Below are 52,447 nucleotides of genomic sequence, written 5' to 3'. Positions count from 1 at the left end.
GGGGTTGCGGTCCAGCGTGAGCTTGCCGATCAGCTGCACCGGAACCAGCTCCTCGGGCACGATCTTGGTCGGGTCCAACAGGTCGATGCCCTGAAACGCGTCCGTGCCGTCGTCGGGCATCACCTGGATGCCGAGTTCGTATTCCAGTGGAGCACCGGCCTCGATGCCGTCGGCCATGTCGCGCCGGTGAAAGTCCGGATCCACCCCGGCGGTGATCTGCGCTTCTTCCCAGACCAGCGAGTGCACCCCGGCGATGGGCTTCCAGTGGAACTTCACCAGGCTGGTTTCGCCCTTGGCGTTGACCAGTCGGAAGGTGTGTACGCCGAATCCTTCCATGGTCCGGAAGGAACGCGGGATGCCGCGGTCGCTCATGTTCCAGAACACGTGGTGGGTGGCTTCGGTGTGCAGCGACACGAAGTCCCAGAAGGTGTCGTGCGCCGACTGCGCCTGTGGGATCTCGCGATCTGGATGCGGTTTGCCGGCGTGGATGATGTCAGGGAACTTGATGCCGTCCTGGATGAAAAACACCGGCATGTTGTTGCCGACCAGGTCGAAGTTTCCCTCGTCGGTGTAGAACTTCACCGCGAACCCGCGGGTGTCACGTACGGTGTCGGCCGAACCGCGCGAGCCCAGCACGGTGGAGAACCGGCAGAAGACCTCGGTCTTCTTGCCCTTCTTGCCCAGAAAGTCCGCTTTGGTGACGCCGGCGGCATTGCCGTAGGCCTCGAATGTGCCGTGTGCGGCCGCTCCGCGGGCGTGCACCACCCGCTCCGGAATACGTTCGTGGTCGAAGTGGGTGATCTTCTCGCGGAGGTGGAAGTCCTCCATCAGGGTGGGGCCGCGGCGACCGGCCTTGAGTGAGTGATCGGTGTCTGGGATGCGTACGCCCTGCGCCGTGGTCAGATACCGTCCGGTCTGTGCTCGTGAGTCCGCCTGTCCGAGAAAACCTTCGGCGACCCCGCGGGTCCGACGGGGGCGGGGGATTTCTGGTCTCGATTTCGTGAAGGGGGCATCGGACACTCCAAGCGTAGAGAGAGTTGGGGCTGTCAGCGCCACACCGCGGCCCGCACGGGACGGCGCGGCGGCTGCGCGCCGGGAGTTACCTGGTACCCGGCTGCATCGGATCGCAAACGCAGCGGGTCGAACGATCGGGCGCAACGACCTACGGCGCCTGCGTGACCCGACCCTCTACGCGGAAGGGTCGTGGTGATCAGCATGGTCCACGACGCGTGAAGCGTCCCACGGATACCGGGCCCGGGCCAGGTCGACGCGTCCGCCCTGGAACGCAACCCCTTCGGACTTGAGCAACACCACAGCGCGACCATCGCGGCAGGCTGCCGGTTCGCCATCCGCACGCACGACGCGCCACCACGGAACATCGTCAGGCACTCTGCTCACTTCCCGTCCAGCTTGTCGTGGCGAGATGCCCAATCGCCGGCCGACGTCGCCATAGGTCGCGACGAATCCCGGCTCGATGTCGTCCAGCACCGCGCGTACTGCCTCGTTGAGAGCTTCTCGCCTGGTCATGGTCGTTCTCCGGCGGCTGGATAGGTGACTGTGTCGGCAGGCCCGATGACGGCGCCGGCGCTGAGTTGCGCAGTATCGACATGTCCCGGGCCCATGATGTGACACACCGTCTCGTTGTGGGAGAGCAGATGATCGGCGATGATCCGCCGGTGGCAGCGCCACCACACTGCCTCCGAGCACATCACGGCGATCCGTGAGGTGCGTCTCCACTCGCGTAACTCATCGAGGGCGCGCCGGAAGTCCTCGGACATCGCGTAGTCGGCATAGTTGTGGAAGCTGCGGTTCTTCCACCATTCGTTGACCGCGAACGGCACTTCGGTGCTGACGGTACGGCGGCCGGTCAATCCCGGCGCGTACTGATAGCCGATTCCCGCATCGCCGAGCGACGCCGACAACGAGTCCTGATCGAACTGCGGATATCGAGTGGAGCCTGGCAGCTTCCGAACATCGACGATCAATTGGACGCCGCTGTCGCGGAGCAACCCCGCGAACTCGGCGAACGTTCGCGTGGAGTGTCCGATCGTGAAGATGGGTTCACTCATCGACGAGTCGCAGGGCGCCGCCTTTGTGAGCGGCGACGTGGTCGGTCTTGTCGCTTTTGATCTCGTACTGTGGATCGTCGGTCGAGGCCCGATGGGTGTGGCCCTTGTACTGGAAATCCTGCGTGTGGACCTTGACCACCGTGCCCGAGACGTGCCCGGCTTCCGAGTTCCACATGACGTGGTCACCGACATTGAATGTGTCAGGCATAGCCACTCCCTATGACGCTTGCATCATTCAATCATCACTGCCGGCTGACGGTGGTCGTCATGGCTGTCTTCGTGGGCAGCTGCACCACGACCCGCAACCCGCCGCCGGGGCGGGCAGTGAGGGTGAGCGTCCCGTCGTGGGCATGGATGATGCTGTTGACGATCGCCAGACCGAGCCCGACACCGTCGTGGTGGGTACGCACGCGTTCACTGCCGCGTTGAAACGGCTCGACCAGCGTGGAAACCATTGGTGCAGTGAGCTTGTCGCCGGTGTTCTCGACAGAGAGCATCACGGAGGTCGGGTCTACCCTCGTGGTGACCCACACGGTTCCATGAGCGGGCTGATTGTGCACGATCGCGTTGTGGACCAGGTTGGTGGCCATCTGCAGCAGGAGCGCGGCAGAGCCCGTGGTGGGCGCCACGTCGCCGGACGTCTCGAGGATGATGCCGTGTCTTTCCGCCAGGGGCAGCAGCGTTTCGGTGGCTTCCTCGGCGATGAGCGACAGGTCGATGTGTTCTTGGGTGAAGGACCGTTGATCAGCACGGCTGAGTAGGAGCAGCGCTTCGGTGAGGTCGATCGCCCGGGTGTTGACGGCGTGCAGGCGTTCGACCAGCTCACCGGTGTCGGTGTTGGGATCCTGGCGGGCCACATCGAGCAGGGTCTGCGTGATCGCCAACGGGGTGCGCAGTTCATGGGAGGCGTTGGCGGCGAATCTCTGCTGTTCGGCGACGTGTGCTTCGAGCCGCTCGAGCATGGTGTCGAAGGCGTCGGCGAGTTCGCGAAGCTCATCTCGTCTCCCCGACAGCCGAATTCGGTGTGACAGTGATCCTTTCGAGGCCATGCGGGTGGCGGCTGTGATGCGCGTCAGGGGTGCGAGCATTCGGCCGGCCAGCAGCCACCCGCCGACCAGACCGAATACCAGCAGAAACGCCATCACGACGGCGGCTCTGGGAGCGAAAACGTGCAGGAGCCTGGACCGGATGGGAAAGACATCGTTGGGGAATTCGATGTCAGTGCTGCCCGGGATGATCATCATCCGGTCTGGCACGTACCGCAGCAGGAACACCCACACGGCGGTGAGCAGCAGAGCGCCGGCGACCATCAGGAACCCGGCGTAGCTGAGGGTGAGCTTGAGCCGAAGGCTCAATCCCGGTGTTCTATCCATCGTTTCGTTCCCCCTGCCCGGAGCCCGCTGCGTTCTCGATGCGGTAGCCGACGCCGGGCACGGTCGCGATGATCCCGGGTTCGCCGAGGCGTTTGCGCAGCGCCGACACCGTGATGCGCACGGCATTGGTGAACGGGTCGGCGTTCTCATCCCACGCCCGCTCCAGGAGCTCTTCGGCACTGACGACACCGCCTTCGGCCGCGACGAGAACCTCGAGCACCGCGAACTGTTTCCTGGTAAGGCCGACATGTCGGCCGTCGCGGTACACCTCGCGCCGGAATGGATCCAGCCGCAGGCCCGCGATCTCCCACACCGGCGGCCTGCTCTGGGCGCGCCTGCGGTCGAGTGCTCGTAGCCGCAGCACGAGCTCTCGCAGTTCGAACGGCTTGGTCAGATAGTCGTCGGCACCGAGTTCGAATCCCGAAGCCAAGTCATCGAGCCGGTCTGCAGCGGTCAACATCAAGATCGGCGTCCCGCTGCCCGAAGCGACGATACGTTCAGCGACCTCGTCGCCCGAGGGGCCGGGGATGTCGCGGTCGAGCACGGCGATGTCGTAGGTGTTGATGCTCAACAACTCCAGCGCGGTGTCCCCGTCGCCGGCGATATCGGCGGCGATCGCCTCCAGACGCAGACCGTCGCGGATGGCCGTCGCCATATAGGGCTCGTCTTCGACGACCAACACACGCATGCTCTCCACGCTACGAGCTCGCTCATATCGTCGGCATATCGAAAATCGCATACGCGCCGACAACAGCGTCGGGCCTTGACTGGCGGCCATGACAAACGACAACTCAGCACACAACCGACGTCCCTCCGTCACCCTCGCCGTCGCCGCATTGATCGGCGCGGGAGGTGTGGCCTTCGCCTCCCAGGCTGTCGCCGACCCGGCGGGTCAGCAACAGACGACCAGGTACTCCGAGTGCATGCGGGCCAACGGCGTCGCGGACTTTCCAAATCCCAACGCACAAGGCCAAATTAGCTATGGAGGCATCTCTGTGCCGAAGGCCACCTGGCAGAACGCGATCGGTGCGTGTGCGAATCTCCAGCCCCCGGGTTGGTCCGACGCCCAGCGCACGCCGGCGCAGCAGGCCGCGGCGCTCGAATTCGCGCAATGCGTGCGCGACCATGGTGTGCCGGACTTCCCCGACCCGGGCACCGCACGCGATCCGCTCATCGACACTTCGAGGATGCGTGGCGACGTCAGCGCCGGCAGCATTCCCGAGCTGAAGCCCGCGGTCGAGGCGTGCCACGACTTCTTCGCCGCCGCGCTCCCGCCAGAGGGGACTGGCAGGCCGGGCTGAGAACCCAGAGGCTCGGGGTTGATGTCGAGTTAATCGGTTGTGCTTGGTCGGACGGCGTCGAGGTCGTCCTTGGTCAACACAGCACGAACGGTCAGTCCGACGTCTCGTAGGACGGTGGTGGGATCAGCACTTCGGTTGATCGCGCAGATTACGGTCGAGACGCTGCCGTGCTCGCTGCGTATGGCCTGAGCTGCATCCCGGACGGCACCGCCGGTGGTGATCACATCCTCTATCAGAGTGATCGTTCTTCCGGCGGTGTCGGCACCCTCGGCGAGCCTGCAGGTGCCGTAGGTCTTGGCGGCTTTCCGTACGAATAGTGTTGGTATGCCGGTGAGTTGACTCAACACGGTGGCCAATGGGACGCCGCCGAGCTCCAGGCCACCGAGCAGGTCGGTATCGGCAGGAATGAGCGGAACCATGGCCTCGCACACGCGTCGTAATAATCGAGGGTCTGTCTCGAACGAGTACTTGTCGAAGTACTCGTGAGAGATCTGGCCTGATCGAAGCTGAAACTGTCCTCGGAGGCGACAGGCGCGGTCCACATCCGAAGCGAGCAGTTGGCGGTCCATGCTGTTCATCGTGGCACTAGGTGTGACGAGTGGGGCGGCGTGTGGGGCTGTCACACACGCGAGATCTGGGGTTGGATTCCTCATACGGAACGGCGTCGGTGGGAGGGGCTGCGTTGTTGGGGAGTGCTCACGCCGGGTTCAGGAGCGCATCTGCCCGGCTGCGTTATCTGGACTTGTATGAGGAAATACGGGCTTTGAGTCCGCCGGCGGATGCCATGCACGATGTTGCGACGAAGTTCGGCACTGTCCGGGTGTACCGGCACGGCCCGGCAGGTCGAGTGCCGATCGTGCTTCTGCACGGCTATTTTCTGACTTCCGCCATGTGGGCGCGCCAAGTAGCCGGTTTGGCAGGCGATTTCACCGTCTACACGATCGACATGCCGGGCCAGCCCGGCGCAAGTATGCAGTCGAAATCGATGCGCACTCCAGCTGATTGCGCGCGCTGCATTGACGACGTACTCACCGGACTCGGCCTGCAGGATGTGCACCTGGTCGGGCACTCATACGGGGGCTGGCTCGCTACACACACAGCTGCACGGTTCCCCCAGCGGTTGGCGACGATGACATTGATCGACCCGGCCAGCACGGTGGCCCGAATCTCGGCAAAGTTCTGGACGAGCCTGGTGATCGTGACGTCATGGCCGCGGTCGGCGCGTGCTCAGCGCGCAGCGGCGTGGGTGACGGGTGGTCCCGAGCCGGGCAGCTTTGTCGACCAGCTCGCCGGGCTGTTTCTCGCGGGATTCGCCGCGTTCGCGCCACCCCTGGGCACGCCGACTCCGCTCTTCGTCAGTGCTCGCGTCCTACGTTCGGTGAGTATTCCGTCGCAAGTTCTCTTGGCGGGCCACACTGTTCACGATTCGTCAAAAGGTCTCCAACGGATACACGCGGTAGTGCCCGACTGGGAGTATCAGCTGTGGCCCGGCACCTCGCATGCTCTACCGCTCGAGCTTCCTGACGAGGTCAATGCCGGTATCCGCCAGTTCGTGATCGACCGCGGCACCGCCTGATGCCATCCCACCCAAAAATCACTGGGACCTGTCGCAATGCGGTGTTACCGTCACGCCGTGACCATGTTCTGCGACGCCTATGCGCTGCTCGCCGGGATGCACTACGCATCCACGGCGAGTTTGTCGTGCGCAGGCCTCGCGGGTACGAAAGGCATTGCCCGGCAGTCGGTCGTGCGCAAGGCCCTGTGGCATCGCCGTTACTTCCGGCCAACGCGTCTGCAAACCGCCACCCGCTCACTGGGTGCACGCCCCGGCCGGAAGCGTGGGCTCGAAGAACAATCTCACAAATCTCTCAGCCTCACCGTTGCCGCTGACAGGAACGTCGCCTGACGTTTCTGTAATTTGATGCGACCAATTCAGTTGGTGCGCAGTAAGTTACGGCGAAAAATACTCTCGACAATCGCGGTTTCGGCAGCGCATGCTGTTGGCGGCAAGGCGCACGAATGAACGTGTGCAGAACGGCGCGACATCGAAAATTTTTGTCGCGTCGGATCTTTGAAAACTGCAAAATGTGACATCCGCGCTCGTGGCGGAACTGGAAGACGCGCCCGGCTCAGACCCGGGTGCCCTACACGGGCATGCAGGTTCAACTCCTGCCGAGCGCACTGTCGGATCGTCGGTGAATCGTGTATCACACTCGACGATCGGCACTCACACACGCGCCGTTAGCTGAGTTGGGATAGCACCAGACTCTTAATCTGGGGACGGGGGATCGAAACCCTCACGGCGCACCAGTATTCATGCCGCTGAGGTGTAACCGGTTTGCACGCCAGTCTTCCAAACTGGCAGAGCGGGTTCGAGCCCCGTCAGCGGTTCCATTGAAACGACAAATCAGAGAGGAGGCACGCGGTCATGAAGCACTTTCGTCAACGCACAAACCGTCAGCATGCCGTGACGGTGTACAACGCCGACTACCGCGTGCTGACCCACGTGGCCTGGCAGGAGGCGATACGGCTGCTGCTGCGGGGCTCGGTTTACGTGATCGAGCGCCACAGCCCGGCCGTGCACATACACAGCCCGTCGACGGTCATCGAGCTGCCGGCCTCGGTCGCGCTACGCGAGTACATCCACGTGCCGCACCGTCCCGGCCATCGCGCAGCGCGTGTCGGGGTTCTGGAACGTGACGGCTACACCTGCGCCTACTGCGGCGAATACGGCGACACGCTGGACCACGTGGTGCCTGAGTCGCGTGGAGGCCAGAACACCTGGCTGAATCTCGTCGCCGCGTGCGCACCGTGTAACGGCCGCAAGGGGAATCGCACTCCCGAAGAGGCCGGTATGCGGTTGTTCTGGGAGCCGTACGAGCCGCACGAGCGGGCCCGCTACCGCGTTCCGGCGATGGCCTGACCAGGGATGCTCTACCCGGCGGGGCGGACGACGCAATGAGCGGAAGTCGTTCGCCCCGCCCGCCCGCACAATGCACTCCCTCGTAGCTCTTCAGTAGAGCCGGGCCCTGTTGCGGCTCAGGGGGTTCGAATCCCGTTCGCCACCCCACTCATGCCCACGCCCCTGTAGCTCAATCGGATAGAGCGTCGTCCTCCGACGGCGAAGGTTGACGGTTCGACTCCGTCCAGGGGCACGGCACGGGATGCCCGCGTAGCTCAAATGGAGAGAGCGCCTGTTTACGAAGCAGGAGGTTGCTGGTTCGAGTCCAGCCGCGGGCGCGCACGACGCTGCTCCAGTGTGGCCTGGGGTGGGCAAGAAGACCCCGCATCGATCGCGGTGAACCTTCGGTGCCGGTCCGGCGTATACCCCCGGGTACTGGCCCAACAGGTATAGGTAGGTCGTTCATGGTTCGCAGATCGGTCGTGCACTCATCACGGCGTAGCGGTGTGGTCACTCGACGAAGCGTTGTCCTCGGTATCGCGGTGGTCGGCGGGTTCCTTGCCACCGACCTGGGTGCGGTGCTTTACGCCCGCGGTCCGCTTGGATCGCGGAGCAGGTTGACCCCTCAGGCGTTCGTCGACGCGTTTTACAAGGTTGCCGGGGTCCATCGCGGTTATCGGCTGAATCATGCGAAAGGCGTTGCGGTAAGCGGGTTTTTCGAGAGCAACGGTGCCGGGTCGGAGATCACCAAGGCTGCGGTTTTCCAGGTCGGCCGCACCCCGCTGGTAGGACGGTTCTCGGTGCCGGGAGGAAATCCCATGGTGGCCGACACCGTCGATGCTCCGCGGGGACTGGGCCTGGCCATGGGGTATCCGGGTGGTGGGCAGTGGCGAACCGCGATGCTGAATATTCCGGTATTCCAGGATAATTCCGTGCAGGGATTCTACGACCGATTGCTTGCCTCCAAACCCGTGCCCGGGACCGGCAAGCCTGATCCCAACGTCATGGCACGTTTCCTGGCCGACCATCCTGAAACCGCGAGCGCCATGTCGGTGATCAAGCAGCAACTGCTCACCTCGGGCTTTGCCGACAGCACCTTCCGGGGGCTCAACGCCTTCTACTTTGTGAACGCGAACGGTGACCGCACACCCGTGCGATGGTCACTGAGCCCGCTGCGGGAGGTAAGGCCACCCGACGAAACTTCGAGCAATCCGAACCGGCTGTTCGACAGCGTCATTCGCGATATCCGCACCGAGCCGTTGCGGTGGCGCCTATTGGTGACGATCGGTGAGCCGGAGGACGATGTGCGCGACGCCACCGTCGCGTGGCCGGCTGATCGGCGCACGATCGACACGGGGACCGTGGTGCTCGACTCCATCGCGACGGAGTCGGCGGGCAACGCCCGCGATGTCAACTTCGATCCCATGGTGCTGCCGGACGGCATCGAACCCTCGGAAGACCCACTACTCCCCGCACGCTCGGCGGTGTACGCGGCATCGTTTCGTCGGCGCGCCGGTGTTGCCGGCGAAGCCCCGCAGGTCGAGGCCGGGGAGGTGGCGCAATGATCGCGTCGGCCATCCGATCCGGCTCCCGCTACGCGCTGGGCACCCGCGTTCTGCATTGGTTGGCCGCAGCGCTCGTGTTCGGCGCACTGGTGGTCGGGTTTGTCCTGGCCAACTCCCTCGCGGACTACGCAGTGCTCCTCAGCGTGCACAAGGTTCTGGGCGCACTCGTGTTCGTGGTGTTCGTGATCCGTGTGCTCAACAGGCTCACTGATCGTGGGCCCGCTCTCCCCGCGACCGTCGGCCGGGTCGAGCGCATCGCGGTTGTCGGCTCCGAACTCGCCATGTACGCCTTGCTGTTGGTACAACCGCTGCTCGGATGGGCGATGCTGTCTGCGAGCGGAGTGCCGGTTGTGTTGGGCGGCGCGCTTCGGCTGCCACCGGTCGTCCCTGTGAATGCTGAGCTGTTCGGTCTGCTTCGGGACGCTCACTCGGTCGTGGCGTACGCCCTGGTCGCGATGATCGCGGCACACGTGTCGGCGGTGCTCTGGCACACGCTGACACTGCGCGATGGCATGCTGCGCCGAATGACGTTCGGGGGCGATGAACCTCTTGAGCTACGTCGGCGTACGTAAGCCCGTGGTTATCACTCGGATGAGAAGAACTGTTGGTGCAACGCTGTTTTCCGCAGGCGTGGTCGTCGGATTCGCAGCGCCGGTTCACGCGAACGCCGACGAGCCGGCCGGGCCGGAACCGATCCTCGCAAAACAGGTATCGGACCTGGGTGAGATCGTCGTCGACGCGCGGGGAATGACGGTGTACGCGTTCCAGGGCGACACTCTCGCGACCAGTGGATGCGGCGAGCGCTGCCTACAGAAGTGGCCTGCCGTCGCCGCCCCCGATCCGTTGCCTGCGCAGGTGGCAGGTGTTGATGGAGTATTGGGTGTGTACCTACGCCCGGATGGCACCCGCCAGTTGACCTTGAATTCGCGCCCGCTCTACACCTTCATCCAGGACAAGACGGTCGGGCAACATGAGGGCGTGGGTAAGGAGCTGGGCAATTCCAAGTGGGGGATTGTGCAATCTGACGGGCTACCCCGGTACTGAACGTGGTGAACCGTCCGCGACGTCGCCGATCGTCGGCCGCAAAGCGTGAACGTGCGGCCGACGACCGGCTCTTGACCATGCTGTACACCATGCACGGCGAAGCGGTCCGGCGATTCGTCGCCGGACATGTCGTCGATGTACAGCACCGTGAGGACGTCGTGCAGGAGACGTTCGCGCGGGCCTGGAAGAACATCGACCAGATCGACGCCGACGACGGCAATCCCAGATCATTCCTGTTCACAGTGGCCCGGAACGTCATCGTCGATCAATGGCGGCGGCGATCACGGCGAGGCGAGGTGCTTGTGGACACCGATATTGGTCTGCCCAGTGCCGATGTCGTCAACAAGTCCTTGGAGCGGATCGTCATCGGTGAATCGTTGCAACGGTTGTCCCCCGAACATCGTGAGGTGGTCAAAGCGCTGTACTTCGACGACCTCACTGTTGCTGAAGCAGCGGATAGGCTCAATGTTGCTGTGGGTACCGTGAAGTCACGCAGTTACTACGCAGTGCGCGCATTGCGAGCGGTGTTCGACGAGATGGGGCTGCTGTGATCGACGAACCTCATGTTCTTCTCGGCGCCTATATCCTCGGGGGTCTCGATGCCGAGGAACGCGGGCGGTTCGAGGCGCACCTCAAAGAATGCGCACAGTGCCGCGCCCAAGCTGCAGATTTCGCGCCCCTGCCGGCTCTCCTGAGCAAGGTCGACCGGGCGGATCTGGATACCCAGCCCACCGACGATGGGGAGTCGGAACTGGCACTGCGCGACATGCTCGCTGCCCGCCGTGCCGCAGCGACCCGCCGTGTCCGCCACCGGGTGACGCTGGCTGCGTGCGCCGCGGTACTGGCCGCCGTCGCACTGGTGCTGGTCATCCCGCGCGGCGATACGGCCCCACCGGGTACGGGCACCTTTGCGATGCATTCGGTCGCTGCGGCCGGCGCCTCCGGGTCAGTGACGTTGACGCCGAAGCCGTGGGGGACCGCCATCGTGCTCGACCTGAAACAGTTGCCGCCCGATGGCGTATTCACACTGCGGACGATGGACGACAGCGGACAGATGCAGCCGGCCGCCACCTGGGCCGCCATGCCTACCGGGGCGGGCGTCGTACAAGGGGCGACGTCGATTCCGATGCCGAAGCTGCGAAAGCTGAACATCGTCGATGCCGACAACACTGTGCTGGCCAGCGTGGAACGCTGAGCAGCCTGTGTCGATCCGCGAGCTGATCGTGCTCGGTACCGCCAGCCAGGTGCCGACACGTCACCGCAATCACAACGGATATCTGCTGCGTTGGGACGGCGAGGGCTTGCTGTTCGACCCCGGAGAGGGATCACAACGCCAGCTGATCCTCGCAGGTGTTTCGGCCAGTGCCGTCACCCGGCTGTGTCTGACCCACTTTCATGGCGACCACTGCCTCGGGGTCCCGGGAGTGCTGCAACGCATGTCGCTGGACGGGGCGTCGCATTCGCTGCACGCCTACTATCCGGCGTCCGGCCAGGAGTACTTCGCCCGCCTTCGGCACGCGAGCATTTTCCACGACACACTCGACGTGCAGGAGCACCCGATAAGCGCCGACGGCCCGGTCGCCGATGGGGCATTCGGCCATCTGGAGGTGCGCACGCTCGACCATTCGGTGCCCTCGATCGGCTACCGGCTCGTCGAGCCCGATGGCCGGAGGATGGTGCCTGACTCGCTGGCACGTTTCGGGGTTGCCGGACCACTCGTCGGCGAACTGCAGAAGACCGGAGAAGTGCGTATCGGTGACCGCCGGGTGCGGCTGTCCGAGGTCAGTGAGCCTCGGCCGGGCCAGCGTTTCGCCTTCATCATGGACACCCGCCTGTGCGACGCCGTGTACGCCTTGGCAGAGGACGCAGACCTCCTGGTGATCGAAGCGACGTTCCTCAACGGGGACGCCGAGCTGGCTTCGCGTTACGGCCATCTGACCGCGCGGCAGGCCGGTCAGGTCGCCGCCGCGAGCAACGTGCGGCGGCTGGTGCTGACCCATTTCTCCCAGCGCTACGACGATGCCCGGCATCATCACGACGAGGCAGCCGAGGTCTTCGGCGGCGAGGTGATCACGGCCGAGGACCTGGCCAGGATCCGCGTTCCCCGACGGTTGTGAGGGCGCCGATCCCCACGCGTGCATGACATGAAGTTGATATGAAGTCTCCGGCGGACACCGTTAGTGTCCGCAGAATGTCAGAGTGACGATGTCGGTCCCCTCCTGCGATCAGCAGCGTGCCGGCACATCGATCCGAGCGCTGAGTGTTGCCGATGAGCCCGAGAGGCTCGACGCCGCCGCGGAGCGCGACGAGGTCGTCCAGCTGACCCGTCAGCAGGAGCTGCGGCAGGCCCGCTACTACCGGGGACTCCTGGAGTCGCAGCGGGCTGAGGTCGAAGAAGAGTTGGCCCGTGACTGCGAACTGCTCGTCAGACACGCGGCCGACGATCGCAACCGGCGTCGGACGCCACGCCTTCGTGAAGCCATCAGACGCAAGCGCCGGGAGCAGTACCAGATTGACTGTCTGCTGGAATCTCTGAACATGCGGTTCTTTCGGCCGCGGCCGATGCCGTTACCGGATCACCGCTTCACCATCGAGGTCGAACCCACGCGGCACGGCTACCGCGTAAGGATCCCCGAACTCGATCAAGTCGTGACCGCCGTCAGCCGCGATGATGCTGCAATGACGGCCCGCGAGTACATCGCCGTGAGCATCGGCATCGCGATCAGCCGGATCTCCGTCACCCCAGGGCGCTTGGGCACGTAGTTCTGATGGGTGCTCCTGTCGAGCCCCTCATCTCTGCGTCAATGCATGAGTTTCTAAAGCTTTTCGCAACTCTCGTGCGGAAAACTCCTGTGGGACAAAGTATTGCATCAGTGTGATGGCTTGCCATCTGTGGCTACCGGTTAATGTCCAGGCACAGTTTCCCCGTCATTCACCTACGGGAAACGCTGCGTCCCAACTATTTATGTGCAACTGATCGCTGGCTGGTGACACCGCTTCACGGGCATTGCTACGTTCCCTCGGGAAGAAATCTTCGATTACTGAGAGGCCCGCCGCCGCACCATGCTGAAAACCCTTGCACCACTGGCTGTCGCCTGTTCGCTCGGCGCTTTTGCTTCTCTTGCCGGCGCCAACCAGGCTGGAGCCCAGCCGATTCCAGCTCCGCCGGCGCCCGATGTTGCACCTGCGCCCGAAGTCGACAACGGCACCGTCCCGTCGGCGGCGCCGGGGATCTTGCCGACACCCGAGGGCTGGACGCTTTCGGTCAAGGCAGTGGACGAAACGCAGCTCGACGTGGCTCCGTTGACTACCGCCGTGTCCTCGCGCGAATACCTGGTGGGTGGAACGTTTCTGGGCGAGGTCACCGGCTCTGGCAAGGCCGCGCTGGCCGGTGGCACGTTGGAGGCCGGATATCAAATCGGTTGTGGCATCAGTGCCGATGTCGTCGATGCGAGGTTCGGCGGCAATATCACGCCCTCGCTGAGCTCCGCGGGAGTGCCGAGCGTCGGAGGTGGTCTCTTCGCGCAGATCCGCCCCACTCTCAAGCCGGGCACGGCATCCGTCGTCCCCGTGACGAAGATCGAATATGAGGGTGATGCGGCACGTGTGACGATCACCGGCCTGCGGATCAAGATCGACAGCTGCGTCGGCCAGTCCTTCATTCGCTCATACGCGACCTTCACCAGCTCCACCGCCGACACGCAGGATGTCGTCTCCTACGTGGGCGTGACCAAGGCCGTGTGAAGTCCCGGCCTCAAACTCACACTCGCTCAATCGTTTACGTTCCGAGAGGTGTCAACAACTGACATGACCAAGATTCTTGCTGCATTGTTTGCGGTAGGTGCGCTGGCGGTGCCGGCGCCCCACGCGACCGCCGCTCCCGAACCCGTCCTGCCGCACGAGCCGAACGCAGATGCTCTGCCGCCCGTCGAAGGCGAACCCGGAGCCCCGCCGGACACCGGGACCGTCGGCTCCGCGGAACCGTCCGTGGTCACGACGCCGGACGGTTGGGTATTGAAGCTCACGGCCAGGGATGAGACGCAATTGCCGATCCCAGCCCTGACCACCGCGACCTCGTCGCGTGAGTACCTGGCTGGTGGGACATTCACCGGCAACATCAGCGGTAGCGGCACCACGTCGTTGCAGGGCGGCACGCTCGAGGCGGGTTACCAGATCGGCTGCGGTATCGAGTTGGGTTCGGTTCGCCTGACCGGCAGCCTCGGCCTTTCCTCGTCGGTCAGCCGGACTGGCCTCGGCGGGATCAACGCACCGATTCAGGGCAATGTCGAAGTGCGCCCGAAACCGGGCGAGGTCATCGACGTCCCGGTCACCGAAATGAAGTTCAAAGGCAAGGATTCCCGGGTCACGCTCAAAGACGTGCACATCAAGATCGATGGGTGCGTTGGCCAGTCTTTTCTGCGGTCATTCGCAAAGCTGACCAGCGCAGCCCCGGGGTCCCAAGACGTCGTCGCGTACTACGGAGTGACCAAGACCGTCTGATCCGCGTCGGCCCCGATCTGCGGATACGTCGGGTACTCGATGCCCGACAGGTACTGCACCGTGCGCACCACCTGGGACGAATAGCCGAATTCGTTGTCGTACCAGACGTAGAGGATCACGTTGTCTTCGTCGACGATCGTCGCGTTGGCATCGATGATGCTGGCCGCACGTGACCCGATGAAGTCGCTGGACACTGCGTCGGTCGCCGCGGTGTAGTCGAGGTTGCGGCTCAACGGTCCCGACAGGGACGCCTGGCGCAGGTACTCCAGGGCCTCTTCCTTGGTCGTCGGGCGGTGCAGCTGCATGTTCAGGATCGCCACCGAGACATCCGGGGTGGGAACGCGGATCGAGCTGCCGCTGATCTTGGCCTTCAGGTCAGGCATGGCCTTGGCGACAGCGGAGGCCGCACCGGTTTCGGTCAGGACCAGGTTGAACGGCGCGGACCGGCCGCGACGGTCGGCGTTGTGATAGTTGTCCAGCAGGTTCTGGTCATTGGTGAACGAATGCACCGTCTCCACGTGGCAGCGGGCGATGCCGTACTCGTCGTCCATTGCCTTCAGCGGGGGAACGATCGCGTTGGTCGTGCATGATGCGCACGAGAAGATCTGCTGTTCGAGGTCGAGGGTGCGGTGGTTGACCCCGTGCACGATGTTCGGGACGTCGCCCTTGCCCGGGGCGGTCAGCAGGACCTTCGCGATGCCGGGCCGCAGGTGCTTGGACAGGCCGTCGCGGTCACGCCACTTGCCGGTGTTGTCGATCAGGATCGCGTTGTCGATGCCGTACTCGGTGTAATCGACGGTCGCCGGATCGTCACTGTGGATGAACTTGATGACGTTGCCGTTGGCGATGAGGCTGTTGGTTTCAGTGTCGACCTTGATCGTGCCGTCGAACTGGCCGTGCACCGAGTCGCGGCGCAGCAGCGACGCCCGCTTGGCGAGGTCGCCCTCCCCGTTGCTGCGGATCACCACAGCGCGCAGGTTGAGGCCGTTTCCGGAGCCGGCCTTCTCGATCAGCAGGCGCGCGACGAGCCGGCCGATCCGGCCGAACCCGTAGAGCACCACGTCCCGCGGACCCTGCGGTTCGCTCTTGTTCTCGCCGGTCACGTCGCTGAGGACCTGCGCGGTGAACTCGGGCACCGACAATCCCTCATCGCTGGCGCGGTACGCCATGATCAGCAGGCCGAGGTCGATCTTCGACGGGCCCAGGTCCAGATCGGCCAGCGCCTGCAAGAACGGGAAGGTCTCTTCGACCGACAGTTCTTCACCGCCGACCTGTCGCGCGAACCGGTGCGTCCGCAGGATCTTGATGACGGACCGGTTCACCAGCGACCGGCTGTGCAGCAGGACTGTCACGCCCTTCGCCCGGTACAGGGTGCCGATGATCGGGATCATCGCCTCCGCGAGTGCTTCCTGAGCATTCCAATGGGCGAGTTCTGGCGAGTTCAAATCAAGCGTCCTGTGGGTCGTGTGGGCTGGCCCCTCGGATGAGTACCGCCTTGATGGTAGCGATTGTCCGATCTCACAATGCGTCGCGGTTCGCCGGTGAGAATTGCAGTGGCCCAGGTCACAGGGGGAAATGGCGCGCCGTCTGTTTCCAGAACCGGTAGTCGTCGGGCAGGCAGACCGAACAGGGCCGGTAGCCGGCGGCGACGGCGGTGGCCTCGTCGGCGAAGAAGACACGGTTGCGCACGTATCCGCCGGCCGCGATGGCTCGCAGGGCCGACGGGCAGTCCAGGCGGCCGTAGAGCTTGCTGCCGCGATGCCCACCCAGGATTCCGGGTGTGACGCTGCGGTATGGCTGACCATCCGCTCCCGTCAGCGTGTACCGCTTGATGTTCGACGTCATGCGGCGTCGTGGAAGACAAGCCCCAGAGTGAATCGCGTACCGCTACGAACCACGGAAACCCCATGCCGCACCGGCGCTGCCGACCATCCGCGGGCCGAGGGCACCGGCCGGTCCCGGGTGGTGAAGACCAGGCCGTGCCCCTGCGGTATGACGGTGGCGGTGCCGCGCGACTGCGCGCGCGGCCGCTGTTCGTAGAGCAGGAACTCCCCGCCGGTGTGGTCGACGCCGGGGCTGGTCAGGTTGATGACCACTTGCAGCGGAAAGACCAGCTCGCCGTACAGGTCTCGATGGAGGGCGTTCCAGTCGCCGGCCTCGTACTTGAGCAGGATCGCGGTGGTTTTGGTCTGTCCCGCTGCGTGGCACATGCCCAGCCAGTCGTCCAGATCGTCGGGCCATGGCGCTTCCCGGCGAAGTTTGGTCCACCAGTCGCGCGCGATCGGCAACAGCCGGGGATAGAGCGCGTGCTTGAGCGCGACGACGGCGTCGGGATAGGGGGTGGAGAAGTAGCGGTACTCGCCTTCCCCGAAGCGGTATCGGCTCATGTCGATCGTGGAGCGGAACCGGCGCTCGTCGGGGTAGAGCGCGGCGATCCGGTCGGCCTCGGCAGCGGTGAGCAGCGGACCGGTAAGAGCGCAGCCCACGCTGTCGAGGTCCGAACGGATCGCATCCCAGTCGGCTGCGGCCACGCGGTCTGCCCACGGCCCACCTGCGACGCTCATGCGGCGGCCTCCAAATCCAGCAGAAGTCGTTTGGCTTCCACACCTCCGAGGTAGCCGCCCATCGCCCCGTCGCTGCGCACGACGCGGTGGCAGGGCACGACGACCGGCAGGGGGTTGGTGGCGCAGGCGCTCCCCACTGCACGTACGGCTTTGGGGTTGCCGGCGAGCTGGGCCACAGCTGCGTAGCTGGCGGTATGCCCGTAACCGATCTCCGGGAGGTGGTGCAGCACCGTGCTGCGGAATCCCGCGGACAACCGCCAGTCCAGCACGATGTCGAAGGTGCGGCGGGTACCGGCGAAGTACTCGTCGAGTTCCCGGGCCACGGTGTCGAGACGGGTTGGTGCGCGCAGGATGCGTGGGCTGACCTTGTCGGCGAGCTGCTGCAGGACGACGTCGTGGTCTTCATTGGCATAGGCGACGCGCACCAGGCCCTGGTCGGTGGCGGCCACCAGCAGCGGGCCCACCGGGCTGTCGACGATTCGGTAGGCGACGTCGAGAATGCCGTCGCGGTCGGCGGCAACGGCCAGTCGTGTCCGCAGGGTGGCCATGTGGTCGGTGCCGTCGGCCATCTGCGCCAGATCGTGGATGAGGTCGTGGTCGGTGTTCATCGGGTTTCTCCTCTCCGGGAGGTACTGATGGCGGCGGAGCCGCTCCGATAGGTACGTCTGAGGGTCGCGATGCCGTCGGCGGCGGCGCGCCGGGCGGCATCGGTGCTGCCGCCGAGGATGGCCGCGATGTCGGCATAAGGCAGGCCGGCCAGGTAGTGGTAGGCCACGGCTTGCTTCTGTTTGGTCGGTAGGCGCTCGAGCACATCGGCCAGGTCGTCGTCGCGGTCGTGCTGCGGTGTGGTGGGTGTCTCCGGCACGGTGTCGGTGGGGATCGCGTGGCGCGACCGGGCCCGGGTGATGTCGATCGCCTTGCGGTGAGCGACCGTCACCAGCCACGCTTCGATGTTCGCGTCAGCCGGAAGGTCCGGATAGGCCTTCATCGCGGCCAGGAACGTTTCCGACCACGCGTCGTCGGCGTCGATCGGTCCGACGACGGCCCTACACACCCGCAGTACCGTGGGGCCGTGGTCCTCGACCACTGCCTCGAAGGGCTGTTTGGCTTTCACGTTCTGTAGACGCTCCGACCGCAGGTTTCGTGAGATCCCAGTTTGGAATGGATGGTCAGCTCGGCGGCGCGAGGCCGTTGAGGATGAAATCCATGACCTCGTCGGCGATTTCGTTCTGGGTCTTGGTCGAGTTGATGACGCTGTGCAGCGCGGCGGTCATCATGATCGCCCCGAAGATACTGATCGCGGAGCTTTCTGGGTCGGCAAGACTGCGCAGTGAACCGTCGGCGGCCCCGGCCTTCAGCACGCGGGCGATGGGTTCGTAGAAAGCCTCTTGAACTGCCGACGCGAGATCGGGCAGGCGAATGGCGCGCCCGAGGTCGCCGACCAGCGCCTGGCTGGTGCCCGGTCGGCCCATGGTGTGGGCAATCTGGACCTGGACCACGGCGGCCAACCGGTCTCGGCCCGGCCCGGGAGCATCGGTGGCCGCGGCAACATCCCGGGCGAGCGCATCGAGGGAATCCCGGAACAGGAAGGCGAGGATGTCGTCCTTGCCCTTGAAGTAGTAGTACAGCGTTGCCTTCGGGACTCCCGATGCTGCGGCGATGTCCTCGATCTTGGTCTTCTGCAGCCCGCGGGTGGCGATGAGGTCCGTCGCTGCGTACAGCTTCTCGGCCACCGCAGGAGGCACGGTGCGCCCGGTCAGTTCAGCCACGAGCGCAGTCTACGAGCGTCCTTGCGCAGAGTTTGTACTTTGAGTACAAACTAGATGTCTAGTTCGGTGGTAACGATGTGCGGGAGAGTCATGACAGAGGCGCAGACAACCGACGTCCTCGTGGTCGGATACGGAGCCGCGGGGGTCTGCGCAGCGCTGGAGGCGCGCTCGAGAGGCGCCGACGTCCTGGCCATCGACCGTTTCAACGGCGGCGGCGCGACGCAGGTGTCCGGCGGCATCATCTATGCCGGTGGCGGCACCTGGGTTCAGCGCCAGGCCGGAGTCGAGGACGACGCCGAGGCGATGTACGCCTACCTGCAGGCCGAGATCGGCGACGCGGTGCGTCCCGAGACGCTGCGGCGTTTCGTCGACGACAGTCCGGCGATGATCGACTGGCTCACCGAACACGGCGTGCCGTTCGAGGCTTCGGTCTGTCCGTACAAGACGTCGTATCCGAACAACAAGTACTACCTCTACTACTCGGGCAGCGAGAACTCCGGGCGCTTTCGTGAGATCACGCCGCCGGCGCAACGTGGTCACCGGGCCAAGGGGCCGGGGGCTTCGGGCAAGAAGATCTATCAGCCTCTCGCGGCATCGGCAGCCGCACGCGGCGTGCGCACACAGTTCCTCACTCGCGCTGTCGCGTTGTTGACCGATCCCAGCGGCCGGGTGGTCGGTGTGCGGACGAGCACGCTTGCGCACGCACCGGCGTGGGTTCGGCGCCGCTATCGCGCGTATGCCGAGCTGGCGGTCAAACCGGGCATCTACTATCCGCCGCTGCGGGCCGCGATGGAAAAGCTGTTGGACCGCTTGGAAAGTCGGTACGCCCGCACTGTCGACATCCATGCGCGCAAGGCGGTCATTCTCAGTGCGGGTGGATACATCGCCAACCGCGAGCTGATCGCCGAGCATGCACCCGCGTACCGCGAAGGGCTTCAGCTGGGCACCACCGGGGATGACGGTGCCGGCATCGCGCTGGCCGCCGAGGTCGGCGCTGCGGTCGATCGCCTCGACAACGTGTCCGCGTGGCGCTTCATCACCCCGCCCAGCGCGTTCCTGGGAGGCCTCGTGGTCGATGAACACGGACAGCGATTCATCGACGAGTCCCGCTACGGCGCCGCGGTCGGCCACGCGATGATTCAAGACCACGGCGGACGCGGCTGGATCCTGGCCGACCACCGGCTGCTCAAGCAGGCGCGAGCCCAGCTTCCCGAGCAGGCCATCTGGTTCCAACGCCTGCAGATGGAAGCCATGTTGCGTACCGACCGGGTCGTGGCCGACACCCTGGAAGAAGTTGCCGCCAAGGCCGGTGTCGACCCGGCGGGGTTGGTGGCGACCGTCGCGGCACACAACGCGGCCGCCTCGGCCGGGCTGCCGGATCCGATGGGCAAGCCGGCAGAGTTCGTCAAACCTGTTGAACAGGGGCCGTTCTCACTGATCTCGATATCGATCAGGCCCAGCCTGCTCAACCCGTGCCCGATGTTCACCCTGGGCGGCCTGATCGTCGACGAACTCACCGGTGCGGTGACAACCCCTGCCGGCGAGTCGATTCCGGGTCTCTACGCGGCGGGGCGGACGGCCATCGGACTGTGTGTGAACTCCTACGTCAGTGGATTGTCGATCGCCGACTGCGTCTTCTCGGGCCGTCGCGCCGCAGAGCATGCTGTCGCGATGGAACCCACGCCGTCACCGTAGGGCGCTGCCGCCGAGCCACTCGTCCCACGGCACACCCCAGTCGCCGTTCTGCCAGATGGGCAGCGGATCGCCGCCGGTGTTTCGGACCTCGAACACGTCTCCGGGTTGGGAGAACTCGTAGAACCATCGCCCATTGTCGGCATTGACATTCAGGCATCCGTGCGACGTGTTGGTCTTGCCTTGCGCCCAGATCGTGCTGTCGAGTTGGTGGACGTAGATTCCGCTGTTGGTCAGCCGTACCGCGTTGTTGACGGTCACCTTGTAGCCCAGGCGTGAGTCGACGGGCAGGCCGTAGGTCGACGAATCCATGACCACGGTGTCGGACTTGTCCATCACCGTGTACACGCCGGGCTGAGTCCAGAACGAAATGGTCTTGCCTGCAACGGTTTCTGATCCGCCCATGCCCATGGAGGTGGGAATCGTGCGGACCAGCTCGTCATTGCGGTAGACGCGGATCTGTTTGGTGGCGTCGTCGGCGACGGACACGTGCGACTCCCCGATCCGGAAGGAAATCCGGCCGGCGCCCCGGTCGTCGGCCGCCGCGACCACCTCGGTGCCGGGACGGTAGTAGCTCTGCGGCCGCCAGTGGGCGTGCCGGTTGTCCATCCAATACCAGGAACCATCAACGGACGGATCGGTTTTCACCGACAGCCGTTTTTCCGCTGCGATGCGGTCGGCAACGGGTTCGTCGAAGTTGGCGACGATCACCGTGCCGACACCGTAGGTCCCTCCGTCGACCAAGGTGGCACCCGACGTCGCGGTGAAGCTGACCTGGGCCTGTTCGCCGGCGGTGAGTTCGGTGGGCATCGACGTCGGCCGGGCCAGCCAGAGGGTCGCGCCGATGGCGACGATGAAGGCCAGCGACAGGATCGGTAGTGGTCGCCTCCGCGGTACAGCCGCCAACATCCCGGCGCCTCCCCTCTGTCGGCCGCGTCCCGGCGGCGCAGTGTGCTAGAACGGAATACGTAGCTACGGCGTAGCTACGTAGGGTGAGGCTAGCATGGAGGTGCGTAGTGAGTGGACGGCGAGAGAGCGTCAAGAAGGACCTCATCTTCATCGGAGTCCTGATTGTCATCGGCGCCGCGCTGATCGCCTACCTGCTGATACGTCCCGGCACTGACGCCGTCACCGCGGCACCCGCGGCGGGCCCGGCGGCGACGTCGCAGGCGCCCGGCGCGGCGGGCGGTGATGCCGACCGGGGCCACAGTCCGGTGGAACGCCGGCAGCCCGGTGACCCGCTGGCGTTGGGGGATCCCGACGCACCCGTGGCGTTGGTGGTGTTCTCCGACTACCGATGCCCGTTCTGCGCGAAGTTCAGCCGGGACACCGAGCCCGAACTCGTCAAGCGCTACGTCGACGCCGGCCAACTCCGGATCGAGTGGCGTGACTACCCGATCTTCGGCCCGCAGTCGATGACGGCAGCACGCGCCGGACGCGCGGCGGCCGAGCAGGGCAGGTTCTGGGAGTTCAACCGGGCTGTCTATGCGGCCGCGCCGGAGCGGTCGAAGGCCGACCTCACGGACGAGGATCTGATCGGCTTCGCCAGGCAGGCCGGTGTCCCCGACATCGACAGATTCACCGCATCAATGCGCGGCAGCACCTTCGACGACGCGATCAACGCCGATCTGGCGCAGGGCACCGGGATTGGTGTCCCCAGCACTCCGGCCTTCCTGATCAATGACGTGCCCATGCTCGGCGCGCAGCCCACGGACGATTTCGTGACGGCCATCGACGGGGCACTGGCCAAGCGATGAGTGGCGTCGGTCTGCTCGGAGCCTTCCTCGGCGGGCTGGCCTCGTTGCTCAGCCCGTGCTCGGCCCTGCTGTTGCCGTCGTTTTTCGCCTACGCCTTCGACCGGACGCGCTTGCTGGTCCAGCGCACTGTGGCGTTCTGGGTGGGTCTCTGTGCGGTACTGGTGCCGTTGGGAGCCGGCGTCGGGGCGCTGGGCAGCATCGTCACTCGCTATCGCAGCGAAGTCACCATGGCTGGAGGGCTGGTACTGATCGGCTTCGGCCTGATGGCGTTGCTGGGCAAGGGGTTCGGCTTGTCGGGTATGCAACGGATGACGGCCCGGATCAAGATCTCCGGCACCGTGTCGGTGCTCGCGTTGGGCGCTGTGTACGGACTGGCGGGCTTCTGCGCAGGCCCGCTGCTGGGCGCGGTCCTGACCATGTCGGCGATGGGCGCCGACCCGGCCTACGGGGCACTGCTGATGGCGGTCTACGCCCTTGGCATGGCGGCGCCGTTGTTCCTACTCGCCTGGTTGTGGGAGCGCTTCAACCTGTCCGAACGCACCTGGCTGCGGGGCCGGCCGGTGCGCTTGGGCCCGCTGGAGACCCACACCACCTCGCTGCTCACCGGGGCGATCTTCATCGTTTTGGGCGGGCTGTTCCTGTTCACTGACGGCACCGCGAATCTCGGCGGGCTGCTGTCCGTCGACGCCCAGTATGACCTGCAAGTTTGGCTGGGCCGATTGTCGTCGGGGGTCAGTGATCTCCGGCTGATCCTGGGCGTCGTACTGGCACTCATCGTGTGGAGGTCGATCCGGTTGTGGCGAAAGCGTGCCGTCGGTGAGAGCACGGTCGGATGAGCCGAGAAGCTACTATCGCGCTACATAGGTTTGATGCGCGAGACCACCAACTGGTGACGGCGCACCCACGCAGGCGGTAATGAATATGGGAATCAAAGGGTTTGGCGATCTCGAAGCTGTGGTGATGGAAGTGCTCTGGTCACGTGCGGAGCCGTCGACGGTACGCAGCGTGCACGACGAGCTCGTCACCAAGCGACAGATCGCCTACACCACGGTCATGTCGACCATGGACAACCTGTTCCGAAAAGGCTGGTTGGAGCGGGAGAAGGTCGGTCTGGCGTATAGCTACCGGCCGGTCATGACCCGTGAGGAGCACTCCGCGCAACTGATGCGCACGGTGTTCGAATCCGGCGGCGACAGTGAGTTGATCCTCAACTTCTTCCTCGAGCAGATCGTCGATGACGATTCGAAGAAACTCCGGCAGGCGCTCAAGCGGTTCACCGAGGAGCAGTCACGATGAACGCGGTCACGTTTCTTCTCGGCTACGCAATGGCGCTGAGCTGGCTGGCACCGGTGTTGTTCACCGGCCCGATCTCGGTCAACGTGCATCCCAGACTGTCGGTGGCAGGCTGGCTGGTGGTCGTCGCAACGGCGTCATTCGCCTGGGTGGCGGCGTTGGTGATCCTGATCGCAGGCGCCGCCCACAGCCTGATCACCCACACCGCACCGACGTTCTGCGTCGAGGCACTGGGGATCGCCGGGGCGGTGACGTTGCCGCCCACCGTGGCGACGGTGTTGGTGGTCGCCCTGCTTGCGGTCACTGCCGCAGTGGCGACCAACACCACGCGTCGTGTGATCGTCACATTGTACCGAACGCGGCGCGCCAATCGTGAACACGCAGAAGCGGTTCGGATCATCGGCCGGCCCACCGGCCACGATGGCGTCATCGCCATCACGGCTGACCAGCCCGCGGCGTACTGCGTGTCCGGCGGCCGGCACCGCGCGATCGTCGTCACGACGGCTGCGTTGGAGTTGTTGAGGCCGCCCGCGCTCGCGGCGGTCCTGGCCCATGAGCGGGCGCACCTGCGGGGCCGCCACCATCACGTCATTGCGACGCTCAACACCCTCGCCGCAGCGCTGCCGCGTCTGCCCCTGATGCGGGCGGCGGCCCGGTCGGTGCCGGCGTTACTGGAGATGTGCGCGGACGACGCGGCCACCCGCAGACACGGCCGTGAGCCGCTGTTGGCGAGCCTCGTCGCGTTGAGTACCCGGCATCGGCTGCCCGACGGCGTGCTGGCGGCGGCGGGGACGGCGGTGGCCGACCGGGTCACCCGACTCCTGCAACCTCAGCGAGCGATCTGGTGGCGACCACAGTCCTTGGCGATGGTTCTCATCGTCATCGCGACGGCCTCTGCACCGGCCTTCGCGCTGACGTTGTGCACCCTGCAGCCGTAACTGCCTGTCAGATGTCGCCGCTACTACTCGGCCCCGTGCGGGGGCCGTAGCGCTCGGCGTAGGCCTGGTGGATGTGCGCGTTCTTCTTCCGCGAGAGCTCGTCGATGAGGGCCGGGTTCAGACCGTGCTTGACGAGCATGTGACGCCGCCACACCTTGTTAAGGGCGTGGGAGAAGTAGACGAACGGGATGAAGATCGGCACCGTCATGCTGGCGTGCAGGTAGAGCGACATCGGGATGAACCAGATCGGCGCCAGAACCAGGATTGCCGGGATCGCGACACGGACCATCATCCGGATGGTGGCGCCGGGGCCTGCGAGGTCGTTGGCCACCCACTCGCGCATGGAGTCGGGTAGCCGCTTGCCGTAGCAGTACCCGATGTACTGCAGCGGGCCCGGTTTTGTGCGGGAGGCTTGGCCGGTGGGCATTGCAGCAGGGTAACGCTCGGTATCATGGATTGCGAATTTCATCAATCCATCAATCATTGGGGCAGCGGTGACCGACAGCGTCCTAGATGGTCCCGAGCGGCCGTTGTACGAGATCAAGGCCAACCTGTTCAAGGCGCTGGCGCATCCGGCGCGGATCCGGGTGCTGGAGATCCTTTCGATGCGCGACGGCCCGACTCCGGTCAGCGAGATTCTGGCGGCCAGCGATATCGAACCGACCCTGCTGTCGCAGCACCTCGCGGTTCTCAAGCGCCATCACGTGGTCAGCGGGCACCGGGTCGGCAACGCGGTGTACTACACGCTTGCGCACCCGAAGATCGCTGAACTGCTGCTCATCGCCCGAACGTTCCTCGCCGATACCCTTGCCGCCCAGCGCGATCAGATCGATGCCATCGGCTCGCTGCCGCCGATCGGCACCGCGCGATAGTCAGCGCGGAAGCTGGTCGAGCCAATCGGAATTCCCGTCGACAGCGTTGCCGTCGATGGCCACCAGCGGCACCCCGGGATCGGGGAAAGCTCGCAGCAGCGGAAGGTTGTTCGCGCCGATGGTGTGGCCGTCGTAGGGGATCGGAAGCCCCAGCTTGATCATGTCCTGGGCTGACGGCGGTGCGCCGGCGCGGTCGGCCAGCCCGGCGAGCTGATCGTTGCTCAGATCCGTCTCGCCTTCTTCTTTCGGCTGTTGATCGGCGGCGAAGATCTGCTCGATGAACTGCCAGGTGATGTCGCTCGATTGCGAGTGGTCGGCGACGATGTGGGCGGCATAGATGGCGCGGCTGTCGTAATTGCCGCTCGCCGAATACTTTTCGAGGAAGTTGACGAGACGCAGATTGATGTGGAGCTTGCCATCCGCGATGCGCCGGCCGATCTCGGCGCCCTGGTCGCGCACCATCTTCCCGCTGTAGGGGCACAGCGGGTCCAGATAGAGGTCGATCTGACCCGGCGCCGCGGGGTCGCCGATGGAGAGAACATCTCCGGCCGACGATGCCGGCGCCGCCTGCGCGCGACCGGCTCCGGGGCCCCACATGAACGCCATCGTGAGTAGGCCGGCCAGCAGCAGGAGGTGAATCGTTCGGTATCTCGACCGATTCGCGGTGCCTGGTCCAAGCGGGTTCGCGTTCATGACTTCCATCCTCGCTGACCGCGACGCACGCGACTCGGGTGAGGGGTGGGACGGCCCTCAACCTCGACGTTTACTGTATTTCTCTAGTTATTTAGAGGAAAAGTGGCAGAACGAGACAGTTTGTTGTTACTGTCCGGTAATGCGCAATGCCGGGGGGATTGTGGTCGTCCTCATGCTGATCATCGGGTCGCTCGTCGCATCTACGACGTTGGCATTCGCCGACACGGGGGATGAGCCGCAGTACGCCGATTTCTATCTCCCGCCGGACCCGCTGCCGGCCGGTGTGCCCGGCGACGTGATCCGCACCGAACCCAGCCGGCTGGTGCTCGAGCCATCCGGTCAGCTGGGCGCCATCATGGCGACCGGAACGCGGATCATGTACCGCAGCATCGACTCTCGGAACAATCCGATCGCCGTCACCGGCACCTACTTCGAGCCGTACAACGACTGGCCCGGAAAGGGGCCGCGCCCCCTGCTCGTCTATGCGCCCGGTACTCAGGGGCAGGGCAATCAGTGCGCACCGTCGCGCCAGTTCAACCAGGGCATCCACTACTCGGGTGGCTGGGACATCATGGTCAACTACGAGGAGGCGTTCGTCGCGACCTTGGTGGCCCGCGGCTTTGCCATCCTGATGACCGATTATCAGGGTCTCGGCACCGACTCGATGCACACCTACGTGAACCGCCTGGCTGAGGGGCACGCCGTCCTCGACGCCGCTCGCGCCGCCATGAAATTGCCCGAGACATCGCTGGATCCGCATGGCCCCGTGGCCTTCTGGGGATATTCGCAGGGTGGTGGTGCAACTGCGTCCGCGGCGGAGCTGGCTTCGGCCTACGCGCCCGAACTGAACATCGTCGGCACCTATGCCGGTGCGCCGCCGGCCGACCTCAAGGAACTGCTGCCCTACGCCGACGGTAGTGCGCTCGTGGGCGTCGTCGGCTACGCACTCAACGGCGTCATCGCCGCCTACCCGGAAGCCGCCGACGCGATCCGGTCGAAGCTCACCCAGCGCGGCAAGGACATGCTCGAGTCGGTGTCACGCCAGTGCGTGGGACAGACGATCGTCGACTTCGCCTTCCGGCATCTGCAGCCCTACTTCAACGAGGACATCAACAAACTCGTCAACGAAGAACCGTTCAGCAGCCTGTTCGATCTGCAGAAGCTCGGCCGGTTCAAGCCGAACGCGCCGGTGCTGATCAACAGCAACCGCTACGACCCGCTGGTGCCGTGGACCGCGGCCAACCAGCTGGGCCGGGACTGGTGCGCGCAGGGTGCCGACGTCGAATTCCGCACCAACGAGGAACCGCCGTTCCTCAACAAGCTGGTGATCAACCACGCGCTCCCCATGCTCGTGGACGGAGAGCCGGCCATGCAGTGGATCGCCGCCCGCTTCAACGGAGAACCCACCACACCCAACTGCGGCCAGTTCTGACGGTCGGGGCGATATCCCGGACCTCGAATGCCCGCTCGATAGACTGCGGGGCATCGCTGAACGCAGGAAGTACAACGCCGCCCAGCGTCGCCGCGAACTGGCTGACGCTGCCATCGAACTGCTCGGCAAGGACGGTTCGCGCGGCGTCAGTCACCCCAAGGTCGACAAGAAGGCAGAGGTTCCCGACGGCACGACGTCGTTCTATTTCCGGACCCGAGATGCGCTGATGCACGCGATCGCCGCGCGCCTCAACGAACTCGACCTCGCCGACCTCTCCCTGCTCACCGAGTTGACCGATGCCGATCCGACAGAGTTCGCCGGCACGCTCGGGTTCGCCACGCTGGTCATGTATTCGTCGACCGAACCGTGGCTCACCCGGGCCAAGGCCCGCTACGAGTTGGCCCTGCAGGCCGGCCGTGACGACGAACTGGCTGCAACGCTCAGCGCGTCCGTCGAGGGGTTCTACGGGGTTGCGCGCGCAGTCGTGACGGAATGGCATGCCACGGACGAGAATCCGATGGCGCCCGACGTCATCGACGAGCAGGCCAAAACCCTGTTCTCGTTCATCAACGGGGTGATGATGACCTTTGTCATCGGACAACCGCTGGTGGACAACGCCGATCAGCTCGACCGGCTGATCCGAGGAGTCCTGGCAGGCTGGCCGGTCGAGGGAACTGCCTGAACGGCGTTGTCGAACAACGGCGACGACAACAGCATGGCGCTCACGTGGTCGACGAACACGTCATGGTCGGAACCGAGGTTGCCTTCCGTCCATTCGATGAACAGCGAGATGATGGCGCCGAAAACGGTGGCGTACTGCATCTTGACCCGCGCCGCCGCGACGGTGCCCGCTCGGTCGGTCGGTGCCGTCAGTCCGGTCATCGCGCCGACGGCGTCGCGTACGAAATGACGAAGCCTGAGGTCAGCGATCGGCTCCACCAACAGGATTCGGCAAATCCGGGGATCTTCTTCGACCAGTTGCGCTGCTGCTCCCACTCCCGCACGGATGCGTGTGGGTAGATCGGCGTCCGGGTCGGCGGCGGCGTAGATGACCTGACGTGCGTGCTCGAACGTGCTGCGGTAGACCTCGCGGAGCAGGTCGTCGGTGTCGGTGAAGGTCTCGTAGAAGAACTTCTGGCTGAGCTCTGCCTCGCGGCAGACGGCGCGCATGGTCATGGCGGCGACTCCCTGGGTGCCGACCAGGTCGGCGCCTGCCTGGATCAGTCGGGCGCGGCGGTCCGCCGACCGTGCTTCGGCGGCCTGGCCGCGGTACGGCCTTGACATTCCGTGAGCATAGCGAGCACGATCCAATTCTGGAAGCAACCGCTTCCGGATTGTGAGGGGGATGCCCAGTGACCGCGCCCAGTGAAGGTGACGCAGACCGGGCTCGCCCCGAGGTCGCGGCGTGGACGGCGTTCGTCGACGGATTGCGCACGGCCGGTGCGCAACTCGCGGCAGACACCGCCGCCCTGCCGGAATCCGAACGCGCCGACGGGTTCCGTGCACTGTTGCGCGCAGTGTCAAATCAGCTGGGCCGCTTGGAAGTTGATCGCGACAAGCCTGAGTTCGTCGCGTTCAACGGCTGGCGTCAGAAATTCCTGATGGACAATCCCGACTTCCAGTACTGGGTCGCCGATGTCCGCCCCGGCGGCCGCTACCTGATCCGTGGCAATCGCGGCGACGCCGCGTACGTGTCGATCACCGCCTATTCCGGTTCGGGCGGGGCGGCTGCCCAGGCGAGCTCCCGAATCGACAGTGATGCAATCACGTTCGACGCCGACGGCGATTACCAGGTGACGGTCGGCGGTGGCCGTCAGGAGAACGACTGGCTGGACCTGCCCGATCGCGCGATCGTCATCTGGGTACGTCACTTCCACGATGACGCACAGACCGATCGCATCGGGTGGTGTGCCATCGAGCCGGTCGAGCCGCCCCCTGTCCCGGCGGCGATCGACCCGCTGAGGTTCGGCAAGCAGCTGTCGAAAGCCTCGGCGGCCATCGCCGTGCTGCCGCGCATCTGGGATGGCGCGGTGGCCGCCGATCACGAGTCGCCGAACCAGTTGCACCACTGGACCGAGATGGCCGGGGGAGCAGTGTTCACCGAACCGGCCATCCACTACCTGCGCGGCGGTTGGCAGCTCGGTCCCGACGAAGCGCTGCTCGTCGAAGGCGATCTGGTGCCGTGCCGGTACTGGAACATCTTGGCGTACAGCAGATTTCTCAATTCGCTCGATTACCGGCACCGGCGGGTCTCCTACACTGGTGCCACCGCGAACCTCGATGGCGGACGCTACCGGTTCGTGGTCTCGGCCACCGATCCCGGACCGGCCGCCGGGGACTGGATCGACAGTGAGGGCCGCGCGTTCGGCATTGTCGTGATGCGGTTCCTGCAACCCGAACAGCAGCCCACCCTGCCCACGACGCGCATCGTGTCCCTGACCGATCTGGCGGAGCGCCCATGACCGGCTGGACCGGCCCTGCCCGCACACCGGAGGCGTTGACGGCCTACGCGGCGGCCGAGCAGGATCGGGCCGCGCGCCCGGACCGCTACCAGCTCGGTGCCGACGCCATCGACATCGTCATCGACCGCGGCACCCGCGGTGCCGGCGTCGGCGTTCTGGGCGACCCCGGCGAGTGGCGTCCGGGCGTGGAGCAGTACCTGGCCTCGGCCGAGGAGGACGGCCGGCTCAACGCCCTCGGAGCGTTGACCGCCCAGCGAACCGCGTCCGGGCGGCTCGCGGCCAGGATCGCGATGGCGCGGTATCTGAAGGAACATCCCACCACCGAGCACGGTCCGCTGCTACCCCCGGTGATCATCACCGGCGGCTGGCGCACGGGCACCACCTTCTTGTACCGGTTACTCGACCGCGACCCCCGATTACGTGCGCCGCTGCCAGCCGAGCTGGGCGCGCCGTGGCGGCTACCCGGCGACCTCGACGGCGACGAACGCGTCCGCCGCCTCGAGGCGGCCGCAGCCGGTCAGTACCTGCTGCACGTTCTCAACCCCACGATGGCCGCGGTGCACGACTCCGGACCGAACCTGCCCGAGGAGTGCGTGCTCGGCATGGGCACCACCCTGCGCAACTGGGGCTTCACCGCCACCACGCGCCTCGACGGCTACGCGTCCTGGCTCGCCGGCCAGGACTTCGCCGCCGAGTACGCGCAGCACCGGCGGATGCTGCAGATCCTCGACGCCGGGGACGGCCGCCGTTGGGTCCTGAAAGCGCCGGCCCACACCGCCGAGCTCAGCCACGTCATCGCGACGTATCCGGGCGCCTGCATCGTGCAGTTGCACCGCGACATCGTGGAGACGGTGGCGTCGGGCGCCAGCCTGTTCGCGACGTACCGGTCCACTTACAGCGACGACGTCGACGGGGTCGACGTCGGCCGGTTTCAAACGGCGCAGACCGAGCTGTGGCTGCGCCGCGCCCTCGATGCCCGGGCCGCGGCGTCCACTGTCACCTGGCTCGACGTCCAGTACCGCGACCTGGTGGCCGACCCGGAGGCGACGGTGCGTCGCATCTACGCCGCGGCGCAAATGGAGCCGCCGGACATCCGTGGAATGCTCGCCGATCATCACCGCGCCCAGCCCCACGGCGGGAAAGGCGCGCACCGATACCGGCCCGAGGAATTCGGTATCAACCCCGCCGAGTTGCGCGAGCGGATGCACTTCTACACCCAGACGCTCGACCCGTCCGGCGCGCATCGGATCGAGGCGTGACGCGCCGGCCCGTCGGGGAGCGACTGGCGCTAATCGCGTCGCCCCATTACTTTCCCTGAGGTGATGTCCTCAGCCGTTGGCGCAGTCGCGCGGTCGATCGCTCCCTTCCTGACAGTCGCCTCGGTGGTCGCCGCGGGCCTCGCCACTGCTCCGGGGCCGACGGTCCGTCTGGCCAGCGACGGCAACCCGCTCGAGGGGCACTCGTTCTACGTCAACCCCTCGTCGAAGGCCGCGCGCGCCGCGCAGGGCAACCCGAGCCCTGAACTGCAGGCGATCGCCAACACCCCCACCGCGTACTGGATGGACAACGTCTCCAGCCCCGCGGTGGACGCCAAGTACATCGCCGCGGCGCAGGCCGCAGGCACCATGCCGATCCTGGCGCTCTACGGCATCCCGCATCGCGACTGCGGGAGCTACGCCGCGGGCGGTTTCGGGTCGGCCGCTGCGTACAAGGGCTGGATCGACGGTGTCGCCGCCGCCATCGGCGGTGGGCCGGCCGCGGTCATCCTCGAACCCGACGCACTCGCCATGGCGGACTGCCTGTCGGGCGATCAGCGCGAGGAGCGCTACAACCTGATGAGCTACGCGGTGGACACGCTGACCCGCAATCCGGGCACTGCGGTGTACGTCGATGCGGGGCACTCCCGATGGACGGCCGCCGACGAGATGGCCAACAGGCTCAACCGCGTCGGCGTCGCCAAGGCGCGCGGATTCAGCCTCAACACCGCGAACTTCTTCACCACCGAAGAGGAAATCGGTTACGGCGACGCGATTTCGGGCCAGACGGGCGGCAAGCCCTACGTCATCGACACCTCGCGCAACGGTGCCGGACCGGCCGAAGGCGAGATGTACTGGTGCAACCCGAGCGGACGGGCCCTCGGCGCGGCGCCGACCACGGCGACCGGGAACGGCAACGTCGACGCGTTCCTGTGGGTGAAGCGTCCCGGTGAGTCCGACGGCGCATGCGGTACCGGCGAGGCCGCCGCGGGCACCTTCGTCAATCAGTACGCCATCGACCTGGTCCGCAAGGCGCACGGGTAGAGCGGACTACTGGGGCGGGGGAGCCTCCGCCTCGCACTCAGCGAGCATCGGCGTGGTGAAGTCGACCGAGCCGACACCGCCGAGGGTCATGCCGTTGTCGCGCAGCGTCATCGTCGTCGTGTAGCGGCAGGTCTGATTGACCGTCAGCCCGGTCAGGAACTCGACGTCGTAGGTGTACAGGAACGAGCGCACGAGCTGGTTCGCGTCCCACGGCACATCGAGGGCGAAACCCAAGGACGACCCAGACCGGGCGTTGAGCAACCGCGGGCCGACCTCACCGATCCCCGGCGTCAGGTAGAACGGGGCGCCGTCGAGCTTGGTGCCGGACACACTGACGCTTCTGATGCGATAGCCGGTGGTCCCGGACGGGATCAGCGGGCCGCGCCTGATGTTCGTGCTGAACAGGATCGAGTAGTTGGTCCCGCCGGCAATGGCCGTCGTGCTGAAGCTGGTCGAGGTGAACTCCTGTGGCAGCTGAGCCGCGCAGTTGCCGACCTTGCCGGATGGATCACCGCATTCCTGTGGTGCCGCCAGTGCACTTGGTGCGAGCACCGCAGCGCCGACTACGGGCACCGTGAATGCGGCGCCGCGGATGAACGTGCGTCGGGAGAACGCACTTCCTGAACGATTCGTCATTGGTCTTCCTCCTTGTTCGCTCGTGTTTTTCGGTCTCCAATTCCGAAGCTACAAGGGTGACCCCGCGATGTGGCCGGGTTCGGCAACTAGCGGAAGGAGCCGGCTCCGCCGTCGACGAGCAGGGTCTGCCCGGTGAGATAGGTGGAATCGTCACCGATCAGGAAGGCCACGACCGCCCCGATGTCGTCGGTGGGGTCGCCGATTCGTTTGAGCGAGGTGCTCCTGACGACCGCCTCGTACTGTTTGGGCGCCATGTCGCGCAACACTTTCAAGCCGTCCGTCTCGGCAAGCGGGCAGACCACGTTGACGCGGATCCCGTCGACGCCCCATTCGAGGGCGGCAACCTTGGACATGCCACGAATCGCTTCTTTGGCGCCGGCGTACGCGCCGAACGAGTGTGTGCCGACGGTGCCCGCGGCGGAGCCGAGGTTGACGATGGATCCACCGCCACCGTTGACCATGACCGGGTGGACCGCCTGCATGAGCCGGAACGTCGCCCGCGGCCCCGTGTCGTGGACGCGCTCGTATTCCTCGGCGGGAATGTCGAAGAACGGGATGGGTCCGGCGCTGGCGACGGCATTGTTGACCAGTCCGTTCACCGTGCCGAACGCCTCGAGTGCCGCGTCGACGATGCGCTGGGCGCTGTCGGCGTCACGTAGGTCCGCAACCACCGATGCCACCTCGAATCCGGCGTCGGTGAATTCCGCTGTGGTGTTTGCCAATACCTCGTCGAGGATGTCGGTCACCAATACGCGCGCCCCACGGGACAACAACGCGGTCGCGATGCCTTTGCCGACACCACGGGCGGCTCCGGTGACGATCGCGACGTGGCCGTCCAGTGAGTGCGGATGGCTGTAGGTGGACATGGACCTGCCTTTCGGATTCGGCCAGATTTGGCACGCTAACTCATATGATCAAGCGCTGACGAGGAAGTCGAGGAACCATGTTGAGTGACCTACGTTTCTGCCATCTGGTCGTCGGCGTGACCGACATGGACCGGGCCCTCGGTTTCTACCGTGGCCTGTTGGGCATGGATGTGGTGTTCGACCAGTTGATTTCGGGTGAGCCGTTTGATGCGGTCCTGCACTCGTCCCGCCGGCAAGAGGGTCGTGTGGTCGGGGGAGTCGTGGGCGGAGTCATGCTCGAACTGCTCAGCCTCGGTTCGTCGACCCCGCCTGGACCGGGGAAGCGGGGCATCGTCGGCAACCAGAACATCGCATTGTCGGTCACCGATCTCGACGCCACCTACCGCGCCGTGGTCGACGCGGGCTTCCAGCCTGTTCAGGAGCCCTTCCCGATCGACCGGGTCCGGATGTTCTTCGTCAACGACCCCGACGGCACCGCGGTGGAATTCGTCGAGTTTCCCGGTGGCGCCCGCAGCAGCTATGAAATGCATCGCGGCGCAGACCTCAGCGCAGAAAGCTAACAGTCACCTGCTTCGTACACATCCACCCCACCGAGGGTAGGGCGGCCTGCCACACTGGGGCATGGCCATCGAGTTGGTGCGTGGTTCTCGGTTGTTCTCGGGCGTGCCCTACGCCTACGCGGCGATCGCACCTGCAAACGGCATGATCTTCACCGCGGGCGCCTGCCCACTCGATGATCAGGGGCAAGTCGTCGGTCCCGGTGATGTCGCCGCCCAGGCCCGCCAGTCGATGGCCAATCTCCGGATTACGTTGCAGGAGTGCGGTGCCCAGTTGCGCGACGTGGTGAAGACGACGATCTACGTCGCCAGTGGTCAACGTGACGATCTCGCAGTGGCGTGGGGCGAGGTGGTGTCGGCTTTCGCCGACCATCGGCCGCCGAGCACGCTGTTGGGCGTGGCAGTCCTCGGGTACCCTGATCAACTCGTCGAGATCGAGGCGATCGCGGTGCCGCCGGTCATGTGACCGGCGTGAGGTCGGTCCCGGCCGGGGGTTGCAGCCGGCGCAGTTTGCCGTCGATGGCCGTGACATACAGGGCATTGCCGTCGGGCCCCGGGCCCACCCGCACCGAGGTCGGTCCGTTGGGCGGCAGGGAAAGTTGGCTGAGCCCTTTGGCTATCGTGCAGATACGGCCGGTGTCGGTGTTCACCGCGTAGACCTCTCCGGAGGTGTCACCCGCGACGTACAACGTTCCGTCGCGGGTGGCCTGCATGTCGTCGGAGCCGGCAATCAGCCCGGGTAACCGCGCCACGGTCGAAGTGGCGTTCGGCTTGTCGAGGGGGAGACGTAAAACCGTTGACAGGGCCGAGTTCTCGGTAAACAGCGCGGTGCGGTCGGGGGTCAGTGCCAGCCCGTTGGGCAACGGGGTGCTGGACCAGGATTTCGTGTGACGTCCGGTGGTGGGGTCGTAGCGGTCGATGCCCCGCGGAGGGACGGTCAATTGCGAGAAGATCAGATCGCCGTCCGGCAGGAACAGCAGGCCATTCGGTGAGGGCAGCCCGGTGAGCAGCGTCGTCGATTGACCGGCTGTCACGTCCAGTCGTTGCAAAGTTCCGCGCGACGTGCCGGGATTGTTTCCGGTCAGGAAGTACAGGTCATTCCCTGAAAGTCGCAGGCCCGCTGGATGATCGAGACCTGACAGCACTGTGCTGCTGTTTCCCTCGTCATCGACGTGAAGCAGTCGACCGTCGTTGATCGCGCTCAGGTAGAACCCGCCGCGGCCGTCCGGTTCGAGGTTCTCCAGAGCGCCCAGTCCGCTGGCCACCGTGGTCATCTGCCAGCGCTGGCATGCGCCAGTACGCGCATCGGCGCCAGGCGTTGCGCATGCGATTGGTACGGCCGCCACGAACAGGGTCGCGACGGCACCTGCCACGGCGCCAATTGCCTTCTGCAGCATCAACTCACCCCTCAGTCATCTCACGCTGAGTTTGATACCTTTTAGTATCGGATGCCAAAAGGTATCATGAACCCGTGGAGAAGGACGCCGGTCGATCGGTCGAACAGTCACGGCCGATGACGCGCCGACGCGTCGAGACCCGTCAGCGGCTGCTGGATGCTGCATTCTCGGTGTTTGCCTCAAAAGGGTTCGGGCGTACCAGGATCGATGACATCTGCCAAGCCTCGGGCTATACCAAGGGCGCCTTCTACTCGAACTTCGGCACTCTCGACGAGTTGTTCCTGGCTCTCTATCGCGAACAGTCGCGCGGGTTTGCCGAGCACACCATCAGATTCCTGGCCGCCGAACCGGGTGACACGGTCGAGGCCACGATCCAGGCCTGGTCGCAGGGTCTGCCCATCGACCGGGAGTGGCTACTGATCAACACGGACTTCGTCCTGTACGCGGCCCGCCGCCCTGACGTGCAGCTGGAACTCGCCACAGCACGGTCGCAGATGCGCGAGGACTTCACTCATATGCTCGCCGACCACATCCGTGATCGGGCGCCGGATCTTCCGGCGTCGCTACCCACGCCGGCCGAAATGGCGCGGGCGCTGGTCACGGTCTATGACGGGGCAATCTCGCAGCTCATCCTCGACATGGACGAAACCTCGGTGCGAAAGCACTTCGCCGACATTGCCAGTGCGCTGCTCGGGTAGAACTCACACACAGCCTGACGACAGTGTGAACGGCTCCTTACCGGACGGATACTGCCGGGAAACTGGATCACCGAGGGGCGCTGCGACGGTAGGACGATGACCGCAGACGCTGTTGATCCACTCTGGCTTCGGCCGGTGGCCGCGCCATCACCGGTGGTGAACCGGGCTCCACGGGCCAGCGCCGACGTGCGTCAGGCGCAGGCGTTCATCGCCCTTCTCGAGGATGAAATGGTCGACCTGCAAACGCAATTGGAGCGGATCAACGCGCGCGTCACGGACGGTCGGCCGGGGGCGCTCCATCATCAGGCCGCGGTGCGTACGCGACTCAACGAGGTGAGGCGCCTGCTCGACGCCCTCATCTTCAGGTTTCCTTCCGCCTGAGCCTCCAGTCGCCGATGACGGCCAGGCGGCGGCGCTACTGGGCCGGCGCAGTCCATGCTCCAAGGATAGGGCCTGGCCGTCGACCTCGACTGATCACACCCTCGAGTTTGGTGAAGGCAGTTTGGACTTGCTGGTCCAATTTTAGCGAGGCACGCTCGTGACGTAACGACGCGTGACTGGAGGTGTGCAGTGAATCTCGGTGAATTCGGTGTCTGGCAACCGGCGTATGCCACAACACCTGAGATGGCAAAGCGGATCGAAGGCCTGGGCTACACGACGCTGTGGCTGGGTGGCCCGGAACCTGATCTGTCAGGACTCGATGAACTGCTCGGCGCCACGGACCATTTGGTGGTGGCCAGCAGCATCTACAACATCTACCGCGGTGATGCGGCCGTGTTGGCAGCAGCGTATCGGCGTATCCAGCGGTCATACCCGGACCGCCTGCTGCTGGGCCTCGGGGTGGGACACCCTGAACAGGTTGGCAATTACCGCACCCCGATGGCTGCCCTGAACGGGTTTCTTGATGCTCTTGATGAGCACGGTGTTCCCCACGAGAAGCGGATGCTGGCCGCACTGGGTCCCAAGATGCTGGCGCTGGCGACCGAGCGGGCGGCCGGCTCGGTTCCGTACCTCGTCACGCCCGAACACTCCCGCCGTGCGCGGGCGGCGCTCGGGTCTCAGCGGATACTGGCGCCCGAGCAGAAGGTGGTTCTCGAGTCGGACCCCGAAGGGGCGCGCGCTCTCGCCCGTCCACGGATCAAGCATCCGTACCTCGGATTGGTCAACTACACCAACAATCTACGGCGACTCGGCTTCACGGATGACGATCTGTCCGGCGACGGCAGCGACCGGTTGATCGACCAGCTCGCCGTGCATGGTGACACGGCGACAGTTGCGCGGGGATTGCGTGCACATTTGGCGGCTGGGGCGAATCACGTGCAGATCCAGGTGGTGGGTGAGCACTCGGCGCCGCACCCGCAGATGCCGGAGGTTCTGCTCCAGGTTTACGACGAGGACACGTTCAGGATCTATGAGTCCCTGGCCGGGGCGTTGGACATCGCGCCCAGCTGAGCGGTATCAGCGAGGTGTGCGGCCGGCGCCCTGCCATACCGTGTCGAACGGTGCATTGCCGCTGATCCGGTCGACGATTCCGGCTGTGGTGAAGTCCTTGGCCAGGCGCACCGCCTCCGGGACGCTGGATCCCTTGGCCAGCGCGGCGGTGATCGCTGCCGCCAACGTGCATCCCGCACCGGCGACCCGGGCGTCGCCGACCTTCGGCGCACGCAGAACCTCGGCGTCCGTGCCGTCGAAGAGAACATCGACCGCGTCGTCGCCGGGAAATTCGACCCCGCCCTTCACCAGGACGTACGTGGGTCCGAGGTCGGCAATGCGCCGGGCTGCCTCGACGAGGTCGTCGATGGAAGAGAAGTCGTCCATCCCGGCGAGGGTGCGCGCCTCGAACAGGTTCGGCGTGGTGACCGTCGCCAGCGGCAGGATCTGGCTGCGCAGAGCGGTGTCGGTGTCGAGTGCAGCGCCGGGCTCTTGCCCTTTGCAGATCAGGACTGGGTCGACAACGATGTGCCGCCACGGTTGCTGGGCGAGAGCCTCCGCGACGATGTCGATGGTCGCGGGGGTGCCGAGCATGCCGATCTTGACGACATCGAGGTTGTACGCCGACGTCGCCGCCTCGATCTGATCGGCGATGACCTGTGGGTCGACAGGGACGAACCGGTGGCCCCAGTCTGCCTTGGGGTCGAACGACACGATGCAGGTCACGGTGCCCACGCCGTAGGTGCCGAACTCCTGAAACGTGCGCAGGTCGGCTTGCAGGCCGGCGCCGCCGGTGGCTTCGGATCCGGCGATGACATACGAGAGGTCGACCACGTGGGTGAGCGTACGCCTGCGCTACGGACATCCGACATTAACCCAGCGGATATCCGGGTGCGTTGCTGAGTGCAGGAGAGGTGGGAAAATCGCCGCCCAGATCACGCTGGCACCGTAGCGCCACGGCTGCAGTTGGGCAGACGATGTTCCATGTTGCGACCCAAGGTGATTGGTCACAGCGCCCGCGTCCTTGATGGGCGTTTCAGGTCCGAAGGTTGTTGACAATTCAATAGTTTTTCGCAAGCGTGGCGGGTGACCGCCTGTTGTCTCGCGCGGCGAGGCCCAGATCCCTGTCGGGATCTCATAATTGCTGTATATGCCAGGTCGCGGCGTGTTCCCGTCCGATCGAAGCTTGAATTAAGTTGTGAAAGCTTCCTTTTGGTTTCGAATTTGGTCGTTTACCCAGAACTGGCAGTGTGCTGTGTAGTTAGCTGATACCGTCGCCGTCATGAAGCTCGTGCAATGTATGGCCGCAGCCGCGGCTGCACTGGCGGTCTTTGGGGCCGCCGCATGCAGCAGCTCGTCGACTGATCAGGCCCCGACCACCAGTCCCGTCCCTGCCGAGTCCACTTCCAGTCAGCATGGGCCGGTCAAATCTCCGGGTACCGCGCCGGCGCCCGGACCTGGTCAAACCACTCAGCCGATGATGCCGAACCCCAATGGGGACGGCTCGATGGTGCCGTGTGAGGGCACGATCTGCACCAATCCGAATCACGGGGCCGGCGACAACCCGGATGAGAACGGCGGGGCGGTGATGCCCAATCCCAACGGTGACGGGTCGGACGTGCCGTGTGAGGGCACCATTTGCACCAATCCGAATCACGGGGCCGGCGACAACCCGGATGAGAACGGCGGGGCGGTGATGCCCAACCCGAACGGGGACGGCTCAGATGTGCCGTGCGAGGGCACCATTTGCACCAACCCCAATCACGGGGCCGGCGACGACGGGTAGGTCGTACGGGCCGACACCGCCGGCGCCACCCAGTCGCGAAGGTAGGTACGCAGTCCTTTGTCGTGGCGCGCCGGTCCACCCGGATCGATGATGAACGACTGCAGGATCCTCAGCATGAATTCGACCAGCTGATCGAGTGCATCTCCGTCGAATCCTACTGTGGCCCAATCGATGTCGAACCGGCGCAGAATCGACTTGCCGAATTCGATGGCAAGGTCGGAGGTAACTCCTGCCGTGAACGCGCTGGCCTTGCCGGGTTGCAGCACCAGGCTGAGATATCGGTCGTGCGGAATCTGCTCCGCCGTGTAGGCGATGCCTTCGACGACGGCTTCGCTGGGGTCGGTGATCGAGCCCAGCTGCTCGGCCAGGCGATCGAGGAAGCCGTCCACCGACGACACGGCGGTGGCGGCCATGAGGCTCTCCAGCGTGGGGAAGTAGCGGTAGATCGTCTGGCGCGTCACCCCGAGTGCCTGGGCCACTTCGGACACGCTCACGGTGCCGCGCGCGTCGATCGCCTGCCGGGCCGCACCGATGATGCGGCGGACGGCTTCGTCGTCGTCGGCGGGAATGTCTCCCGACCAGCCGTGCCTGCGCATCCGTTGATCGTCGCACGGTTGACGTTCGGATCTTGACAATACAGTTCACAGTCACTGTATGGTCAGGTCATGACTGTCGGCCCGGTGAGCAGCACCGATGAAGAACTGACCCGTCGCGCTTTGCGGCATGCCGTCGAGGGGACGACGGATATGGCAGACCGGGTGCTGAAGGTGCCCCTGCACTACTACCGCGACCCGAAGATCACCGAGATCGAGGAATCCCAGATCTTGCGCCGGGTCCCACTGGCGATCGTGCCGTCGGTTCAGATCGCCGAGAAGAACGACTTCGTCGTCCGCTCCGTGCTCGGGGACTCATTGCTGGTCACCCGGGACCGCACCGGGGCGAGCCACGTGTTCCTCAACTACTGCCGCCACCGCGGAGCGATGCCGGCCTGCGGATCGGGTAACGCGTCACGATTCGTCTGCCCCTATCACGCTTGGACCTACCGCAACACCGGTGAGCTGTTCATGGTGCCGGGCAAGGCCGGCTTCGACACGATGGATCCCGCCGAATACGGACTGGTGGAGCTGCCGTCCGAGGAGCGCCACGGCTTTGTCTGGGCCGTGCTCACCGCAGACGCGACCATCGACCTCGACGCTCACCTGGGTCCGCTCGGTCCCGAACTGGCGCAATGGAACTACGAGACCTATGGCTATCACACCGACCGCGAGTTCTCCTCGGAAGTGTCGTGGAAAGGAGCGCTCGAGGCGTTCGCGGAGGGGTATCACTTCCCGTTCGTCCACGGCGAGAGTCTGATCGGGCAGAACACCCTGCCGAACACCGCCATCTACGACGAATTCGGCAAGCATCACCGAATCGGCTTCCCGTTCAACTGGATCAAGAATCTCTCCGATGATCCGAGTGGCACGTTCGACCCGTCGGCCAACATGGGTGTCATCTACTGGGTGTATCCCAACCTCATCCTGGCCAACAGCCCGGTCGGCGTGGAGATCATCGATATGCTGCCGGCGGGGGAGCCCACCCGCTGCACGGTCCGGCACAGCTGGATGGGCCGGGTCCCGGCCACGACTGATGACATGCGGGCCGGCTATGACGCGGTCTACGAAGGAGTTCACGCTGCGGTGCGCGACGAGGATTTCGCCATGCTGCCGCAGTGCGGGCAGGCGGTCCGGCACGGTCAGCACGACCATATGATCATCGGCCGCAACGAAATTGCGGTTCAGCACATGATCAAGGTGTTCGCACAGGAATTGGGTGTGGCGCTGGCGTGAGTCCGGCAGTCACTTTCCTGGCAGCGTCCGTCGCGCCTGCAAAGTGATGCCGGGCACCGAGTTCGCCAGGTCGGGACGCTGCTTCCCGAAGGCCCGGATGGTTCGATAGAACGCCCACAGCTGTCGCGGGGATGGAACTTTCGGAACCCAGGCCAGTTCCCAGTGGATTCCGTTGATCGGGTCGTCGAAGAACACCGCGTAATAGCCCGGCCAGTACTGGGGGTAGTCCTTGGGTTCATCGGTGACGGGAATATCCCGGGCGATCAGGAACTCGCGATGAAAGTGGTCCACTTCCTTCCGGTTTCGGGCCCACAGCGCGATGTGGTTGATCCCGACGGACTGGTCGGTATGGGTGAGCTTGTCGCCGGTGAATGCGGGCTGAATCCCGATGTAGCTGTGCGGGTTGAGGTATCGCGTCATGTAGTAGACCGACTGGTACTCCATGTTGAGCGAGGAGAAACTGCTGTACCCCAGCCAGCCCAGCATCGCGTCATAGAACTTGAGCGATTCGTCGTAGTCCAAGACCGCGAACTCGACATGACTTACGCCGCGCCACCGCATCCTGCCCCCTGGGAGTCGACTACTACCGAATGTAGTACTCGGAGGCCACGCTGTGAAGGGGCTGCGCGCGCGGTTTTCCACCTCTGGGTCGCGATGCCTGCGGAGAACCAGCCCAACGGTAGAAAACGGCGCGCCGAAGCCTCGCCAAACCTGTTTAGTTGTCGGCCTTTTCCGCCTCGTACTTCTGCGCCATATGCGCGATCGCGTCGATCTGAGACTGGGCCAGCCCGTCACGCACCTGCCCGGCACGCGCTGCGGCGTCCAGGGTGGGCTGGGCCTGCCCCTGGAAGTGGGGCATGACCTCTTCGGCGAACAGTTCCGCCGAGCGGCGGGTGGCGGCGGGATTGGCCCAGTCCGCGGCCATCTGCAACATGGATCCGAAACCGCCGGACTGCTCCCAGAGCCGTTGTACCTGCGCGCGCGCCCGTTCCGGCGTTCCGATCACGCCGGCGCCGCGTTCGTTGATCGTGTCGATCATCCCGTCGATGGTGTCTCCCGGCATGGTCATCTGCGGGAAGGCGGCGACCTTCTGGAAGTAGTTGAACCACGCCTCGATGCCGTAGCGGACCTCGGCGCGGGCCTGCGCATCGGTCTCGGCGACGTGGAACGGTCCGACCAGCGACCAGTTGCGACGGTCGATCGTGGTGCCAAACGCCGCGGCACGTTCCTCGGCGATGTTCCAGTGATGGGCCAGCGCATCGAAACCGGCCTCGCTCAGCGTGGCGCCGATCGACAGCAGGCCGATGCCGTGCTTACCGGCCAGCCGCGCACCGGTCGGAGACGCGACGGCCGCGACCGACAGCGGGATCCCACCCTCGGAGTATGGAGCCAATTGCAGTTTGGCATCGAATAATTCGTGCGTGGCGGTCTTGGCGCTCACCGTCTCTCCGGCGAGCAGACGCACCATGATGTCGAGGTTGGTCTCCAGGAGTTCGCGGGTGTCGGTGGGGTTCAGCCCGATCATGGCCGAGTCGGTGGGCAGCGAGCCCGGCCCGACGCCGCCGATGATGCGGCCGTGGGTGAGGTGGTCGAGCAGCATCAACCGGTCGGCCGCCCACAGCGGGTTGTGGTACGACAGCGAGATCACGCCGGTGCCGAACGTGATCCGCTTGGCCCGGGCGGCCGCCGCGGCGATGAACACCTCGGGCGAGCTGATGATCTCGCTACCCGCCGAGTGGTGCTCACCGATCCAGACCTCGTCGTACCCGAGGGCGTCGAGATGCTCGACGAACTCCAGATCCCGGTGCAGCGCCAACGTGGGGTTGATGCCCGGGCGGTGGAACGGGGCGATGAAATAACCGAACCGGAGTCGGGACACGGGGCCTCCTTGCCGCGAAGTGTGCTTGCCAGAAAGCTAGTCCCGCGGGGACGTCGCCAACAGTGCACGAAGGTGGACAATTCGACGTCCGTCGTCGTTTACTCGTCGGGTGAGGCGTGCCACAGCCGAGCTGCAGGTCGCAGACTACGAGAAGGTGTTCGCGGTGCTCGACGCCTGCGACGACGCGGCTGATTTCCTGGAATTCCGGCGGGCGGTCGTGGACGCGATCAGTGAAGTGTTCGAGGTCCGCGGGGTCACATTCTTCGCCGGGCCGACCGTGGCGGGCGCGTTCGCGGATACCGCTCCCATCACCACCGACTACGAGAATGCGCTGCTGGACGATTACATGGCCAGATGGCGCGGGCACGATGTCTTCGCCACCCCGATCGCGTTGCAGCAGCTGCGTACGGCGGGGTCGGTCAGCCTGCGGGAGTTGGCTGTGCCCGCGTCGGCCGCCGCCTACGTCGAGCAGTTTCTGCATCGGGCCGGACTGCAGTCGTGCAACGCGTTCACGTTCCCGATCGGCGGTGCTGCGCACGGTCTGCTCGGGCTGTTCGATCCGGATCCGGACGCGGTCGATGCGCGGGACGCCTCGGCGCTGCGGTTACTGTGCCGGCGTCTGCGCGGCCTGGCGCGTCCGCTGATGCCCGCTGCCCGGGTGGATCCACTGGCGCAACTGCCGCAGCGGCAGCGCGATGTCGTCGCGTTGTTGGCCCGCGGGCAGACCAACGCGCAGATCTCGACGACGTTGTGCCTGACCGAGGACACCGTCAAGAAGTACGTCAGCCGGGCGCTGGCGACGACGGGCTGCCGGACCCGTACCGAGCTTGCGGTACTGGCCGCGACGCGCTGACGTCCTGCCCGGACCCGTCATGAGTTGGCCATTGCTGCCAACCGCCGGTCAATTTCTGCCAGCGGAATTAACCGCTCTGACCAGTGCGTTGTGACAGCCAGACCGGGTAGGAATTCCCCGAACCGGTGGACGAGACGTCCGAACCGCGACACTCACGCCACGGCTCGAACGCCCAGAACGAAGGGCTTCGACATGAAGAAGTTTGGCTTTGCGAGCATGATCGCCACCGGTTTCGCCGCCGCCATCGTCGGCCTGGCGGCCCCGGCGCAGGCGGACATCACCCATCACCAGTGGGTGCATGACATCCAACAGCATGCGAGCAGCGGTGTCGTCACATCGACGTTCGGCAACGGCCGCTGACACCCGACACGAGCGGGGGCACCCACACCGGGTGCCCCTCGCTTTCGTTGGCGGCCAACCGCCAAAACGTAAGGTGGCGGAATGACCACCACCCACCGGCTTGCAGTGATCCCGGGCGACGGTATCGGTAAGGAAGTGGTCCCCGAGGGACTCAAGGTGCTGGAGTCGGCGGCGGCCGCCTTTGATTTCGCCATCGCCTATGAGCAGTTCGATTACGCCTGCGCGGAGTACTACAGCGACACCGGCGCCATGCTGCCCGACGGGTGGTTCGACGAACTGAGTAGGTTCGACGCGCTGTTCTTCGGCGCCGTCGGCTGGCCGGACGTTGTCCCCGACCATATTTCGCTGTGGGGCAGCCTCCTGCAGTTCCGTCGGCACTTCGACCAGTACGTCAACCTGCGGCCCGTCAAATTGATGCCGGGGGTGCGAAGTCCGCTGGCCGGCCGAGGGCCCGGCGACGTCGACTTCGTCGTCGTACGGGAGAACACCGAGGGCGAGTACTCGAGTATCGGCGGCAGGATGTTCGAGGGCACGGACCGCGAGACGGTGGTGCAAGAGACGGTGATGACGAGGGTCGGCGTCGACCGGATCCTCAAGTATGCGTTCGAGCTTGCCCAACGCCGGCCCGACAGGCACCTGACCTCGGCGACGAAGAGCAACGGTATCTCGATCACGATGCCGTACTGGGACGAGCGCGTCGAGCAGATGAGTGAGCGGTTTCCCGACATCGAGGTGGACAAGTTCCACATCGACATCCTCGCGGCGAACTTCGTTCTACACCCCGACTGGTTCGACGTCGTCGTCGCGAGCAACCTCTTCGGGGACATCCTGTCCGACCTGGGGCCTGCGTGCACCGGCACCATCGGCATCGCTCCCAGCGGAAACATCAACCCGGAACGGCGATTTCCGAGTCTGTTCGAACCGGTTCACGGCTCTGCGCCCGACATCGCCGGACGTGGTATCGCCAATCCCATCGGGCAGATCTGGAGCGCCTCATTGATGCTCGACCACCTGGGTGAACCTGACGCCGCAGCGGCGATCCTGAAAGCCGTCGAAGATGTGCTGGCCCGCGGAGGCGACATCCTGACCCCCGACATGGGTGGAACCGCGACTACGAGCGCATTGGGGGACGCGGTCCGCGATCAGTTGCAGGCGAATGCTGCTGGTTCGCAGTAGGTTTGAGCGATCTGTTATTTGTCAGGCCGACATCTGGCACAGAAAGTCGGGCCCACCGGCGTAGACGATCCCGGACGGGTACGGCGCGGACGCGGCCCGAGCGATGGTCGTCGCCAACTCGCGGTCTGACATCACCTCACCGGAGACCACGGTGAAATCAATTCCCCGCCGGTCGAATTCCGAACGCATGGCATAGAGGGCGGTCTCGCCGGCGCGCTTGCTCGCGGCGGTCGCCGCGTAGCCCTTCGGCACGGCCTTGTTCGGGTAGAAGTGGGCCTGATGGCTGGTGACGAACACGATCTGACCGCCCACCGGCATCAGTGGCAGCGCCAGCTTGGCCAGCCGGCGTTGGGCATCGCGGTTCAGCCGCATCGCGTAGCCCGGATCGGTGCCAAGCTGCAGCCCGGTCGACGCGTTGAGCACCAGGACGTCGAGGCGGCCGAACTCGCGGCCCACGCGCTCGATCATCGCGGCGGCGGCAGCCTCGTCGGTGATGTCGGCCCCAAGAGTGGAGGCGCGGCCGCCCGCGCGTCGGATGGCGTCGACGACCGTGTTGGCGCGTTTGGCCTTCTCGCGGTAGTTGACGACGACGTGGGTGTCCGGGCCGGCGAGCTGCTGTGCGACGTCGGCGCCGATACCCCGCGATGCACCGGTGACAAGAGCGATCCGGGTGGCTGCTGCAGGCTGCATGTCGGGTTCCTTTCCGTCACTGCGAGGCGGCTGGTCGGGAAATTCTGACCTGCGATTACACGGTGTGGCCGTGCTCACAACCGCCCCTGGGAACCCACCGTACACCAACTCTAAGAAAAATAAGGCGCTTCTAAGGTCACGGTAAGGGCAATGTCGTGTCGCAACTGTGTTGCTGAGCCGCGAGGCATAACCTGGCGGAGTGACTGGCCAACGGGTGCCTGGCGGGGTCGTGCACAAGTTGCCGACAGACCTGCGTGAGGCGCTGATCGGAAATGCCACAGCACTGGAGGCGTGGCGGGATATCACGCCGCTCGCGCGCAACGAGTTCATCTGCTGGGTCGAGGATGCCAAGCAGCAGGTGACGCGCGAGCGACGGATCCGCCGGACGCAGGAGGAGTTGGAGGAGGGGCAGCGGCGACCCTGCTGCTGGCCCGGGTGCAAGCACCGCGAGCGCACCGGCAAGTAGCCGCTGCTGCCTACCGGATCGACAGGCCGGTGATGGCCCGGGAGATCACCAGACGCTGGATCTCGCTGGTGCCTTCGAAGATCGTGAAGATCTTGGCGTCGCGGTGCATCCGCTCGACCGGGTAGTCGCGCGTGTAGCCGTTGCCACCGAGGATCTGGATGGCCTCATCGGTCACGTAGACCGCTGTCTCGCTGGCCACCAGCTTGGCCATCGAGCCCTCGGCGTTGTCGAATGCCTGGTTGTTGCGGGCCATCCAGCCGGCACGCCACACCAGCATCCGGGCGGCGTCGATACGGCTCTTCATGTCGGCGAGCTTGAAGGCGACGGCCTGGAACTCGCCGATCTTGCGGCCGAACTGCTCACGCTGGCAGGCGTAGTCGAGTGCGTATTCGTAGGCGGCGCGGGCCACGCCGACCGCCATCGCACCCACTGTGGGCCGCGTGCGCTCGAAGGTCTTCATCGCTGCCTGGCCGCCGGCCGATGCGCCCGACTTCACGCGGGCGATGCGCTCCTCGAACTTCTCCCGACCGCCCAGGATCAGATCCTCGGACAGGCGGACGTTGTCGAGCACCACCTCGGCGGTGTGGGAGGCGCGAATGCCGTGCTTCTTGAACTTCTGGCCCTGCGTGAAGCCGTGGGTGTCCGGCGGGATGATGAACGTGGCCTGGCCGCGGGAACCGAGGTCGGGGTAGACCGAGGCGACCACGATGTGGACGTTGGCGATGCCGCCGTTGGTGGCCCAGGTTTTGGTGCCGTTGAGCACCCACTCGCGGGTCGCCTCGTCGAAGCGGGCGCGGGTGCGGATGGCGCCGACGTCGGATCCCGCGTCGGGTTCGGACGAGCAGAACGCACCCAGGTGGGGGGCGTCGGCGGTGCCGAACATCTCGGGCAGCCAGCGGCCCAGCTGTTCGGGAGTTCCGTTGCCCGCCAACGCCGCTGCGGCCAGCCCGGTACCGAGGATCGACAGGGCGATGCCGGCGTCACCCCAGAAGAGCTCCTCGAACACGGTCAGCATGCCGAGGCCGGTGGGTTCGCCGGCCTGCTGGGCGAACAACTCGGGCGAATACAGCCCGACCTTGGCAGCCTCCTGGATGACGGGCCACGGGGTCTCCTCGCGCTCGTCCCATTCCGCGGCAGCCGGACGCACCACCTCGGCCGCGAACTGGTGCACCCAGTCGCGGACCTCGATCACGTCGTCGCTCAGTTGCATGGAGAACGTCACGGTTTGCTCCTGAAATATGTTGGTGTTCGGTGGGTTTACGAGCGGTGTTGTTCGATCACGCTGACGGTCTGGGTCACCCAGGCCTCGAAGAAGCGATCGTTGTCGACGTTGCCCGGCGAGCGTTTGGTCAGCGCCTGCAGCGTCGCGGCATAGGACAGTGCGGAGATCGCGACGGCCGCGGTGGCCTCGGGATCGGGGATCTGGGTGCGGCCCGAGCGATTCGACGCGGCCAGCTCATCGGCGAATCGTTGATAGGCGTTGTCGGTGATGACCTGCCACGTCTTCTCGTCGAGGTCACCGAGCTCGTCGGGCTCCCGCAGCATGACCCGCAGCAGTTCCTCGCTCTGGGTCAGGTTGGCCCAGATCAATTGCCCGGCGCTGCGAACCGCCTCTTCGGTGGTCTTCGGGTGGCCCGCGTCGTACTGCTCTCGGGCACTGACGATCGCGTCGATGCGGTGTGAGACCGCGGACTCGAGCAGTTCCCGCTTGGAGCCGAAGTGCTTGTAGAGCGCACCCGACCCCGGTGCCAGGCCGGCGGCCTGCTGTATGTGGGCTACCGACGTGGCGGCGTACCCCTTGGCGGCGAACAGCTTCAGTGCTGTGGCCAGGAGCCGGTCACGTCCGGATGACATGGTGAGAGAGTACTCACTCACCAATTTGGGGTGCAAACAGGCCCCTTGTGCCCGCCGGATCGATAGGTTGACCTGGACTGATCGTTAGGACGGGGAGGCGTGACGATGGCGGAGCTGACGAGAAACGACAAGATTCTGTGCGGCGTCTACGCCGTGATCGCCGTGGTGGCCCTGGTCGCCACCTGGTGGAACAATATCCGCTTCTTCACCACCGAAAGCACGAGCACGATCGACTTTTTCCAGAGTGGCTACGCCAACTACGGGTCGTCCTCACTCACCAATGACCTGCTGCTGTTCGGGTTGGCGGCATTCGTGTTCATGGTCGTCGAGGCTCGTCGGATCGGGATCCCGAAGGTGTGGATCTACATCGTGCTCAGTGCGCTCGTCGCCGTCAGTGTGGCGTTTCCCCTGTTTCTGATCCGGCGGCAGTTGGTGCTGGCGCAGCGGCGGGTGTCGAGTTGCAACGTAAATTAGCAAGTCGCGACTCGTTGTTAAACTAGACCAATTAGTAAGCCCAGGTAAGTAGATGGCGAGAAGCGTCCGATACGGGGCGACAACCAACACCTCCTGATTCATAATGAATCAGGAGGTGTTGTCATGTCCGGCGAAACGACGAAACGGACCCTCGCCCGGAAACGGCTCGCGGCCATATCTGCACGTCAACGAGTCTATGAACGTGAACTCGAACGCGAGATTTACGACGCTGCCGTAGTCCGAGGCTTAACTCAGCGGCAGATCAGCGAACTAGTCGGAAATTGCTCTCAAGCCACGATCCAGCGTATTCTGCGCCGCTTCGCCAATGACCCGACCCAGCTCGACGTCCAACCTGCTGAGATTATCGACCAGCGCACCGCCGGCATCATCACCACAGAGCAGATGATGGAGCAACTCTTGGACTGGAAATTCAGTCGCGGTGAGGTAGCACGAATCAACTCCGTTGCCACCGACGCCTACAGCACCGGCGATTGGGATTCCATCGAAAATGCCTTTTACCGCAGACAACTCACCGACAGCGAGTTTCAGCGTCTGGCCGACCATCAGCTCCACGCTGGCAATCCCTGACCTGACCGCGCCAGTGCAGGCTAGTCACCTACCCATTCCCGCTATGGCTCGGCTGAAAAGACTGTGACCCATTGGATCCGCGCGTGGTTACTCAAGCCGCATGGCAGACATGGTGAAGGAGGTGCGTGACCTACTAGACAGGGCACCGGCAACTTGGGACCATAGCTGGCGATTAAGGCTTTACTAGCTGCGGTGATGCAGCTGCCCCGGGGGAGCTGCTATCTGCACACGAACACGCAATGGGCGCTTAGCCCCGAGCTCGGAACTTGCAGCTGCGGTTTACCTTCCAAGCGAGCCACAGACAGAAATCCTGGTCGGCGCATAGTTCCTTGCGATGTGGGTGTAATCCGAGCCTATACAAGAGAGTGCCGTACGCCATTCGAGCACCAAACATGCCGGCCAAGCCGCCCAGTAGAGCCGAGACGCTGCCCTCGACTGACTTGCGGTCGCACTCGGGATCACTGTGTTTAGACAGCGCACGATCCAGTAGCTCATAGATTTCGTTCCGGTCCAGTGGCGCATCCGGCACTGCGGGCAAGTCATATTTTCGCCACCAACGGATCTTTTGACGGTTCACGTTGGCCGAACCAGAAGCGGAGGCTTGTCGGTCGGCCTGTGCCCGAGTAACGCGTGCTGCTCCGTAGTGGCGAGGTACGACCAAAGGCTGGTTGTTGATCTGTAGTGCCCAGCCCTCTGGCAAAAGCTTCGCAAGCGATATGACGCCGGCAGTTGCGCTCACGCACGCTCCGTCGATATCGCCCAGAACAGGGCTCAGGTCGCCATCGTGATCGCGCACCATTCGACGCACCCAATCTGTAGGTAGCAACAGCTCCGCCGCGAACTCGTCAGCCTCCTTCTCAAAACGACTGCGCCCGAATTCTTGACCGCTGGCCACAGCGCATTCGGCGCTGCCCATATGCCATGGCAGAACGGCATGTCCCAATTCATGGGCAATGGTGAATCTAGTGCGTACATCATCGGGATCACCCCGATAAAAAATCTGCGGCCGCGGATCAGAGCAATTGATCGTGATGCCGTCGACCGATAATTGTGGCCAGTCTGCCCGCTCCAAGTCCGCGAAGTTTTTGGCGACTCCAACGATGTCTACCGGCACGGTCGCGCTAGTCCGATGGCGAACGAGACTTGCTACATTCTGCGCCGGGCTCCGGAAACTAGCTGACACCCGTGGATGCCATCAGGAGCATTTCGATATCCGGCCGCGGTCGATGAGCCACTGCAACACGTCGTGTGCGTCTTCAGGCGACACTGAGCGTGCCGCCAAGGCATACGACGTCTGATCCGTCAGCACTTCTTCGACCGACCGACGCGACTGGTGGGCGGCAATGATGGCAGCCAGCGCACGAGGTTTCTCGACCCACAGCCTGCCTTCGTCTGGCGTGAAGCCGAGAAATTCGTCCAGGCTGGGGGCCGGACCTGCAAACTCAGTGTCGTGCCAGCTGTCGACCCAGTCATCGACGTCCGTTGCGAGGGCTCGGCCAGCAATGCAGGCGTCAACGAACGTCGTGCGCGTTTTCTTAGACATCGATCTTCCTGCCTTTCTGTCCCATGCCGATCCGCTCACCTGTTCTAACGTCCAGTACGCCGATGTGCCTTCCCCGTTTGGTATAAGCCTTGACGTGGCCGTGTAACTGATCGTATGTGTAGATGCGGTCGTGCGACGAATTTCGCCATCGCGACTCGCCATTCCAGTTGATCTTCTCCTGCCCGGATAGGAAATCTGGCGGCTCCCGCGGAATATACTGGCCCGACACGTGACGCAGCTCCCCGATTCAATCGACATGCGAACCTTGCGACTGTAGCGGCGCTTCCCACCCACCTCATTGATGGGTGGGCTGCGCAGTCAGGCGCCTCGGTCAGGGAACGTTCGACACATTCGGCGCACGCGTTCCTTTGCGCCCGTGTGCAGCTTCGGCACGTGAATGCTCAGTCCGGTTGTGCAGCCAGCTTCGGCGACCTCGCCGCGTCCGATGACTGCATCTGTCCAGATATCAGCCCGAAGTCGCGCCGACCCGCTTATTTGTCCGTCACGATGGAGTTGGTCGCCTCCGTCATCAAGTGGGGTCGTTCCATGATGCGATCGGTGTGGACGATGTGGGCGCGGCGTTGCAGGCGCAGCGTTGCGGGATATCACGCGAGCCATGAGCTAGCACGCGGCTGGTTGGCATGACCGGTCGGCGCAAATTACCGGTCAGTGTGAGTCCTCGCTCGGGTGAGGTTCTTGAGTCGTGGTTAGGGACGTTAGCCACCACGCTCGACTGGACGTTTGGCGATCTTCTCCGCGATATCGGGTCATCTAGCGACGGCGTGAATCTGCGTCGGAACGGGATATCGGTCTACCTCACCGAGCGCGAGCTGGAGGC

General features: G+C 64.9%; 67 protein-coding genes, 5 tRNA genes and 1 pseudogene (2 of these 73 running past the window's edge). 43 read left to right on the top strand and 30 right to left on the bottom strand.

The genetic code is table 11. The annotated features are described in order from the left end of the window. From AC4ELH_RS22875 to AC4ELH_RS22850, 6 genes are all read right to left on the bottom strand, one after another. Positions 1–1,020 carry the beginning of a catalase gene (locus tag AC4ELH_RS22875; protein ID WP_498886857.1) on the bottom strand. It extends 1,170 nt beyond the left edge of the window, so only the first 1,020 of its 2,190 coding nucleotides appear in the window; the start codon lies at positions 1,018–1,020; the stop codon falls past the left edge of the window. A gap of 168 nt (positions 1,021–1,188) precedes the next feature. After that, the gene (locus AC4ELH_RS22870; RefSeq protein WP_064883327.1) at positions 1,189–1,527 is read right to left on the bottom strand and encodes an MGMT family protein; all 339 of its coding nucleotides are present in this window, start codon (positions 1,525–1,527) and stop codon (positions 1,189–1,191) included. Continuing rightward, positions 1,524–2,069, bottom strand: coding sequence for a DUF488 domain-containing protein (locus AC4ELH_RS22865; protein WP_498886855.1), 546 nt, complete (start codon positions 2,067–2,069; stop codon positions 1,524–1,526). The genes AC4ELH_RS22870 and AC4ELH_RS22865 overlap by 4 nt, the downstream gene beginning before the upstream one ends. After that, the gene (locus AC4ELH_RS22860) at positions 2,062–2,277 is read right to left on the bottom strand and encodes a hypervirulence associated TUDOR domain-containing protein (RefSeq protein ID WP_498886853.1); all 216 of its coding nucleotides are present in this window, start codon (positions 2,275–2,277) and stop codon (positions 2,062–2,064) included. The genes AC4ELH_RS22865 and AC4ELH_RS22860 overlap by 8 nt, the downstream gene beginning before the upstream one ends. Positions 2,278–2,311: 34 nt before the next feature. Next, the gene (locus tag AC4ELH_RS22855; protein ID WP_498886851.1) at positions 2,312–3,442 is read right to left on the bottom strand and encodes a sensor histidine kinase; all 1,131 of its coding nucleotides are present in this window, start codon (positions 3,440–3,442) and stop codon (positions 2,312–2,314) included. Then, complete coding sequence (locus AC4ELH_RS22850) at positions 3,435–4,130, bottom strand: response regulator transcription factor (RefSeq protein WP_498886849.1); 696 nt, start codon at positions 4,128–4,130, stop codon at positions 3,435–3,437. The genes AC4ELH_RS22855 and AC4ELH_RS22850 overlap by 8 nt, the downstream gene beginning before the upstream one ends. A gap of 88 nt (positions 4,131–4,218) precedes the next feature. Between AC4ELH_RS22850 and AC4ELH_RS22845 the strand changes: the two genes are divergently transcribed. Next, the gene (locus AC4ELH_RS22845; RefSeq protein ID WP_448445052.1) at positions 4,219–4,743 is read left to right on the top strand and encodes a hypothetical protein; all 525 of its coding nucleotides are present in this window, start codon (positions 4,219–4,221) and stop codon (positions 4,741–4,743) included. A 29-nt stretch (positions 4,744–4,772) separates the two neighbouring features. Here AC4ELH_RS22845 and AC4ELH_RS22840 read toward each other — a convergent pair whose 3' ends face one another. After that, on the bottom strand, positions 4,773–5,312 hold the full coding sequence (locus AC4ELH_RS22840; RefSeq protein ID WP_448445054.1) for an orotate phosphoribosyltransferase: 540 nt from the start codon (positions 5,310–5,312) through the stop codon (positions 4,773–4,775). Between the two features lie 215 nt (positions 5,313–5,527). Here AC4ELH_RS22840 and AC4ELH_RS22835 point away from each other — a divergent pair, with 215 nt between their 5' ends. From AC4ELH_RS22835 to AC4ELH_RS22755, 17 genes are all read left to right on the top strand, one after another. After that, positions 5,528–6,319 (top strand): alpha/beta fold hydrolase, encoded by a 792-nt coding sequence (locus AC4ELH_RS22835; RefSeq protein WP_498886846.1) that lies wholly within the window; start codon positions 5,528–5,530, stop codon positions 6,317–6,319. 57 nt (positions 6,320–6,376) lie between these two features. After that, on the top strand, positions 6,377–6,649 hold the full coding sequence (locus tag AC4ELH_RS22830; protein ID WP_448445058.1) for a hypothetical protein: 273 nt from the start codon (positions 6,377–6,379) through the stop codon (positions 6,647–6,649). Positions 6,650–6,839: 190 nt separating this feature from the next. After that, positions 6,840–6,924: transfer RNA gene (locus tag AC4ELH_RS22825), tRNA-Leu, on the top strand. Positions 6,925–6,978: 54 nt separating this feature from the next. Then, positions 6,979–7,053 (top strand) — tRNA-Lys (locus AC4ELH_RS22820). Positions 7,054–7,061: 8 nt separating this feature from the next. After that, a tRNA-Gly gene (locus tag AC4ELH_RS22815) sits at positions 7,062–7,137 on the top strand. 34 nt (positions 7,138–7,171) lie between these two features. Then, the gene (locus AC4ELH_RS22810; RefSeq protein ID WP_448445060.1) at positions 7,172–7,666 is read left to right on the top strand and encodes an HNH endonuclease; all 495 of its coding nucleotides are present in this window, start codon (positions 7,172–7,174) and stop codon (positions 7,664–7,666) included. Positions 7,667–7,824: 158 nt separating this feature from the next. After that, positions 7,825–7,898 (top strand) — tRNA-Arg (locus AC4ELH_RS22805). 11 nt (positions 7,899–7,909) lie between these two features. After that, positions 7,910–7,983, top strand: a tRNA-Arg gene (locus tag AC4ELH_RS22800). A gap of 168 nt (positions 7,984–8,151) precedes the next feature. Continuing rightward, complete coding sequence (locus AC4ELH_RS22795) at positions 8,152–9,210, top strand: catalase family peroxidase (protein ID WP_448445062.1); 1,059 nt, start codon at positions 8,152–8,154, stop codon at positions 9,208–9,210. Then, complete coding sequence (locus AC4ELH_RS22790) at positions 9,207–9,782, top strand: cytochrome b (RefSeq protein WP_448445064.1); 576 nt, start codon at positions 9,207–9,209, stop codon at positions 9,780–9,782. Before AC4ELH_RS22795 ends, AC4ELH_RS22790 begins: the two co-directional genes overlap by 4 nt. 19 nt (positions 9,783–9,801) lie before the next feature. Next, positions 9,802–10,254: a COG4315 family predicted lipoprotein gene (locus AC4ELH_RS22785; protein WP_448445066.1), complete on the top strand. Its 453-nt coding sequence runs from the start codon at positions 9,802–9,804 to the stop codon at positions 10,252–10,254. 5 nt (positions 10,255–10,259) lie between these two features. After that, positions 10,260–10,805 (top strand): sigma-70 family RNA polymerase sigma factor, encoded by a 546-nt coding sequence (locus tag AC4ELH_RS22780; RefSeq protein ID WP_448445068.1) that lies wholly within the window; start codon positions 10,260–10,262, stop codon positions 10,803–10,805. Further along, positions 10,802–11,449, top strand: a complete 648-nt coding sequence (locus AC4ELH_RS22775; protein WP_448445070.1) for a zf-HC2 domain-containing protein — start codon at positions 10,802–10,804, stop codon at positions 11,447–11,449. Before AC4ELH_RS22780 ends, AC4ELH_RS22775 begins: the two co-directional genes overlap by 4 nt. Positions 11,450–11,456: 7 nt before the next feature. Then, positions 11,457–12,371 (top strand): ribonuclease Z, encoded by a 915-nt coding sequence (locus tag AC4ELH_RS22770; protein ID WP_448445072.1) that lies wholly within the window; start codon positions 11,457–11,459, stop codon positions 12,369–12,371. Positions 12,372–12,453: 82 nt separating this feature from the next. After that, positions 12,454–13,017: a hypothetical protein gene (locus tag AC4ELH_RS22765; protein ID WP_131811651.1), complete on the top strand. Its 564-nt coding sequence runs from the start codon at positions 12,454–12,456 to the stop codon at positions 13,015–13,017. Between the two features lie 300 nt (positions 13,018–13,317). Next, complete coding sequence (locus AC4ELH_RS22760; protein WP_064883362.1) at positions 13,318–13,998, top strand: MspA family porin; 681 nt, start codon at positions 13,318–13,320, stop codon at positions 13,996–13,998. 63 nt (positions 13,999–14,061) lie between these two features. Next, positions 14,062–14,754 (top strand): MspA family porin, encoded by a 693-nt coding sequence (locus AC4ELH_RS22755; RefSeq protein ID WP_064958363.1) that lies wholly within the window; start codon positions 14,062–14,064, stop codon positions 14,752–14,754. On the opposite strand, the gene AC4ELH_RS22750 is transcribed toward AC4ELH_RS22755, so the two are convergent. From AC4ELH_RS22750 to AC4ELH_RS22725, 6 genes are all read right to left on the bottom strand, one after another. Then, entirely contained in the window at positions 14,730–16,199 is a 1,470-nt protein-coding gene (locus AC4ELH_RS22750) for a glyceraldehyde-3-phosphate dehydrogenase (protein WP_064883367.1), read from the bottom strand. The genes AC4ELH_RS22755 and AC4ELH_RS22750 overlap by 25 nt on opposite strands. A gap of 118 nt (positions 16,200–16,317) precedes the next feature. Further along, entirely contained in the window at positions 16,318–16,599 is a 282-nt protein-coding gene (locus AC4ELH_RS22745; protein WP_448445076.1) for an Ada metal-binding domain-containing protein, read from the bottom strand. After that, positions 16,596–17,318, bottom strand: coding sequence for a 2OG-Fe(II) oxygenase (locus tag AC4ELH_RS22740; protein WP_448445078.1), 723 nt, complete (start codon positions 17,316–17,318; stop codon positions 16,596–16,598). The genes AC4ELH_RS22745 and AC4ELH_RS22740 overlap by 4 nt, the downstream gene beginning before the upstream one ends. After that, positions 17,315–17,866 carry a methylated-DNA--[protein]-cysteine S-methyltransferase gene (locus AC4ELH_RS22735; protein ID WP_448445248.1) on the bottom strand — a complete coding sequence of 184 codons (552 nt, stop codon included), beginning with the start codon at positions 17,864–17,866 and terminating at the stop codon, positions 17,315–17,317. Before AC4ELH_RS22735 ends, AC4ELH_RS22740 begins: the two co-directional genes overlap by 4 nt. Positions 17,867–17,922: 56 nt before the next feature. Next, positions 17,923–18,432, bottom strand: a complete 510-nt coding sequence (locus tag AC4ELH_RS22730; protein ID WP_448445080.1) for an RNA polymerase sigma factor — start codon at positions 18,430–18,432, stop codon at positions 17,923–17,925. A gap of 55 nt (positions 18,433–18,487) precedes the next feature. Continuing rightward, a complete protein-coding gene (locus tag AC4ELH_RS22725) occupies positions 18,488–19,087 on the bottom strand; it encodes a TetR/AcrR family transcriptional regulator (protein ID WP_236734781.1) in 600 nt (199 codons plus the stop codon). Between the two features lie 90 nt (positions 19,088–19,177). Here AC4ELH_RS22725 and AC4ELH_RS22720 point away from each other — a divergent pair, with 90 nt between their 5' ends. Then, positions 19,178–20,782, top strand: a complete 1,605-nt coding sequence (locus AC4ELH_RS22720; protein ID WP_498886838.1) for an FAD-binding protein — start codon at positions 19,178–19,180, stop codon at positions 20,780–20,782. On the opposite strand, the gene AC4ELH_RS22715 is transcribed toward AC4ELH_RS22720, so the two are convergent. Further along, entirely contained in the window at positions 20,774–21,688 is a 915-nt protein-coding gene (locus tag AC4ELH_RS22715) for a L,D-transpeptidase (RefSeq protein WP_498886836.1), read from the bottom strand. The two genes, AC4ELH_RS22720 and AC4ELH_RS22715, sit on opposite strands and share 9 nt — an antisense overlap. Before the next feature lie 107 nt (positions 21,689–21,795). Between AC4ELH_RS22715 and AC4ELH_RS22710 the strand changes: the two genes are divergently transcribed. The 4 genes from AC4ELH_RS22710 (at position 21,796) to AC4ELH_RS22695 (ending at position 24,767) form a co-directional block, all read left to right on the top strand. After that, a complete protein-coding gene (locus AC4ELH_RS22710; RefSeq protein ID WP_448445087.1) occupies positions 21,796–22,536 on the top strand; it encodes a DsbA family protein in 741 nt (246 codons plus the stop codon). Further along, the gene (locus AC4ELH_RS22705) at positions 22,533–23,372 is read left to right on the top strand and encodes a cytochrome c biogenesis CcdA family protein (protein WP_498886834.1); all 840 of its coding nucleotides are present in this window, start codon (positions 22,533–22,535) and stop codon (positions 23,370–23,372) included. The genes AC4ELH_RS22710 and AC4ELH_RS22705 overlap by 4 nt, the downstream gene beginning before the upstream one ends. Before the next feature lie 85 nt (positions 23,373–23,457). After that, positions 23,458–23,832 carry a BlaI/MecI/CopY family transcriptional regulator gene (locus AC4ELH_RS22700; protein ID WP_064883381.1) on the top strand — a complete coding sequence of 125 codons (375 nt, stop codon included), beginning with the start codon at positions 23,458–23,460 and terminating at the stop codon, positions 23,830–23,832. Continuing rightward, complete coding sequence (locus tag AC4ELH_RS22695) at positions 23,829–24,767, top strand: M56 family metallopeptidase (protein ID WP_064958369.1); 939 nt, start codon at positions 23,829–23,831, stop codon at positions 24,765–24,767. The genes AC4ELH_RS22700 and AC4ELH_RS22695 overlap by 4 nt, the downstream gene beginning before the upstream one ends. 7 nt (positions 24,768–24,774) lie before the next feature. On the opposite strand, the gene AC4ELH_RS22690 is transcribed toward AC4ELH_RS22695, so the two are convergent. Beyond that, positions 24,775–25,194 (bottom strand): DUF5313 domain-containing protein, encoded by a 420-nt coding sequence (locus AC4ELH_RS22690; RefSeq protein ID WP_064883443.1) that lies wholly within the window; start codon positions 25,192–25,194, stop codon positions 24,775–24,777. A gap of 67 nt (positions 25,195–25,261) precedes the next feature. Here AC4ELH_RS22690 and AC4ELH_RS22685 point away from each other — a divergent pair, with 67 nt between their 5' ends. Further along, positions 25,262–25,639, top strand: a complete 378-nt coding sequence (locus AC4ELH_RS22685; protein ID WP_055110904.1) for an ArsR/SmtB family transcription factor — start codon at positions 25,262–25,264, stop codon at positions 25,637–25,639. On the opposite strand, the gene AC4ELH_RS22680 is transcribed toward AC4ELH_RS22685, so the two are convergent. After that, positions 25,640–26,332 (bottom strand): thioredoxin domain-containing protein, encoded by a 693-nt coding sequence (locus AC4ELH_RS22680; protein WP_448445092.1) that lies wholly within the window; start codon positions 26,330–26,332, stop codon positions 25,640–25,642. Positions 26,333–26,471: 139 nt separating this feature from the next. Between AC4ELH_RS22680 and AC4ELH_RS22675 the strand changes: the two genes are divergently transcribed. Continuing rightward, positions 26,472–27,764 (top strand): lipase family protein, encoded by a 1,293-nt coding sequence (locus AC4ELH_RS22675; protein ID WP_082941705.1) that lies wholly within the window; start codon positions 26,472–26,474, stop codon positions 27,762–27,764. 118 nt (positions 27,765–27,882) lie between these two features. Then, on the top strand, positions 27,883–28,446 hold the full coding sequence (locus AC4ELH_RS22670) for a TetR/AcrR family transcriptional regulator (protein WP_064883385.1): 564 nt from the start codon (positions 27,883–27,885) through the stop codon (positions 28,444–28,446). On the opposite strand, the gene AC4ELH_RS22665 is transcribed toward AC4ELH_RS22670, so the two are convergent. Beyond that, the gene (locus AC4ELH_RS22665) at positions 28,386–29,048 is read right to left on the bottom strand and encodes a TetR/AcrR family transcriptional regulator (RefSeq protein WP_498886830.1); all 663 of its coding nucleotides are present in this window, start codon (positions 29,046–29,048) and stop codon (positions 28,386–28,388) included. The genes AC4ELH_RS22670 and AC4ELH_RS22665 overlap by 61 nt on opposite strands. 68 nt (positions 29,049–29,116) lie before the next feature. Between AC4ELH_RS22665 and AC4ELH_RS22660 the strand changes: the two genes are divergently transcribed. The 3 genes from AC4ELH_RS22660 (at position 29,117) to AC4ELH_RS22650 (ending at position 32,526) form a co-directional block, all read left to right on the top strand. Then, a complete protein-coding gene (locus tag AC4ELH_RS22660; protein WP_448445098.1) occupies positions 29,117–30,226 on the top strand; it encodes a DUF1214 domain-containing protein in 1,110 nt (369 codons plus the stop codon). After that, the gene (locus tag AC4ELH_RS22655; RefSeq protein WP_448445100.1) at positions 30,223–31,485 is read left to right on the top strand and encodes a sulfotransferase family protein; all 1,263 of its coding nucleotides are present in this window, start codon (positions 30,223–30,225) and stop codon (positions 31,483–31,485) included. The genes AC4ELH_RS22660 and AC4ELH_RS22655 overlap by 4 nt, the downstream gene beginning before the upstream one ends. Before the next feature lie 63 nt (positions 31,486–31,548). After that, positions 31,549–32,526: a glycoside hydrolase family 6 protein gene (locus tag AC4ELH_RS22650; protein WP_064883449.1), complete on the top strand. Its 978-nt coding sequence runs from the start codon at positions 31,549–31,551 to the stop codon at positions 32,524–32,526. A 6-nt stretch (positions 32,527–32,532) separates the two neighbouring features. On the opposite strand, the gene AC4ELH_RS22645 is transcribed toward AC4ELH_RS22650, so the two are convergent. Both AC4ELH_RS22645 and AC4ELH_RS22640 read right to left on the bottom strand, forming a co-directional pair. After that, positions 32,533–33,162: a hypothetical protein gene (locus AC4ELH_RS22645; protein ID WP_064883392.1), complete on the bottom strand. Its 630-nt coding sequence runs from the start codon at positions 33,160–33,162 to the stop codon at positions 32,533–32,535. Between the two features lie 86 nt (positions 33,163–33,248). Further along, a complete protein-coding gene (locus AC4ELH_RS22640; RefSeq protein ID WP_498886827.1) occupies positions 33,249–34,028 on the bottom strand; it encodes an SDR family NAD(P)-dependent oxidoreductase in 780 nt (259 codons plus the stop codon). 77 nt (positions 34,029–34,105) lie between these two features. Here AC4ELH_RS22640 and AC4ELH_RS22635 point away from each other — a divergent pair, with 77 nt between their 5' ends. Both AC4ELH_RS22635 and AC4ELH_RS22630 read left to right on the top strand, forming a co-directional pair. Next, positions 34,106–34,588, top strand: coding sequence for a VOC family protein (locus AC4ELH_RS22635; protein ID WP_498886825.1), 483 nt, complete (start codon positions 34,106–34,108; stop codon positions 34,586–34,588). A 61-nt stretch (positions 34,589–34,649) separates the two neighbouring features. Continuing rightward, complete coding sequence (locus AC4ELH_RS22630) at positions 34,650–35,051, top strand: RidA family protein (protein WP_498886824.1); 402 nt, start codon at positions 34,650–34,652, stop codon at positions 35,049–35,051. On the opposite strand, the gene AC4ELH_RS22625 is transcribed toward AC4ELH_RS22630, so the two are convergent. Beyond that, positions 35,044–35,982 (bottom strand): SMP-30/gluconolactonase/LRE family protein, encoded by a 939-nt coding sequence (locus tag AC4ELH_RS22625; protein WP_498886822.1) that lies wholly within the window; start codon positions 35,980–35,982, stop codon positions 35,044–35,046. The two genes, AC4ELH_RS22630 and AC4ELH_RS22625, sit on opposite strands and share 8 nt — an antisense overlap. 74 nt (positions 35,983–36,056) lie before the next feature. On the opposite strand from AC4ELH_RS22625, the gene AC4ELH_RS22620 reads away from it, so the two are divergent. From AC4ELH_RS22620 to AC4ELH_RS22610, 3 genes are all read left to right on the top strand, one after another. Next, positions 36,057–36,680: a TetR/AcrR family transcriptional regulator gene (locus AC4ELH_RS22620; RefSeq protein WP_498886821.1), complete on the top strand. Its 624-nt coding sequence runs from the start codon at positions 36,057–36,059 to the stop codon at positions 36,678–36,680. Between the two features lie 96 nt (positions 36,681–36,776). After that, the gene (locus AC4ELH_RS22615) at positions 36,777–37,061 is read left to right on the top strand and encodes a hypothetical protein (RefSeq protein ID WP_131811652.1); all 285 of its coding nucleotides are present in this window, start codon (positions 36,777–36,779) and stop codon (positions 37,059–37,061) included. Between the two features lie 189 nt (positions 37,062–37,250). After that, on the top strand, positions 37,251–38,132 hold the full coding sequence (locus AC4ELH_RS22610; protein ID WP_498886819.1) for a TIGR03620 family F420-dependent LLM class oxidoreductase: 882 nt from the start codon (positions 37,251–37,253) through the stop codon (positions 38,130–38,132). Positions 38,133–38,138: 6 nt separating this feature from the next. Here AC4ELH_RS22610 and thiD read toward each other — a convergent pair whose 3' ends face one another. Next, a complete protein-coding gene (thiD, locus tag AC4ELH_RS22605; protein ID WP_498886817.1) occupies positions 38,139–38,945 on the bottom strand; it encodes a bifunctional hydroxymethylpyrimidine kinase/phosphomethylpyrimidine kinase in 807 nt (268 codons plus the stop codon). 448 nt (positions 38,946–39,393) lie between these two features. Here thiD and AC4ELH_RS22600 point away from each other — a divergent pair, with 448 nt between their 5' ends. Further along, on the top strand, positions 39,394–39,897 hold the full coding sequence (locus tag AC4ELH_RS22600; RefSeq protein ID WP_236734784.1) for a hypothetical protein: 504 nt from the start codon (positions 39,394–39,396) through the stop codon (positions 39,895–39,897). Here the strand turns inward: AC4ELH_RS22600 and AC4ELH_RS22595 are convergent. Then, entirely contained in the window at positions 39,873–40,493 is a 621-nt protein-coding gene (locus AC4ELH_RS22595; RefSeq protein WP_064958380.1) for a TetR/AcrR family transcriptional regulator, read from the bottom strand. The genes AC4ELH_RS22600 and AC4ELH_RS22595 overlap by 25 nt on opposite strands. Before the next feature lie 69 nt (positions 40,494–40,562). Here AC4ELH_RS22595 and AC4ELH_RS22590 point away from each other — a divergent pair, with 69 nt between their 5' ends. Beyond that, positions 40,563–41,726 carry an aromatic ring-hydroxylating oxygenase subunit alpha gene (locus tag AC4ELH_RS22590; RefSeq protein ID WP_498886814.1) on the top strand — a complete coding sequence of 388 codons (1,164 nt, stop codon included), beginning with the start codon at positions 40,563–40,565 and terminating at the stop codon, positions 41,724–41,726. 9 nt (positions 41,727–41,735) lie between these two features. Here AC4ELH_RS22590 and AC4ELH_RS22585 read toward each other — a convergent pair whose 3' ends face one another. Next, complete coding sequence (locus AC4ELH_RS22585; RefSeq protein ID WP_448445124.1) at positions 41,736–42,287, bottom strand: VOC family protein; 552 nt, start codon at positions 42,285–42,287, stop codon at positions 41,736–41,738. A 154-nt stretch (positions 42,288–42,441) separates the two neighbouring features. Beyond that, positions 42,442–43,605 (bottom strand): LLM class flavin-dependent oxidoreductase, encoded by a 1,164-nt coding sequence (locus AC4ELH_RS22580; protein WP_064958383.1) that lies wholly within the window; start codon positions 43,603–43,605, stop codon positions 42,442–42,444. Between the two features lie 109 nt (positions 43,606–43,714). Here AC4ELH_RS22580 and AC4ELH_RS22575 point away from each other — a divergent pair, with 109 nt between their 5' ends. The 3 genes from AC4ELH_RS22575 to AC4ELH_RS22565 all read left to right on the top strand — a co-directional run bounded on the left by AC4ELH_RS22575 (position 43,715) and on the right by AC4ELH_RS22565 (position 45,994). Beyond that, complete coding sequence (locus AC4ELH_RS22575) at positions 43,715–44,458, top strand: helix-turn-helix transcriptional regulator (protein ID WP_463807291.1); 744 nt, start codon at positions 43,715–43,717, stop codon at positions 44,456–44,458. A gap of 192 nt (positions 44,459–44,650) precedes the next feature. Further along, positions 44,651–44,818 carry a hypothetical protein gene (locus AC4ELH_RS22570; RefSeq protein WP_110777365.1) on the top strand — a complete coding sequence of 56 codons (168 nt, stop codon included), beginning with the start codon at positions 44,651–44,653 and terminating at the stop codon, positions 44,816–44,818. Positions 44,819–44,899: 81 nt separating this feature from the next. Further along, entirely contained in the window at positions 44,900–45,994 is a 1,095-nt protein-coding gene (locus AC4ELH_RS22565) for a tartrate dehydrogenase (RefSeq protein ID WP_064883417.1), read from the top strand. Between the two features lie 21 nt (positions 45,995–46,015). Here AC4ELH_RS22565 and AC4ELH_RS22560 read toward each other — a convergent pair whose 3' ends face one another. Further along, entirely contained in the window at positions 46,016–46,684 is a 669-nt protein-coding gene (locus tag AC4ELH_RS22560; RefSeq protein WP_064958385.1) for an SDR family oxidoreductase, read from the bottom strand. A gap of 199 nt (positions 46,685–46,883) precedes the next feature. On the opposite strand from AC4ELH_RS22560, the gene AC4ELH_RS22555 reads away from it, so the two are divergent. Further along, complete coding sequence (locus tag AC4ELH_RS22555) at positions 46,884–47,150, top strand: YdeI/OmpD-associated family protein (protein WP_055110863.1); 267 nt, start codon at positions 46,884–46,886, stop codon at positions 47,148–47,150. 10 nt (positions 47,151–47,160) lie between these two features. On the opposite strand, the gene AC4ELH_RS22550 is transcribed toward AC4ELH_RS22555, so the two are convergent. Further along, the gene (locus tag AC4ELH_RS22550) at positions 47,161–48,372 is read right to left on the bottom strand and encodes an acyl-CoA dehydrogenase family protein (RefSeq protein ID WP_448445132.1); all 1,212 of its coding nucleotides are present in this window, start codon (positions 48,370–48,372) and stop codon (positions 47,161–47,163) included. A gap of 35 nt (positions 48,373–48,407) precedes the next feature. Next, entirely contained in the window at positions 48,408–49,004 is a 597-nt protein-coding gene (locus tag AC4ELH_RS22545) for a TetR/AcrR family transcriptional regulator (RefSeq protein WP_055111709.1), read from the bottom strand. Between the two features lie 105 nt (positions 49,005–49,109). Between AC4ELH_RS22545 and AC4ELH_RS22540 the strand changes: the two genes are divergently transcribed. Together AC4ELH_RS22540 and AC4ELH_RS22535 are read left to right on the top strand one after the other, a co-directional pair. Beyond that, positions 49,110–49,478, top strand: a complete 369-nt coding sequence (locus AC4ELH_RS22540) for a DUF2834 domain-containing protein (protein WP_498886811.1) — start codon at positions 49,110–49,112, stop codon at positions 49,476–49,478. Between the two features lie 123 nt (positions 49,479–49,601). After that, a complete protein-coding gene (locus AC4ELH_RS22535; RefSeq protein WP_498886810.1) occupies positions 49,602–50,066 on the top strand; it encodes a winged helix-turn-helix domain-containing protein in 465 nt (154 codons plus the stop codon). Between the two features lie 247 nt (positions 50,067–50,313). On the opposite strand, the gene AC4ELH_RS22530 is transcribed toward AC4ELH_RS22535, so the two are convergent. From AC4ELH_RS22530 to AC4ELH_RS22520, 3 genes are all read right to left on the bottom strand, one after another. After that, positions 50,314–51,180, bottom strand: a complete 867-nt coding sequence (locus AC4ELH_RS22530) for an ImmA/IrrE family metallo-endopeptidase (protein ID WP_498886808.1) — start codon at positions 51,178–51,180, stop codon at positions 50,314–50,316. Between the two features lie 81 nt (positions 51,181–51,261). Beyond that, positions 51,262–51,648: a hypothetical protein gene (locus AC4ELH_RS22525; RefSeq protein ID WP_498886806.1), complete on the bottom strand. Its 387-nt coding sequence runs from the start codon at positions 51,646–51,648 to the stop codon at positions 51,262–51,264. Then, entirely contained in the window at positions 51,602–51,838 is a 237-nt protein-coding gene (locus AC4ELH_RS22520; RefSeq protein WP_498886804.1) for a colicin E3/pyocin S6 family cytotoxin, read from the bottom strand. Before AC4ELH_RS22520 ends, AC4ELH_RS22525 begins: the two co-directional genes overlap by 47 nt. Before the next feature lie 412 nt (positions 51,839–52,250). On the opposite strand from AC4ELH_RS22520, the pseudogene AC4ELH_RS22515 reads away from it, so the two are divergent. After that, positions 52,251–52,447: pseudogene (locus tag AC4ELH_RS22515) on the top strand (TniQ family protein) (its annotated part continues 220 nt past the right edge of the window); the annotation flags it as partial.

It is taken from the genome of Mycobacterium shunyiense (assembly GCF_058270075.1).
Note: the sequence above shows the minus strand (reverse complement) of the source record. Positions and strands in the feature narration are given on the sequence as shown.

Excerpts from the sequence above, each read along its gene's own strand:
- AC4ELH_RS22625 (WP_498886822.1), bottom strand. The coding sequence starts at position 35,982 with ATGCTGCAGAAGGCAATTGGCGCCGTGGCAGGTGCCGTCGCGACCCTG.
- AC4ELH_RS22695 (WP_064958369.1), top strand. The coding sequence starts at position 23,829 with ATGAACGCGGTCACGTTTCTTCTCGGCTACGCAATGGCGCTGAGCTGG.
- AC4ELH_RS22785 (WP_448445066.1), top strand. The coding sequence starts at position 9,802 with ATGAGAAGAACTGTTGGTGCAACGCTGTTTTCCGCAGGCGTGGTCGTC.
- AC4ELH_RS22840 (WP_448445054.1), bottom strand. The coding sequence starts at position 5,312 with ATGGACCGCCAACTGCTCGCTTCGGATGTGGACCGCGCCTGTCGCCTC.
- AC4ELH_RS22865 (WP_498886855.1), bottom strand. The coding sequence starts at position 2,069 with ATGAGTGAACCCATCTTCACGATCGGACACTCCACGCGAACGTTCGCC.
- AC4ELH_RS22860 (WP_498886853.1), bottom strand. The coding sequence starts at position 2,277 with ATGCCTGACACATTCAATGTCGGTGACCACGTCATGTGGAACTCGGAA.
- AC4ELH_RS22635 (WP_498886825.1), top strand. The coding sequence starts at position 34,106 with ATGTTGAGTGACCTACGTTTCTGCCATCTGGTCGTCGGCGTGACCGAC.
- AC4ELH_RS22720 (WP_498886838.1), top strand. The coding sequence starts at position 19,178 with ATGACAGAGGCGCAGACAACCGACGTCCTCGTGGTCGGATACGGAGCC.
- AC4ELH_RS22645 (WP_064883392.1), bottom strand. The coding sequence starts at position 33,162 with ATGACGAATCGTTCAGGAAGTGCGTTCTCCCGACGCACGTTCATCCGC.
- AC4ELH_RS22690 (WP_064883443.1), bottom strand. The coding sequence starts at position 25,194 with ATGCCCACCGGCCAAGCCTCCCGCACAAAACCGGGCCCGCTGCAGTAC.
- AC4ELH_RS22810 (WP_448445060.1), top strand. The coding sequence starts at position 7,172 with ATGAAGCACTTTCGTCAACGCACAAACCGTCAGCATGCCGTGACGGTG.
- AC4ELH_RS22665 (WP_498886830.1), bottom strand. The coding sequence starts at position 29,048 with ATGTCAAGGCCGTACCGCGGCCAGGCCGCCGAAGCACGGTCGGCGGAC.
- AC4ELH_RS22680 (WP_448445092.1), bottom strand. The coding sequence starts at position 26,332 with ATGAACGCGAACCCGCTTGGACCAGGCACCGCGAATCGGTCGAGATAC.
- AC4ELH_RS22630 (WP_498886824.1), top strand. The coding sequence starts at position 34,650 with ATGGCCATCGAGTTGGTGCGTGGTTCTCGGTTGTTCTCGGGCGTGCCC.
- AC4ELH_RS22595 (WP_064958380.1), bottom strand. The coding sequence starts at position 40,493 with ATGCGCAGGCACGGCTGGTCGGGAGACATTCCCGCCGACGACGACGAA.
- AC4ELH_RS22585 (WP_448445124.1), bottom strand. The coding sequence starts at position 42,287 with ATGCGGTGGCGCGGCGTAAGTCATGTCGAGTTCGCGGTCTTGGACTAC.
- AC4ELH_RS22740 (WP_448445078.1), bottom strand. The coding sequence starts at position 17,318 with ATGAGCGTCGCAGGTGGGCCGTGGGCAGACCGCGTGGCCGCAGCCGAC.
- AC4ELH_RS22760 (WP_064883362.1), top strand. The coding sequence starts at position 13,318 with ATGCTGAAAACCCTTGCACCACTGGCTGTCGCCTGTTCGCTCGGCGCT.
- AC4ELH_RS22870 (WP_064883327.1), bottom strand. The coding sequence starts at position 1,527 with ATGACCAGGCGAGAAGCTCTCAACGAGGCAGTACGCGCGGTGCTGGAC.
- AC4ELH_RS22600 (WP_236734784.1), top strand. The coding sequence starts at position 39,394 with ATGAAGCTCGTGCAATGTATGGCCGCAGCCGCGGCTGCACTGGCGGTC.
- AC4ELH_RS22615 (WP_131811652.1), top strand. The coding sequence starts at position 36,777 with ATGACCGCAGACGCTGTTGATCCACTCTGGCTTCGGCCGGTGGCCGCG.
- AC4ELH_RS22790 (WP_448445064.1), top strand. The coding sequence starts at position 9,207 with ATGATCGCGTCGGCCATCCGATCCGGCTCCCGCTACGCGCTGGGCACC.
- AC4ELH_RS22745 (WP_448445076.1), bottom strand. The coding sequence starts at position 16,599 with ATGACGTCGAACATCAAGCGGTACACGCTGACGGGAGCGGATGGTCAG.
- AC4ELH_RS22650 (WP_064883449.1), top strand. The coding sequence starts at position 31,549 with ATGTCCTCAGCCGTTGGCGCAGTCGCGCGGTCGATCGCTCCCTTCCTG.
- AC4ELH_RS22735 (WP_448445248.1), bottom strand. The coding sequence starts at position 17,866 with ATGGCCACCCTGCGGACACGACTGGCCGTTGCCGCCGACCGCGACGGC.
- AC4ELH_RS22755 (WP_064958363.1), top strand. The coding sequence starts at position 14,062 with ATGACCAAGATTCTTGCTGCATTGTTTGCGGTAGGTGCGCTGGCGGTG.
- AC4ELH_RS22640 (WP_498886827.1), bottom strand. The coding sequence starts at position 34,028 with ATGTCCACCTACAGCCATCCGCACTCACTGGACGGCCACGTCGCGATC.
- AC4ELH_RS22850 (WP_498886849.1), bottom strand. The coding sequence starts at position 4,130 with ATGCGTGTGTTGGTCGTCGAAGACGAGCCCTATATGGCGACGGCCATC.
- AC4ELH_RS22700 (WP_064883381.1), top strand. The coding sequence starts at position 23,458 with ATGGGAATCAAAGGGTTTGGCGATCTCGAAGCTGTGGTGATGGAAGTG.
- AC4ELH_RS22715 (WP_498886836.1), bottom strand. The coding sequence starts at position 21,688 with ATGTTGGCGGCTGTACCGCGGAGGCGACCACTACCGATCCTGTCGCTG.
- AC4ELH_RS22845 (WP_448445052.1), top strand. The coding sequence starts at position 4,219 with ATGACAAACGACAACTCAGCACACAACCGACGTCCCTCCGTCACCCTC.
- AC4ELH_RS22590 (WP_498886814.1), top strand. The coding sequence starts at position 40,563 with ATGACTGTCGGCCCGGTGAGCAGCACCGATGAAGAACTGACCCGTCGC.
- AC4ELH_RS22560 (WP_064958385.1), bottom strand. The coding sequence starts at position 46,684 with ATGCAGCCTGCAGCAGCCACCCGGATCGCTCTTGTCACCGGTGCATCG.
- AC4ELH_RS22835 (WP_498886846.1), top strand. The coding sequence starts at position 5,528 with ATGCACGATGTTGCGACGAAGTTCGGCACTGTCCGGGTGTACCGGCAC.
- AC4ELH_RS22705 (WP_498886834.1), top strand. The coding sequence starts at position 22,533 with ATGAGTGGCGTCGGTCTGCTCGGAGCCTTCCTCGGCGGGCTGGCCTCG.
- AC4ELH_RS22540 (WP_498886811.1), top strand. The coding sequence starts at position 49,110 with ATGGCGGAGCTGACGAGAAACGACAAGATTCTGTGCGGCGTCTACGCC.
- AC4ELH_RS22535 (WP_498886810.1), top strand. The coding sequence starts at position 49,602 with ATGTCCGGCGAAACGACGAAACGGACCCTCGCCCGGAAACGGCTCGCG.
- AC4ELH_RS22545 (WP_055111709.1), bottom strand. The coding sequence starts at position 49,004 with ATGTCATCCGGACGTGACCGGCTCCTGGCCACAGCACTGAAGCTGTTC.
- AC4ELH_RS22570 (WP_110777365.1), top strand. The coding sequence starts at position 44,651 with ATGAAGAAGTTTGGCTTTGCGAGCATGATCGCCACCGGTTTCGCCGCC.
- AC4ELH_RS22655 (WP_448445100.1), top strand. The coding sequence starts at position 30,223 with ATGACCGGCTGGACCGGCCCTGCCCGCACACCGGAGGCGTTGACGGCC.
- AC4ELH_RS22855 (WP_498886851.1), bottom strand. The coding sequence starts at position 3,442 with ATGGATAGAACACCGGGATTGAGCCTTCGGCTCAAGCTCACCCTCAGC.
- AC4ELH_RS22565 (WP_064883417.1), top strand. The coding sequence starts at position 44,900 with ATGACCACCACCCACCGGCTTGCAGTGATCCCGGGCGACGGTATCGGT.
- AC4ELH_RS22675 (WP_082941705.1), top strand. The coding sequence starts at position 26,472 with ATGCGCAATGCCGGGGGGATTGTGGTCGTCCTCATGCTGATCATCGGG.